The organism is Variovorax flavidus (assembly GCF_030317145.1).
GTDB lineage: Bacteria > Pseudomonadota > Gammaproteobacteria > Burkholderiales > Burkholderiaceae_C > Variovorax > Variovorax flavidus.
This window is the reverse complement of record NZ_JASZYE010000001.1, coordinates 1,339,364-1,395,102: the sequence shown is the minus strand read 5'-3', so window position 1 is coordinate 1,395,102 and position 55,739 is coordinate 1,339,364. Positions and strand designations below refer to the sequence as shown.

The window sequence follows — 55,739 nt, the reverse complement described above, 5'->3', positions numbered from 1 at the left end:
GGCCCGGTTCGACGAACTTCAGCGTCGAGCCGCCGTCCGCGCCACGGCTCGCTTCCGCGTTGTTTCGCGCCGCTGCCTTGAGGACGCCGTGCGGTGTGATCCAGAGTTGATGCATGCGATCGGAGACGAGGCGCGGCACCGGCACGGCGCCGTTCGGCGTCTGGTTCCACGCCAGGTCGCCGCTCAACAACTGGTCGTTGCGCTGCTGGCCGGCGAGGGGATAGCCGCCACCGCCCGTTGGCTCGGCGCGGCTCAACACGACCTCATCGCGCATCGCGGCCTGGCCGTAGTCGACGGTACGGGTGAACGAATGCAGCGTGATGCGGGGCCACGCGCCACCGGGCTTGTACGCCTGACCGAAGGTATAGCCGGTACCCTCGGCCACGTAGCGCAGGCTCTTGGCGTTCGCACCGCCCATGGTCGACGCAGAACGGGCGAGGACGTCACCAGCGTTGTCCGGCCTGGAGGCGCAGGCGGCCAGCCAACAGGCCATGCCGATCACGAAAGCCGACCGGAATGCGCCGGTGCGTGTCAAGGCGGATCGCATCATGGTGTCTCCTAGTGTCGGCAAACGCTATTTCGCCGGGCCCCGATTCTGGGCGGGAGGCGAGGGATGTGCAATCTATGCAATGGCCGTAAGGCGCTCACAGAGCGTGGCCGACCCGATGCCGATGAGGCACACGCCGCCGATGGCTTCCGTCCAGTGGCGAGCGACCGTATGGTGCATCGGGCTATTTGTGGCAACTGGAGAGCGGCCTGCCAGAATGCCGGCGCCCATGCTCGACTTCTCCGCTGATCGACCGAACACCCGAAGCGCGAAGAGACCGCCAACGCTGGTGGCCTGTGGCGCCATTGCGGCAACGTTGCTGATGTTGATCGCGCTGGGACACGATGGCCGGCGGGTGGCACAGCTCATGGTGCTCGCGGCGCCGGCACTCGTATGGCTTGCGTGGCCGGTTCGAAGCCCTCGAGTGCATCGCTTCAGGATCGTGCTGGTCTGGCTGTGGGTGATGGGCTTTGCCCTGGATGCGGTGACCCGCGCGTACCTGCTCGACGCCTACCAGGCCGCGCCTGACAGCTCCCTCGTTCAGTCCGCGGCTGCCAATACCAACCGGCGGGAGGCGGGGGAATACCTCTCGATGCACTGGCGCGCGACGCTGGTGTGGTGCGGCGGACTGCTGTTGGCGGCGCTGGTCGTCGCCAGGAATGCGCGAAGAGGTGCGCGGGCCGGTGAGCCCCCGCCGCGCTGGGCGATCACAGGAATGTGCGCAATCCTCGCCATTGGAAGCATCGCCTATCTGATCAAGCCCTGGCGTAGGCTGCATCCAGTGGTGTTTTGGGCAGACTGGAGCCATTCGGTGCTCGCACTGCGCGCGGGATGGGCCGACCAGCAGCGCGAGCGTGACCTGGCCCTGTCGCGCGCCAGGGCGACAAGACCCTCGGTAGCCATGGATGGGCCGGCGACGTTGGTGCTCGTCATCACCGACAGCATCAACCGCGACAACATGGCGCTGTATGGCTACAGCCGCGCGACCACGCCACGGCTCATGGCATACAAGGCGCAACTGAAAGACCAGTTGCTGGTCATGCGCAACGCCTGGTCGGCCGATGCGAGCACCATCCCGGCGCTGCGCAACATGTTCAACTTTGGATTGCCAGAGGATCAACAGCCGCAGCATGTCCTGGCACTGGCGCGCGCGGCGGGCTACAAGGTCTGGTGGATGAGCAATCACGACGATGTCGCGATCGAACAGAAGCACGCCCGGCTGGCCGACATGGTCGACATCGTGAACCGCACGCCCGGCCGCGCAGGTGCATCGCTGGACGGCGAACTGCTCGATTGCGTGCAGGAAGCGTTGGAAGATCCCGCCGAGCGCAAACTGATCGTGGTGCATCTCATGGGCGCGCATCCCCACTACAACCTGCGCTTCCCCGAGGGAGCCAATCCGTTCGACGACCGTATCGATGACGTGGAAGAAGCGCTCGAGCGAAGCGGCCGATCGATGTGGGTGCGCAAGTTTCGGCAGGAGTACGACGCGGCCCTTCTGTACCATGACTTCGTGGTCGCCGAGACGCTCGAATTGACACGCAGGATCGGGCGAGCCGAAGGGTACAGGGCTTGGATGTACCTGTCCGACCATGGGCAAGAGGTCGGTCATTGGGGCAACCACGCAGGTCACAGCCCGGCCACTGCCTCAGGCTACCGAATCCCGACCGTCATCTGGCGCAACAGGTCGCCAAAGCGCCAGCCGGCTGACGCGGAAACCCGACCGTTTCGAGCCGATTGGTCGGGATGGACGATCACCGACTTGCTGAACATCCGATGGAACGGTGACGCGACCGATCGCAACGCACTCGCTGAGGGTTATCGGTGGCAGGCTCCGACGCTTCCGGTGGAAGTGACGTCCTTCGAAGACTGACGACGCCTTCTCGCGTCACGGCGTGGTTACCGTCACCGCAGACGGGGACGTCCCATTCAGCGCGTCAGAACCGGCGGTGGCCCGCTACGCCTTCAAACACCTGGCGCACCATCTTCTCTACGTACGTCGTCGAGAGTTTCCGATAAGGAATCATTAGGCGGAAGTAGACAGCGCCGTATATGGCGTCCAGCAGCACATCGGTGTCGATGCTGGCAGCGAGCTCGCCATCGGCCTGTGCCTGCTCGATGACGGCCATCGCCTGCGCCCGCCGAGGCGCGATCCAGTTCTCGTGGAACGCCTTCTGCAGCTGCGGGTCGGACTGTGCCGCACCGAGGAGGTGGCGCAGCAGGTCGCCGTGCGGCCCCTTCAGCGCCACGACCAACTGACGGACCGAATCGATGAAGCTCTCCAGCACGCCGGACTTGCGACGGTAGCGAATCTTCGGACCGAGCTCGGCCAGGTACGCATCCATCACAATGCTGGCCGCATTGGGCCATCGACGATAGATTGAGGTCTTCGCCACACCGCTGCGCGCGGCAATGCGTTCGACTGTGGCGAACTGGGCACCTCCCTCATAGGCCAGTTCCAACGCCGCGGCACGTACGGCGCGCGTAGCGTTGTCGCTGCGGGGCCGGCCCGCGGTCTTATCGCGACCGCTGGACGCGCGAGACGAACTGGACATACGTGCAGCTAGTGAGATTCGGCACTTGCTTGGTCATTTAGTGCGATATGTTGCGTTGCTTCAGATGTGATGTGAGCTTGCCAAGCGGTCCTCTTACGTGGCGACCTTCCTGGGAGCCTTTGCGTGCCAGTTGCCCGCAAGCGGATCCGGCCGGCGAGGCCGCATCAGGGTCTTGCGCATTCGGGACCGCCTTCGGACCCTTCACTCCGGGAGTGGGCCAAGCCGATCTCGCGTTGCGGTGCCGAGGACTGGTCGGACACCCGGGCGCATCTTGCCTCAGCGCTCCATCTCCCGGTGAAGCCAAATAGGCAGCACGTTGTTGACCTGTGCGCAACAGTGGCCGGTTGACGCGGCCTCAGCAACACCGTGAGGTCGCTTCTATGCCTACCGCATGGCCGGCGCACCTGATGCCCTTCGAGAGCACGTCCATCACGCCATCGCGGAGCAGAACGATTGCCGCTTCACCGAAGGTCACGGCACGGTCGACCTTGTGACGGCGCGTGAACTTCTGGCGGCGCTGGAATCACCTCTAGTGTCTTGATGCGTCGAGCCCGGCGACCTTGGTGCCCGGCCGCCGTCGGGGCCAACTCCTTCAGCAAGCGTTCGGCCGACTGGATATCCGGGGTCCCGAAGCCCTCGGTGAATGAGCGATGTGCCGAGTCGAGAACGCGATAGGCGTCCTCACGATCGCCTTGAATTGCGCGAAGGCGTGCGAGCGTCGTGGCTGTTCGCAGTTCCAAGCTCAGCGCTCGCTGGCGGCGGGCGCATTCGAGCGAGCGCATCAGTGCTTCTTTCACGCGCGCCGGATCGGAGTCAGGCAGCCGCATCAAGGCTTCGGCCCGCAACCGCAGCAATTCCGCGAGTTCTGTACCCTCGGGTCCGCCTTCGGTTTCGGCGATGGCGTCGTTGACGACCGCAAGAGCGTCGCCGGGCTGTCCCTGCCCGATAAGGCCACCTGCGAGTGCGCCAGCGGCTCGCATGAAGAAGAGAAGCTGTCGCTGGTCCCGCATGCTCCGCAAGGCAGCGCGGAGCATGGCGATGCCACGCTCCGCCTCTCCCATGTTCAATAGCAGTTCGCCTTCCAGGGCCTGGCCAGTCGAATGGAACGAAGACAACGAGGGCCAGTTGGTGTGTTGGGTCAGCTGGGAAAACGAGCGCTGCGCCGTTGTCCAATCACCGCACCAGAGGAACACCGAGGTGGTGTAGAGCAGCGAGAAGCACACGTCCAGCGGCCGCCCGAAAGTCTCGGCTTCGCTGATCGCCTCTCGCGCAACTTCCATCGCACGGTCTGGGCATCCGCTGAGCCACAGCACGCGGGAGAAGGTCACCAGCGCTCGCACGCGGTAGTCGAGCCCGAAAAGCTGCAGCTTGCGTGGGCCGGTTCGCCCGAAACCGTCCTGGAAGTACTGTCGCGCCGCCTGTTGATCGCCCATGAAATGCGCCGATGACCCGCGCAACCAGTCCGACATGACCTTGTACGAAGCGTCTTCCGATGTGCGAGCGAGCCCATTCAGCGCCTCGGCGACTTCCCGGGTGGCGGCGAAATCTCCCATGCGCAGCAGATAGATGTGCATCCCCACCATCCAACGCAGCTTGGGCGCGGGGTGTCCAAGATGGTTCGCGATCTCAAGGCCGCGGGTGATGGCCCGGCCCAGGTCACTTCCATTGGAGCGCGTCCACATCGACGCAATCGCGAGCGTCTCCTGCAAGACCATCTCCTTGGCGGTCAAGCGGTCCGAATCGCGCAGCATCGACAGGGCCGCTGTGCTCCACCGGAGGGCTTCATTGAACAGAAGGAGCTGCATCAGGACCGGCGCCGCTGCCGCCGCGAGGTCGACGCCCAATGATGTTTGGCGCGGGGTATCCGCCGGCCCGCCGAAGCACCAGGCAAGCGCCGCACGTACGTTACCCAGGTGCTCGACGAGCTCAAGGGCTTGATCGTCGCGGTGTGGGTCGATGCCGCCACCGGCCGCGGCATCGAAGAGCCGCGTGAAATACGCCGCATGGCGCTCGGCTGTAGCGTCCAACTCACCGCTTTCGTCGAGTTTCTCGATTGCGTAGGCTCGAGTGGTCTCCATGAGCCGATAGCGCAGTGAGCGGTCGGAGCCCACCACAGAGGACACCACTGATTTCGCGACAAGCTCGCCGACATTGATGACAACTCGATCGTTGTCGACGGTGCCTGCACGCGCGACCGCCTGCGCGGCTTCAAGCGTGAAGCTGCCGACGAAAATGGACAATCGTCGCAGCACCGCCCGCTCGCTCTCGGAAAGAAGATCGTGGCTCCAGTCGAGCGTGGCATGCAGCGTCTGGTGACGCTGCGGCGCGGTGCGCCTTCCGGGCCATTCCAAACCGAACCGGCTGTTGAGCAGGGCATCGATGCCGTTGATGCCGTAGGCCCCGACGCGGCCTGCCGCGAATTCGATTGCAAGTGCGATGCCGTCGAGCCGACCGCAGATGCTCGCCACGATCGGTGCGTCCGCGTCACTCAGCTCGAATCGGGATCCGGTGGCTGCTGCGCACTCGATGAAGAGCCTGACGGCCGGAAAGGCCTGGGCCGCGGCAGCGTCGAGGCGGGCGTCGGGCGACGGGTACTCGAGAGGGGGCAGCAGATAGGTGCACTCTCCGGCAACCCGCAAGGCCTCTCGGCTGGTCGCGAGGATATGCACCTCAGGCGCCACCCGGAAGATCTCTTCGGACAACACTGCCGCCGCATCCATGACGTGCTCGCAGTTGTCAAGAACCAGGAGCATCCGCGAGCGTCGCAGTGATTCACGGAGTTCCGGCAGCGCGTCCTCGGCCTGGATGGTGAGCCCGAGCGTCGAAGCGACCGTAGAGGCGACGTGCGCCGGGTTCGATAGTGCGCTCAGGTCCACGAAGCACACCGCGTCGGCGAACGATCCGCGCAGGGCGTGCGCGACGGCCACGGCGACAGTGGTCTTGCCCATGCCTCCGGGGCCGACGATGCTCAGAAAGCGATGCGCAATGAGGTCGCGGGAGATGGCGCGACTCGCCTCGTCGCGCCCGACCATCCGGGCGAGCAGCGGTGGCAGCGCACGCATCCTGAAGGCGGCGCCGTCATGGGCGTCGGCACGAGCAGGCGAGGGCGCAGGTTCGGATGGCGTTGAGCGAAATATCGGTGCCACGAAGCAATAGCCCTGGCCCGCCACGTTCGCGATGTACCGAGCGCCGCCTTCGCCGTCGCCCAGTGCCTTGCGCAGGCCGGCGATGTGCGTTCGCAGACTGCCGGTCCCCACCTCCAGGTTGCGCCATACGCGTGCGGTCAGATCCCGATGGCCGACGATTTCGCTGGCGTGCTCGACAAGGACGATCAGGATGTCGAGCGCACGGCTGCTGAGCGGAAACAGGACGCCACCCTTCTCGACGCGTCGCGCAGCAGGGTAGAGGCGAAACGGTCCGAACGAAACGCTCGCGGAGCGAAACGCAGCAGCATCCGACGACGCGGATTGGTGTGCTCTTCCGTCAGGGCGAGCAGGCGACGTGGTGCTGGAAGTCACCGGCTCAGGAATGAAGAAACGCGACCGAGCGGCGCACGTGGGCGTCCGGGGCTCGAGGGCAGAAATGGGAGGGCAGGGAGCTTGGCACTGAGTCGGGCTTGTAAGGGTCGATCGGCGAATCGAGGATAGATACGCTACGATTCGGAACGTAATGAAAGTTCACGCAAGGACCGAACGGTAGTGCACCGGTCGTTGCGGCGAAATAGCAACTTTCTATGAGTTCGACACGCAGGAGGCAGGATGACGGGGCGAGAGGGCACAGTGATCGTCGTTGACGACGACCAAAGCGTGCGTGCGGCGATGGAGGATCTCATCGGCTCGCTGGGCTTCGGGATCGTGACCTTTGCCTCGGCCGCCGAGTACGTGGCGAGCGGAAGCTACGCCGTGCCCGCCTGCCTGGTGCTGGACGTGAACCTTCCCGACATGAATGGCCTCGAATTGCAGCGGCAACTCGCCGGTCGCCAGCATCCGCCGATCATCTTCATCACTGGCTATGGCGACATCCCGTCGACCGTGCGCGCGATGAAGGCCGGCGCCGTGGATTTCCTGCCCAAGCCATTCGACGAGCAGCAGTTGCTGGCCGCCGTTGAATCGGCCATGAGCCGGCACCGCCTGGAGCAATCGGCACAGGCTGAAGTCGCGGAACTTGAACGGCGCCACGAGGCGCTCACCCCGCGAGAGCGGGAGGTCTTGCCGCTCATTGCGCGAGGCCTGCTCAACAAACAGGTTGCTGCAAGCCTCGGCATCAGTGAAGTCACGCTGCAAATCCATCGTGGCAATGTCATGCGCAAGATGCAGGCGGAATCCTTCGCCGATCTGGTGCGAATGTCGATCAAGCTGGGCATTGCGCACTCTGCGGATGCCGAGCCGCGCATGCCGTGAATACCAAAGCGCGCGCCACCGTTGCCGTGGTCGACGACGACCTGGTAGTGCTGGAGTCTGTTTCGGATCTGCTTGAATCCGCGGGCTACGCTGCGCTCACCTTCTCCTCGGCGAACGCCTTGCTTCGCGGCGAAGCCCTGCAGGCTATCGACTGCCTTATCTCGGATATCTGCATGCCTGGCCTGGACGGGTGGGAGGTGATGGCGCTGGCCCACCAGCAGAGGCCGCTGTTGCCCATCATCCTGTTCACGGCGGACGATCAGGCAGCGCGCATGACCCGCAGCATGCCCTTGGCCCGGGACGTGCACGCCCTGTTCCGGAAGCCTTTCGACGCACAGGCCCTTCTCTCTGCGATTGCGGATGCCTTGGAGCCCCGGAGGTGACGGCGCCGGAACTACGCCCCGACGCCAGCATGTTGTGGCGGGACGCCGAACGCACCGTGTTCCGGAGCACACGTCAGCCATCGGGCGAGCCTGCGCAGCCCATCCTTGTCGTGGTGGCCGGGCTCGGGTCCGTGCACCAGAAGAGCGCTGAAAGACTCCTTCACGAGTTCCAACTGGCGGACCTGCTCGACGCTGCCTGGGCGGTGTTGCCGCTCGAGTATGTGCATTCGGACTCGGCGCTCCTTCTCCAGGATCCCGGGGGGGACTTGCTGGCCCACAGGGTAGGCACCGAACTGTCGATCGCCGAAGTTCTGCGAATCGGCGTCGAACTGTCCCGCGCCGTTGCGCACATGCATGACAACGGCGTGCTTCACAAAGACATCAAGCCCAGCAACATCTTTGTGCTGCCCTCGAATGCGGGCGTGCGCTTGACGGGTTTCGGCATCGCAGCCCGGGTCGCCAGGGAACGTACCGCGCCCGCTTCGCCTGAAGTCATCGCAGGCACCTTCGCCTACATGTCGCCGGAGCAGACGGGACGCGGCAGCCGCAGCCTCGACGGGCGCAGCGACCTGTATTCGCTTGGCATCACTCTCTACGAGTTGCTGACGGGAGTCTTGCCATTCCGGGCCGTTGATCCGGCGGAATGGATTCATTGCCACCTGGCTCGGCACCCGGCCCCGCCGAGTGACAGGCGAGCCGGCGTGCCTCCGCAGCTGAGTGCGATCATCCTGAAGCTCCTGAACAAGGCAGTCGAGGACCGGTACCAGACCGCAGCAGGTCTTCACCACGACCTCGTGCAATGCCTGAGCCAGTGGGAGGCCGGCGAAAACATCGAGAGCTTCCCGCCGGGACTGCAGGATCGCACCACCGAGCTGCGCTTTGGCGAGGAACTGTATGGGCGCGACGCGGATGTCGATGCGCTGCAAGCTGCCTGCCAGCGGGTGGTCGCCTCGGGGATGCGGGAGCTGGTGCTGGTGTCGGGCTATTCCGGCGTCGGCAAGTCGTCTCTCGTGAACAAGCTGCAAAGGACAGCGGCAACCGCCCATGGCCGGTTCGCGGCGGGAAAGTTCGATCAGTACAAGCAAGGAATTCCCTACGCAACAATCGCACAGGCGTTCAAGAGCCTGGTTCGAGAATTGTTGGTCAAGCGCGAAGAAGAGCTCGAACAATGGCGAGTTCGATTGCGTCACGCGCTGGCCGCACATGGCCAGCTGATCGTCAATCTGGCCCCTGAACTCGAGCTGTTGATCGGAGTGCAAGCGCAGGTTCCAGAACTCTCAGGCGGCGAGGCGCGAACTCGCTTCCTGCTCGTCGTCAGGCAGTTCCTGAGCGTGTTCGCAAGTCCAGAACAACCTCTGGTCCTGTTTCTTGATGATCTGCAATGGCTCGATGCGGCCACGCTGGAAGTCTTCGAGTCGCTCGCGACGCACCCGGACGTCCGCAACCTTCTGCTGGTAGGTGCCTACCGCACCAATGAGGCCGATGCGGCCTATGCGCTTCAACGCAGCATCGACGCCATCCGTCATTCCGGGGCACCCCTGCATGAAGTGGTGCTCGGGGGAATACGGCCTCAGGAAGTGGCGCAGATGCTGGCTGGGGCGTTGAGATGCCGCGACGACGCCGAGATCTCAGCGCTTGCAACGTGCGTGCACGAGAAGACCGGTGGCAATCCTCTCTTCGCCCAGCAGTTCGTGGCGACCCTGGCCGACGACGGCTCGCTGAGCTACGACGCGTCGCAGTCCCGGTGGCGCTGGGATTTGCAGCGCATCCGTGAGCAGCGGGCCACCGACAACATCGCGGAGCTCATGATCGAGCGCGTGCGGCGGTTGCCCTACGACGCGCTGTCAGCGATGCACATGCTTGCATGCATGGGTGGCCATGTCGAGAAGGATTCCCTTGGCCTGGTGCTGGAGGAGCCGTTGGCTGCCATCCATGAGCGACTTCAGGAGGCGCTGAGGCTGGGGCTCGTCGTGGACCGGCAGAACGCCTACTCCTTCGCCCACGACCGGGTTCACGAGGCTGCTTACGGCACGGTGCCCGAGTCTGATCGCGCAGGGCTTCACCTTCGCGTCGGCACTTGCCTCTTGCAAGCCACTCACGAAAAGGACCTGGATGCGCACATCTTCGAGATCGTCAGCCACTTCAACAAGGCCGGAAGCCCGGCGCTGAATTCAGACCAGCGGGCAGCGACGGCAAGGTTGAACCTTCGTGCGGGCAGAAGGGCCCGGGCCTCGTCGGCGTACATCGAAGCATGCCGCTACCTGGATCTGGGGCGCACGCAGATCGGTGAGTCGGCCGAACGCGAGAACGCCGAGCTGGCGTTCGAGTTGGCGTTGGAATATGCGGAATGCTCTTTCCTGGGAGGCAAGCTTGCCGAGACTGGGGACATGGTGCAGTACCTCCTGTTGCACGCGAGACGACCGATCGATGTCGCGGCAACGTATCGCCTGAAAGTCGAACTCCACGCCGTGGGCACGGAGTACAAAGAGGCCGTTCAGAGCGGGCTCATCGCGCTGCGTCAATTGGGCATCGACATCCCGCCGCATCCATCGACGGACGACGTCAACGCGGAGTACTCCAAAGTCTGGGCCAACTTGAACGGCCGGCCTACCGATGTGATCGCGGACCTTCCTCCGATGGTCGACCCGGCAAAGCAGGCGTCCATGCGCCTGCTGGCAGAGCTTTGGCCGCCGTCGTATTTCACGGACTTCAACCTGGTTGTGGTGGTTGTCTGCAAGATGGTCAACCTGAGCCTCCTGCACGGGTCGACCCATCTCTCCAATCAGGGCTTCGCGCTCCTGGGTTGGCTGATGGGGCCGGTGTTCGGCCGGTTCGACGAAGGCTATCGCCTGTGTCAGCTCGCCTACGGACTCGCCGCCAAACGCGACTCCGTACTCGACCACGGAAGGACATGCCTGACGATGGCGTTGACGTCTTCCTGGACGCAACCCCTGGACGTGTCGCTCGGCAAGTTCAGGGATGCCATCCGGCTCGCCGTCGAAGCTGGCGATCTCTACTTTGCATGCTATTGCAGCTATCTGGGCAGCTCGCACCTCCTCGTGCGGGGGCACGGCCTGGTCGAAGCGCAGGAGGAATGTCGAAGGCATCTGAAGTTCGGCAATGACGTCGGCTTCGCCGATGCGGCGGCGGTTACCGCGACCGTCGAGAGAACCATCGCGTGCCTGCTCGGCCAGACCAGGAGCCTGACGGACTTCACGGACGACACGTTCGACGGTGCGGCTTTCGAGGCGAGTCTCGTGACCTCGCGAATGAACAATCTCGTCCAGTGGTACTGGCAGCGGAAGACCTTGCTGCACTACATGGCCGGCGAGTTCGACGAGGCACTGGCCGCGTCCAGACGCGTGGACACCGATCCGTTGACGCGTATCGTCCAGATCGAATATCTCGAACACCACTATTTCAGCGCGCTGACGATCTGCGCCGTGATGTCGCGCGTGCCTGAGCAACAGAGACACAACTTGCGCGCCAGGCTTGGCGGCCACCACCGCATCATCGGCCAATGGGCGCACGACACGAAGTCGGCTACGTTCACCGACAAGCTATTGCTCGTCGAGGCTGAGATGGCTCGTCTCGAAGGGCGCTCGCATGACGCCGAGATCTTGTACGAGCAGAGCGCCAACGCGGCCCGCCAGAACGGATTCAGGCACGGCGAGGCGTTGGCGTGCGAGCTTGCAAGCCGCTTCTATCGGGATCGAGGCATGACGCGTGTTGCCCATGCCTTGCTGAGGGAAGCCATCGAAGCCTATGAGCGGTGGGGAGCAAAGGGCAAGCTTGCCCAATTGGAGGCGGCGTATCCGGAGTTCATGCGTCCGAGTCCGCACATGCTTGCTGTTGCCACGACGGTTGCGCCACTGGAGCGGATCAACCTCGAGCGGGTTCTCAAGGATTCCAAGGCGGTAGCCAGCGAGGTGGTCGGCGATGAGCTGGTCACGACCCTCATGCGCACCGTGGTCGAGCATGCCGGGGCGGAACGTGGCCTCTTGCTCATGCCCAAGGGAGACGAATTCGAGATCGAGGCGGAAGCGTTGACGACGGGCGAAACGGTGGAGGTCGAGTTGCGAATCGATCGCTCTTCCACCCGCGCAATAGCGGAGGCCATCGTCCGCTTCGCGATTCGATCGCGCGAGAGTGTCATCGTCGACGATGCCTTGTCCGACCCGCGTCTCGCAGTGGATGCCGGTGTCCGCGAACGACGTGTGAGGTCCGTCCTTTGTCTGCCGCTCCTGGGCTCCGGAAAGCTTCAGGGCGTTCTCTACCTCGAGAACAACTTTGCCCCTGGCGTTTTTACGGCGACGCACCTGGAAGTGCTCAAGCTGCTTGCGTCGCACGCCGCCGTTTCGCTCGAGAATGCGCGCCTCTATCGCGAGCTGGCAGCGAGGGAATCACGAATCCGGCGCCTCGTCGAGTCGGACGTCATCGGAATTGTCTTCTGGGACGTCAGCGGACAACTCCTGGATGCCAACGATGCATTCCTGCAGATGCTGGGATACACCCGCCAGGAACTCGAGAGCGGCTCATTGCGGTGGTACGACATGACGCCGCCTGAATGGCATGAGCAGGTGAATCGTGAAGTCCAGGAGCTCAATGAGACCGGTGCGCTTCGGCCTGTGGAAAAGGAATACTTCCACAAGGACGGAACCCGCATCCCTTGTCTGCTCGGCGCCGCGACCTTCGAGGAAACGCAGACCAAGGGCGTGGCCATCGTCGTCGACCTGAGGAAGCAAAAGGCGGCCGAGGCGAGGGCGGTCGAAGTCGAGCGGCGCAACCGACTTCTTCAGACGGACCTCGCCCATGCGAACCGGGTCACGACGATGGGCGAGCTCGCGGCGTGGATTTCGCACGACGTCAGGCAGCCGCTGGTCGGAGTGGTGTCGGGTGCCAACGCGGGCCTGCGCTGGCTTGCGACCGATCCGCCCAACGTTGCCGCCGCTGCGCGCTCGCTCGAGCGCATCGTGCGGGACGGGATGTATGCGGGCGAGGTGCTGGACCGCACGAGGGCGCTCTTCAAGAAGCTCCCGCCCAAGGCAGAAAACATCGACATCAATCCGATCATCGTCGAGACCCTGGCCCTGGTCAGGCCGCAGGCGGAGCGCAAGGGTGTCGAGGTTCTGACGCGGCTTGCCGACGCCGGCGCCGTGGTTTCCGCTGATCGAACGCAGATTCAACAAGTCATCCTGAACTTCCTCGTGAACGCGATCGAGGCCATGGAATCCAACGAATCACATCCTCGAGAACTACTGATCAAGTCTTGGCGCAAGGATGGATCAATCCGCGTTGACGTCATCGACACCGGACCTGGCCTGTCCGCCGGTGCGAGTCACCGGCTCTTCGAGGCGTTTTACACGACGAAGCCCGAAGGTCTCGGCATGGGGCTGCGCATCTGCAAAGCCGTTGTCGAATCGTTCAATGGGAGCATCGGAGCCGTTGCGAACGCGGATCGCGGATCGGACTTCTACTTCGAGCTTCCTGAAGCCGGGGCGACGGGGATGCTCAGACAGCCAACTTGATACCCCGTGCAGCAAGGCCGCTGCGAATGCACAGGCGGTGGAGCAGAAGTTGCTGGTCGGCGTTGTTTCTCTCACCGCGGTCCTTCGGGCCTGCGGCAAAATCCTATTCCCGCGGCAAAGCCGCGACTCACGGAACATCACACATGGGCGCGCAATGGAAAGCCAAGCACAAGGACCTGGCGGCCAACGCCAAAGGACGCCTGTTCGGCAAACTCGCGAAGGAAATCATGATCGCTGCGCGCAGCGGGGCCGATCCGGCATCGAACGCTCGGCTGCGGCTCGTGGTTGAGCAGGCGCGCAAGGTCTCGATGCCCAAGGACACGCTGGAGCGTGCCATCAAGAAGGGTGCCGGCCTGACAGGCGAGTCGGTGCATTTCGACCGCGTGATCTACGAAGGCTTTGCGCCGCACAGGGTGCCGGTGATGGTCGAATGCTTGACCGACAACGTGAACCGCACCGCGCCAGAGATGCGGGTGCTGTTCCGCAAGGGCCAACTGGGCGCCTCTGGATCGGTCGCCTGGGATTTCGACCACCTCGGCATGATTGAAGCCGAAGCCCAGCAAGCGGGGGTCGACCCTGAACTGGCCGCCATCGAGGCAGGGGCGCAGGATTTCGAGCGCGGCGAGGAGGGAGTCACCGTCTTCCTCACCGATCCCGTCGATCTCGATTTGGTCAGCCGCGCCTTGCCGGCACAGGGCTTCTCCGTTCTGTCGGCGAAGCTCGGCTACAAGGCCAAGAACCCGATCGATCCGGCCAGCCTGGGCGCCGAGGCGTTGGAGGAGGTCGAGACCTTCCTGGCCGCCATCGATGCGAACGACGACGTGCAGAACGTGTTCGTGGGACTCGCGGGGTAGCTGCGGACGTTCCCGCCGGACCTGCCGCTCATCTACGTGCGGGCCTGCCTGGAGGCGATCGTCGCCTCGGGCGCGATGCCATCCGCTCCTGCGTGAAGGCATCGGACTTCAAGAATGCCTTCGCCTGCCGATAAGAGAGGTATGACCCTGCTCGTCACCGATCTTCAGTAGCGCGTAGGTATTCGTAAGCCCCTCCACTTCACTCTGCGCGTGACGATGCCTATCATCGGCAGGGAATACCTATGAAGAGCAGCACCTCCCCATTTCCCGCCGACCATCGCGGCCGCAACGGTTGAAGAGCCCGACATGCCGGCGCTCCTCATGATGACCTCCACCGGCGAGACGCGGCAGGTCCTTCTCCAGCCCCACGACAACAAGGTCGGGCGTGGCCCTGGCAACGACGTCATCGTGGATTCGAGCCAGGCAAGCAGGGACCACGCGGTCATCGATGTCGAGCAGGCCTTTGTGACCATCACCGATCTCGGCAGCCGCAACGGAACCTTCGTCAATGAAGTCCGTATCGAGAGCCAGGTGCTCGTTCATGGCGACGCCATCCGCCTCGGCGCCTACGAGATGCGGTTCATCGCCACCGATCAGGAATTCACCCAGGTCGAAGCGTTGCGGATGCTGACCATGCACGGACTGCTGGTGAACCTCGATCAGGAGAGGGCGCAAGCGGACGCGCCCACGGCGCCGGGCGTGCCTCGGAGCCAGCGCGGGTCTTTGTGAGCTCGCGTTGATTGACACGCCCGCGGCGCAGCGCGAAACTGCACCATTCATCTATCGGCCATTCAGGCGTTGAAAGCCCGATCCTGTATCGGGTCTTGAACGCATGGGCTTGCCGAGTCGTCGCTGAAGCGACCAAGGGTCGACGAACGTTTTTTCTGTCACGCATTGGAGCCTTACGATGACCTCTCAAAGACAAGTCCTGATTGCCGCCTGCGCAGCCCTTCTGCTCGGATCGGGTGCCGGGATCGCCGGCGCCGAGTCTCCTGCCGCCAAGAGGGTGGAACTCGAAGATGCGCGAGGCGGCTCGACAGTCGTGTCTGTGGTCGGCGAGGTCACGGCGATCGATCTCGCCAATCGCATCGTCTCGATCAAGGGCCCCAAGGGGAACATCGGCGAGATGAGGGTCGATCCGGCCGTCAAGAATCTGGAGCAGGTCAAGGTCGGCGATCGCGTTCGCCTCAGCTACCGGATCGGCGTTGCACTCGCGTTGGTGAAGGGCGGCGACGGCATTCGCCAGAAGGTGGAAACCGACTCGGCCGCGGTTGCCGCCCGTGGCGCAAAGCCGGGCGGCATGGTCATGAAGCGAACCACCATCGTTGCCAACGTCGAGAGTGTCGATGCCAAGCGGGGCGTTGCCACGCTCAAGGGGCCGAGCGGCAATCTGGTCGATGTCAAGGTGCGCGATCCGAAGCTCTTGCACGACGTCAAGGCCGGGGATCAAGTCGTCGCGAACTTCACTGAAAGTGTCGCGCTTCGCGTGCAGCCTGCACCGGCGAATTGACGGCGAGAGCGGCCGGCACGCGCAGGTGCTCGAGCAGGGCATCGGCCGCGCGGCCAGGTCCATCGACATCGATGTAGTGCTGACGTGCGCGCGTCGCGGCGGCCGCGTATGACGGTTGCGAGACGATTTCACGCACAGCCCGCCCAACCTTCGCTTCGTCCAGATGCCGTGGACCGATGGCAATCGCCATGCCCTGGCGCATCGCCAGGGCCACATTGAGTTCCTGTTCCGGATGCAGCGGAAATCCGACGAAGGGCGTGCCGCTGACCATCGCCGTCTGGACGCTGCCCTGTCCGCCCATGATCAGCGCGATGGACACACGCGGCATGACGAGGTGACTCGGCAGGATGCCTTCGACCAGAACGTCCGGGCTCTCCAGATCGCGCAACTCATGAATCGTTGCGCCCACGAGCACGCGCAGGCCCGCTTCGCGCACGCCAGCCACCACGCGCCGGTAGAAGCCCGGCGTGCTCGATGAGAGGGCAACATAGGCCGTGGGTCGTGCGTCGTGGAGGAAGGCCTCGACGCGATCGGGAATCGTGTGGTCAAGCCGGGCGTAGATGGGTCCGACATAGCGCAGCCGCGTGGCCGACCTGTAGGCTCCGCTGCCGTTCGGTTTCCAGGCCGTCATGTCGGCATCGGAAATGCCGAGCACCTCGGGTACGTCGGTGACCAGGGTCAGATCACCGAGCATCAGCGCCGCCAGGCTCGGGACCGGCTCTACACCAAGTTCGGTCGCCACCTCGTTCAGGAAGGCGACCGGCCCGCGCATGCGGGGAGGGCCGATGTTCGCCATGAACTTCTGCATCGCCCCCGGCAGCCAATCGAGCGGTGGAATGGGCGACTGCGATGGCGCAGGCGCAAGGCCGCGCTCGAACACGGGCGGAACGTAGGAGCCGCCATGCGAGGCGGCCAGCGGAATTCCCACGATGCGCGAAGACAGGTACGCCGTGAGCGTGAACCCGACAACGACCATCCTGGCCGAGTGTGCGCGCAGGAATTCGACTTCGCTGCGTACGCCGGCGCGCACTTCGTCCGCAGGCTGAAGGCGGGTGCCGGGTCTTCCGATGGTGATGATGCTGGCGAGGTATTCCTCGCAGCGACGGTCATCCATGGCGGGCGACAGCAAGGTGTAGGGCATGCCCGCTTCATCGAGAACGCGCGTGTAGGGGCCGCCGTGCGTGGCAACCACCACCGGCTCGCCGCGTGCAATCAGGGCGCGGGCAATCGCGAGCATGCGCGATGTTTCGGAGAGAAAGCCGCAGTGGGGGAACAGGGCGATCATGGTGCCTCCGTGGCTTTGGCGGTCGTCGGATCGATCGCTTAAAGGTAATATATTACTTATGGACTTGCGTCGTCAAATTCTGAGCCTTGGCCTCGAGGCCGAAAGGGGTGCTGCGAAGGCCGAGCGCGTGATGCTCTTTCGGCTCCTCGTCGCCAACGGCATGGAGCTTCGTACGCGCATGGATCGGCAGCTGTCGGACAGCGGCCTCACGACGCAGCAGGCGATGTTGCTGCAGGTGCTGCAAGGGCAGCCCGAGGCACCGACGCTCAAGCAACTGGCCACGACGCTGGCGATGAGCCACCAGAATCTCAAGCAGATCGCGAGCGCCCTGGAACGCAAGGGCTTTCTTGAAATCGTCCCCGACGAACGAGACGGCCGTGTGCGTCGTCTGCGTCTGACGACGCAGCACCACCAATTCTGGAAGCGCCGAAATCAGGACGATCATGCGGAAGTCGCGCAGTGGACCGCGGCGTTGTCGCTGGCAGAAGTGCGCGTTCTCGTTCGCGGACTGGACAAGCTCCACCAGGCGTTGATGCGATCCAGGAGCGAGCCATAGGCGCGACCCGCGGCTACGATGGGATGGACGATTCCGATCCTGTCCAAACCAAGGATGCTCAACATGGCTGACGCGAAGTTTGATTCCGATTCGCTTCCAGGTGTCGTCTCGACGGCCGCTTCCGATCTGTCGAGCCTGCGGCCCAGCCTGGTCGAGAACGCGTTGACTCAGGCGCTACCTTTGCCCGACATCATGTTTGGTGGGGCGGTGCTCGTCGCGGTAATCATGTTCCATGCCTTCTGGATCCGCATCATCACGAGCTCCTATCTCAACAGGCTGCACGGGTTGAGGTCGCGCGGCTCGTTGTGGCGCGCCGACCTGCTGTTCATCGTGACGATCATGATGCTGCTTGCGCTGCACCTGGCCGAAGTCGTGGTCTGGTCCGCAGCCCTGATCTTCGGCGACATCGTCGGGAACTGGTCGATCGCCGCATACTTCGCAGCCAACTGCTACACAGCGCTCGGCGAACCGTTCTCGCTGCCGCAGGCATGGCGCATCGTGCCGCCGATCATCGGGATGTCGGGCATCTTCACCTTCGCCTGGACAGCCAGCGTGCTCGTCAATTTCGTCTCGCGCTACAACGATCTGCGTGATTTCATGGCCGGGCATCCACCGGCCGCGCACGAATCGTGAAGCGCAGGCTCAGTCGATCCTGCACCTGCATGGCGCCACCGAGGATGGAGAAGGGCACGATGCCGAAATCGGACTGCTTGAGTTCGAGCGTTCCTGCAACGCTCATCTCATCCGGCGAAGTCTCCATATGCACCGGCACGTCGAAGCTGCGGCTGACGCCGTGCAGCGTGATCGCGACGCCGAGCCGCGAGCCAGTCGGCGTCTTTTCCCGGCTGCTGATATGAATGAGCGCGAAAGGAAAGCGCTGCGTCTCGAGCACCTTGTCGAGCATGTTCGATCGCGTGCCAGCGATGTCGGATTCGGTGGGCTGTGTGTCCAGTCTGCTTTCCGCGCGAAGCGCCGGCTCGTCGACCGACAAGTCGGCCAGGGGGACGAAAAGGTCGGCGGTGCCTTCGTCCCGCGCGACGTAGCCCTGGACGCCGCGACTCGCGACGACGTGATCGTGTCCGAGGTGAGCGAGCGATCCGCCTCGGCGCACCAGGATGGAGACGAGCGATCGCTCGGGGTCCACGCGATAGATTGACTTGCCCCGCGCGGCCGCTTCTTCATAGCGCCTGCCGGGAAATCCGTCCGGAGCACTTCTCGTCGCAAGCGTCGGCGCCGGCGCTGTCGTTCGCATGGCGGGCGCGCAGCCTGCGACCAGCATCACGAGTGCAATGGCGTAGCCGACGCGCAGCATTCACGCAGCCTTGCGCAGCCGCACGCGGAACTTCACCGCGACCTCGGGTCCGATCACGTCCGTGGCGGTCCACTCACCGGTGCCGATGCCAAACGGTGTCCGCTTGACAATGAATTCGCCTTGCATGGTCGCGCCGTCGGGAGCTTCGCTCCATTTGAATGGCACTTCCACCGTCTGCTGAACTCCCTTCAGCGTGAGCACGCCGCGCGCCAGGTAGTTGCCGGCTTGCGCATTGATCTGCCGGATGTCGGTTGAGTGGAACTCCGCTTGCTGATGGCGGGCAAAGTCGAACCATTCGGCCCCGGCAATGGCCTTGTTGATGTCGGCGCTGGTCATGTCCGCGCTCGCGACCCTGATGGTGACGTCCAGGCGACCGCCGGCTGGCTTCTCCGGGTCGAAATTCAGCTGCGTGTCGAACTCCTTGAAGACACCCGGCGCCGGTGTTTTCTCGAACGAGGCGGCGAACTCAAGCCGGCTGTTCGCAGGGTCCATCCTCCATTCAGCGGCGCACGCCGGCTGCTGCGCGACGCAAGCGACCAGGGCGAACAGACAGGCAAGCCTCTTCATTTCACCGTTCTCCTTGTTCCCAGCATGCGAGTCAGCACGTTGTTGCGCTTGATGAAGTGGTGCCGCAGCGCCGCACCAATATGCAGTACCAGCAACGCGACGAAGGCAAGGCCGAGCGCGAAGTGCACAAGCGCCGCGATCTCTGCCACCTGCTTGTCAGGTGCGATCAGGGCCGGCAGCGGAAACTGCCAGAAGATGCGAAAGGGAATGCCCGCCGCGGAATTGACGACCCAGCCGGTGAGCGGCATCGCGACCATCAGGACATAGAGCAGGGCGTGGCTCCATCGTGCCGCCGCGCGCTCCCAGGCTGGTGTGTCTGGTGGAAGCGGGGGCGTCGGCCGTGCCAGGCGATTCAACAGCCGAACGGCCACCAAGGCGAGGATCAGCATGCCGATGGACTTGTGCCAGACGAACAGATTGATCTTTGTCGGCGAAAGCCGCCACCCGACAGCCAGCCAGCCGAGTGCAAACTGGCTGAATATCAGCACGGCCACCAGCCAATGGAATAGCCTGATCGATGCGCTCCAGGCCGCGTCGGCCTTCGCGTCCGTCGGCGGGTCGGATGGGGGATTCGGTCGCATCGCGCCCAGTGTCGCGCTTGGAGGCGACTTCAACAACTCCTGAACTGGCCGAAGGGCCAGCGTGTTTGACCCTAGGCGCAGGATGCTTCGGAGAGCGGGGCGGATGCCTCCAGGTCGATGGCAGTGAGAGTGACGGGGGTGGCTGGCGATGCACGGTAGCGCTCCACGGCCTTCGCCTCGATCACGTCGAAATGGGCTTCGCAGGCATCGAGCAGGCTGGTTTCGTCGTCGCGCGCGCCAAAGAGGTTGTGCAGTGCATCGTCGGCAATGCGGGCCATGATGCGAGGTCCGTCGAAGCCGTCGGGATAGATCGCGAACCGGACAGTCTCTGTGTCGAGACAATGGATCGCTTCGCAGTTCATGGTGATCTCCTTTTTTCTTGGCTCATGGATTTCACGCTTTCGCGGCGGCATTGATGCGCGCCATACTCGCAATGCGCGGACAGAAGCCGCCTACAGAAAGCCATCCTCCCATGAGCGATCCCTTCGGGCTGCAGCGTTTCGTGGACGCCCAGGCAGGCGTGATCGACGTCGTCCTCGAAGAGTTGCGCGCGGGCAGAAAGCGCAGCCACTGGATGTGGTTTGTCTTTCCGCAGCTGCTGGGCCTGGGACGCAGCGAGATGGCGCGGCGCTACGGCCTCGCTTCCCTCGACGAGGCGCGCGCCTACTTGGCGCATCCGCTGCTGGGGCCAACGCTGAGGGAGTGCAGCGAACGGGCGTTGGCGGTGGACGGCCGCACTGTGCACGAGATCTTCGGCGCCCCGGACGATCTGAAATTCTGGTCGTCCATGACGCTGTTCGCGCTGGCAGATCCCTCGGTGGCGGTCTTTCGTTCGTGCCTGGAGAAATACTTCGCAGGCCGATCCGATCAGGCGACCTTGTCCCTGATCGGCTAGTTCAACTGTCCGTTGAGATAAGGCTCGGGATCGACCGGCACGCCTTGCTTGCGGATCTCGAAATGCAGCTTGACGCGTTCGGCGTCGCTGTTGCCCATCTCGGCGATCTTCTGGCCCTGGCGCACCACGTCTTTCTCTTTCACGAGGATGGTTTGCGCGTGCGCGTAGGCGGTCAGGAAGGTGTCGTTGTGCTTGACGATGACCATGTTGCCGTAGCCGCGCAGTTCGCCTCCGACATAGACGACGCGGCCGTCTGCCGACGCGACGATCGGGTCGCCCAGGTTGCCGGCGATGTCCAGGCCCTTGTTGCGGCTGCCGTCGAAGGTCGAGAGCGTGCGGCCGCTCGCCGGGCGAATGAAGGTCGCTTGCGGTTTCGGCGCAGGGGGCGGCGCCGGCGGGGTGAGTTGCCCTGCAGGCGGCAAGGGATAGAAGGGCTGTGTCGGGCCTTGACCCTGCTGCTGCCGTGGGGTGCTGCAGGCCGCCAGCACCGCTGCGGCAAACACCGTGACACCGGCGCGAAGAAGGTAGTTCTGGTCTTGCATGGGTCTTTTTGAAACGAATTCAGCAAAAAGGGTTCCCGCGGTCTTGCAACCGGGCCGCTTTTTTAGCACGGACTCGAAAGCGCGGGCGTCATCATTTTCTGCAGCGATGGCTGGCGGGCGAGCACCGCGCTGCGGGGGCCGGCATCCACGATTCTCCCCGCCTCCATGAGAACCACAACGTCGAATCGATCGAGCAGGCTCAGGCGATGAATCGACGCAATGACGCAGGCATCCGGAAATGCCGCGCCGATGCGTTCAAGCACGCGACCCTCGGTGGCTGCATCCAGCGCGCTGGTGGGCTCGTCGAGCAGCAGCAGCGAACTGCCCTGGGCGGCGAGGACGCCGCGCGCCAGGCACAACCGCTGGCGTTGGCCGCCCGAGAGGTTGAAGCCGCGTTCGGAAAGCGGTGTGTCGAGTTCGCCATGCGTGGCCTTCAGCACTTCGTCGAAGGTGCTTACATGCATGGCGGCCTCGAGCTGATCGTCGTCGAAGGGTTGGCCGAAGCTGAGGTTCTCGCGCACGCTCGCTTCGAACACTTCGGTTTCTTGCGGGATCAGGGTGGCGATCGTGCGCAGGCGCGACCACGGCTGCGGCTGGCCATCGATCGCGACGGCGCCGCCATGTGGCGCATAAAGCCCGGCCAGTACGCGCAGCAGGGTGCTCTTGCCCCCGCCACTGGGGCCGACCAACGCGATGCGCTCGCCGCGGCGCAGCATGAGCGACACCTCGTGCAATCCGCTGCGTGCGGTTTCGCCGGGCGCCTGCGAGCCGCGCGGGTTGTAGTTCCATACGAGTCCGTCGACCTGCACGGTGTTCCAGCCGGCATCCCGGTCGATGTGCTCTTCGGCCAGATCGGCCGCGCGGGCTGGCGCCTTCCAGATGGGCGCCGCGCTGCTGTAGTCGGTGTGCATTCGCGCGAAGAACTGGAAGTTGGCCGCCATCGACGACACGACGCTCGCGGCCTGCTGCGCGTACTGGTAGATCATGAAGACTGAACCCAGCATCACCGCCTGCCCCGGCGCGCGCGATTGCCAGACGTACACGACGACCAGTCCCCAGGTCAGCGCCAGTCCCATCAGGTCCACGGCGAACCATTTGCCTTCGTTCAGCACGACGGTCCGCTTGAGCGGCTCCGAGATCGCTTCCATGCGTCGTCCCAACAGCCCTCTCGACGCTGCCGACAGGCGCAGGCCGATCACGGTCGATGCGTTGCCCAGGAAATCGAGCAGCGCCGCGACATAGCGCCGGTCGGCGTCGTTCTCGGCTCGCGCGAGGCGCATCAGCGCGCGGTCGAAGCGCACGATGATGATCGCAATCACGACATAGCCGAAGATGGCCATCGCGCCACTGACGCGCGACAGCAGCGTCAAGGCAACCAGCGGCCCGATGAAGTTGACGATGTTCGTCAGATAGATGAACTGGTTCTGCGCAAAGTCCGACAACGCCCGGCTGGCCTGGTGCACCCGGTGCTGCAACTCGCCGGAGTGGTGTCCGTCATGCCAGACGAGCGGCGCGGCTGCGATACGGGCGTAAAGCGCATCGGCGAGCCTTTCGCGAACGCGCAGGCCCACGTTGCGCTCGAGGATGCGGCCCGGCCCGTGAATCACCCAGGAAAAAAGGTAGATGCCCGCCAGCGCCGCGATCCATTTCCCCGAACTTTCGATGTCCCCGGTCTGCAGCGCGTTGATGGCCTGCGCCGCGAGCCATGGCATGGTGAGTCGCAGGAGCTGTGACCCCGTCAGCAGCACCGTCGCCGCGAGCAGTTGCGGTCGCGCGCCCTCGGCGTAGTGCCAGAGCGCCACATACAGTTCGCGGACGGCGTTGCCGGGTGCGCTGTTGCTCATGCCGTGGCGCCTGCTCTATTTCTGCGGGATCGGCGTCGCGCGATCGATGGGGACCGCGGTGATGCTGTTCTTGGGAGAGCCGTCGATGAGGAGGTCGGAGTAAGTCAGGTAGACCAGCGTGTTGCGCTTCGCGTCGACCATGCGCACGACGCGCAGCCGCTTGAAGAGGATCGACAGGCGCTCGCTGTAGACCTCTTCGCGCTTCGGCAATGGCTGGGTCACGCTGACCGGTCCGACCTGCCGGCAGGCGATGGAGGCCTCGGCCTTGTCCTCGGCCAGGCCGAGCGCACCCGAGACGCCGCCCGTCTTCGCACGCGACACATAGCAGGTCACACCGTTCACTTTGGGATCGTCGTAGGCCTCGACCACGATCTTGTGGTCGGGGCCTATGAACTTGAAGACCGTATCCACTTCGCCGACCGGTTCGGCGCGCGCCAGCGCCGCGGTCGCGGAGAAGAAGAGGAGGACCGGCAGCACGGGAAGGGCGCGAATGCACTTCATGCGATGTCCACCGTGTGCACGCGGTCGAAGCTGCCGCGCCGCCGGTCCTCGAAATAGCGCTGCAGCGCCTCCTTGACCGTGCGGAACGCAATCTCTTCCCACGGAATCTCTTCCTCGGTGAAGAGCCGGGCCTCGATGGTTTCGTGACCCGGATCGAACTTGTCGCTCAGGAGCCTCGCGCGGTAGAACAGGTGCACCTGCCCCACGCGCACCACGCTCATGACCGCGAAGAGGCCTTCCATTTCGTACTCGGCGCCGGCTTCCTCGTCGGTCTCGCGCGCCGCGCCCTGTTCAGTCGTCTCGTTGAGCTCCATGAAGCCGGCCGGTAAGGTCCACTTGCCCCATCGGGGCTCGATGTTGCGCTTGCACAGCAGCACCCGATCGCCCAGAACGGGAATGGTGCCGACCACGTTCAGAGGATTTTCGTAATGGATGGTGTTGCAGGCAGGGCAGACCGCGCGCTCCTTGGTGTCGCCGTCGTCCGGAATGCGGTAGACGACCGCGGTGCCGCAGTTCTTGCAGTGCTTGATCGGGACGCGCAAAAACATGGGGCGTTCAGACGACCTTGACTGTCAGTGCCGGCAGCCCAGTGATCTCGCCGACCAGCGTGTCGCCGGCCACCACGGCGGCAACGCCTTCCGGGGTGCCCGTGAAGATCAGGTCGCCGGGCTGCAGTTCCCATGCGGCCGAGAGGTGCTCGATGGTCTCGCCAATGTTCCAAATCAGCTTGCTCACATTGCTGCGCTGGCGGTCGGTGCCTCCCACCTGCACGGAGATCTCGGCGTTCTCGACATCACCAGCCTGTGCGACCGGGACGATCGGGCCGATCGGCGCGCTTTGTTCGAAGCTCTTGCCGATGTCCCATGGGCGGCCTTGCTTCTTCATGTCGTTCTGCAGGTCGCGGCGCGTCATGTCCAGGCCGACCGCGTAGCCGTAGATGTGCTTGTGCGCATCGGCCGCCTTGATGTTCTTTCCGCCCGTTCCGATGGCCGCCACGAGTTCGATCTCATGGTGCAGATTCTTGGTGAGGGTCGGGTAGGCCATGGTGCCGGTCGTGCCGGCATCCACCACCACCACGGCATCGGCCGGCTTCATGAAGAAGAAGGGCGGCTCGCGGCCGGTAAAGCCCATTTCCTTCGCGTGCTCCTCGTAGTTCCGGCCCACGCAGTAAATGCGGTGCACCGGAAAGCGCGTGGTTTGGCCGACCACGGGAATCGACACGACGGGGTGGGGGGTGAAAACGTACTCGGAAGCCATGGAAAAAACGTCCTTTTCAGCGAAAACGGCAGTGTGCCAGAGGGCAGGGCCGGATGCCGCGGGGAATGGCCCCGGCCGCTGCGCGAGGCTATGCTTGCCGGATGATGAAGCTGCACAACTATTTCCGATCCTCCGCCTCCTTCCGCGTGCGCATCGCGCTCAACCTGAAGGGGCTCGACTACGAGTACGTCCCTGTGCACATCGCGCGCGGGGACCACAAGACCGGGCCGTTCGCCGCCATTTCGCCCGACATGCTGGTGCCCCTGCTGGAAGACGACGGCGAGCGTCTCACGCAGTCGATGGCGATCATCGAGTACCTCGACGAGCTCTACCCCGAGCCGGCACTGCTGCCGCACGATCCTGTGGGCCGGGCGCACGTGCGGGCGCTGTCGGAGTCCATCGCCTGCGAGATCCATCCGCTGAACAATCTGCGCGTGCTCAAGTACCTCGTGCGTGAACTCAAGCTCGACGACGACGCCAAGAACGCCTGGTATCGGCACTGGGTGCGCGAAGGCATGCTGTCCTTCGAGCGCCAGCTTGCCCAATACCCCGCAGGCACCTATTGCTACGGTGACACGCCGACCATGGCCGATTGCTGCCTGGTGCCTCAGGTCTTCAACGGCCAGCGTTTCGACTGCGACTTCAGCGGGTTGCCGCGCACCATGGCGGCCTTCGAGGCCTGCATGCAGCTCGATGCATTCCAGCGGGCGCAGCCTTCGCGCTGCCCGGACGCCGAGACGTGATCAACCCGGACTGGCTCGTCCCGAACTGGCCGATGCCGCCCGGCGTCCACGCGCTGTGCACGACGCGGGCAGGCGGCGTCTCTGCCGGGAGCTACCAGGACCTGAACCTCGGTGACCATGTCGGCGACGAGCCCGAACGCGTCCGGGCCAACCGATCCATCCTGCGCCAGGCAATCGGCGCGCGGCCGGTGTTCCTCCAGCAGGTGCATGGCACGCATGTGGCGCCGCTGGACCTTTCCAGCGTCGACGGCGCGGCGGCAGATGCTTGCACAACAGTCGAAAGTGGCATCGCGTGCACGATCATGGTGGCCGACTGCCTGCCGGTGCTGTTCACTGATGAAACGGGGCGCCGCGTCGCCGCTGCACATGCCGGATGGCGAGGGCTCGCCGCGGGCGTTCTGGAACGGACGGTCGAATCATTCGGGGACGATGGCGGCGTCCCGCGAATCACGGCCTGGCTCGGCCCCTGCATCGGTCCGGATGCTTTTGAGGTCGGTGACGAAGTTCGTGCGGCGTTCGAGGCGGCTGCGCCGTCGGCTCGCGAATGCTTCAAGCCCGCCGGCTCGCCGGGTCAATGGATGGCGGATCTGCCGGGCCTGGCGCGGCAACGCCTGCGCGCTGCTGGTGTAGCGCAGCTTCACGGCAACGACAGCAGCGACGCCTGGTGCACTGTGCACAACCCGTTACGCTTTTTCTCGCACCGGCGCGACCGGGTCAGCGGGCGCTTCGCTGCCTGCATCTGGCGCGATTGAGTGCGCTGCGGCCGCCCGAATGGCGGCATCGCGTTCAGCCGCCTCACGCTCCTTGATCGCCCGGCGGCGGGCCGGCGTCGCCATCAGGTAAACCACCAGTGCCACCGGCGCCAAACCGTAGAGTAGAAAGGTGAAGACCGCGCCCAGCACGGTACCGTTGCTGTTGGTGGCCTCTGCGACCGCCATCATCAGGGCAACATAGAGCCAGGCAATCACGACGAGGTGCATAGACGATGATTTCAGGAAGGTATCGGGAGTCGCGCTGGTGGGGCTCCCGTGAATGCAGCATACTCAAATCCCGTTCTGATGAGGCGAGGTCGCAGGAGACATCATGAAACAACAACACGCCACGGCGGCCGATACATTCGCGCCGTTCCAGGAGGCGCTCACGCAGGGATGGAGCAAGGCGCTCGAATCATTCCAGTCGTTGGGCAAGGGCGGCAACGGACATGACATGTCCTGGGAGATGCCCAAGTTCTCGCTGTCCACCGAAAAGCTGCAGGAGCTGCAGCAACAGTACCTCAGCGAGGCGACCGAACTCTGGCGCCAGGACGTGGCGCACAGGACCATCGGCGACAAGCGCTTCGCCAGCGAGGCCTGGAGCAGCAATCCGGTATCGTCCTTCGCCGCAGCCGTGTATCTCCTCAATGCGCGCACGCTGCTCGGCATGGCAGAGGCGGTCGAAGCCGACGACAAGACGCGCTCCCGCCTTCGCTTTGCCGTCGAGCAGTGGATGGCAGCGTCATCGCCGAGCAACTACCTTGCCTTCAATGCCGAAGCGCAGAAGAAGGCGCTGGAGACGCAGGGCGAGAGCATTGCCAAGGGCATCCAGAACCTGTTGCACGACGTGCAGCAGGGCCATCTGAGCATGACCGACGAGAGCGCCTTCGAAGTGGGCCGAAACGTCGGGACCACCGAAGGCGCCGTGGTCTTCGAGAACGATCTGTTCCAGCTGCTCGAATACAAGCCGCTCACTGCCAAGGTCTACGAGCGTCCGCTGCTGCTGGTGCCCCCGTGCATCAACAAGTTCTACATCCTCGACCTGCAGCCCGAGAATTCGCTGATCCGCTATGCGGTGGAGCAGGGGCACCGCGTCTTCGTCGTGAGCTGGCGCAATCCGGATTCGTCGATGGACCACTACACCTGGGACCAGTACATCGAGGACGCGGCGATCAAGGCGATCCACGTCACGCAGGAGATCACGGGCCAGGACAAGAAGGGCGGCAAGATCGACACGCTCGGCTTCTGCGTGGGCGGCACCATCCTGAGCACGGCGCTGGCCGTGCTGGCAGCGCGCGGCGAGCAGCCGGCCTCTTCGGTAACCTTGCTGACCACCTTGCTCAACTTCACCGACACCGGTGTGCTCGACATCTTCATCGACGAGGCATTCGTGCAGTTCCGCGAGATGCAGATGGCAAAGGGTGGCTTGCTGAAGGGTGGCGAGCTCGCCTCGACCTTCAGCTTCCTGCGCCCCAATGACCTCGTGTGGAACTACGTGGTCGGCAACTACCTCAAGGGCGAGACGCCTCCGCCCTTTGACCTGCTGTACTGGAACAGCGACGCGACGAACCTGCCGGGCCCCATGTACTGCTGGTATCTGCGCAACACGTATCACGAGAACAAGCTGGCCGAGCCCGGCGCGCTGACCGTCGCCGGTGAGCAGGTGGATCTCGGCAAGATCGAGGCGCCGGTCTACATCTACGGCTCGCGCGAGGACCACATCGTTCCCATCGGCGGCGCCTATGCATCGACGCAGCTGCTGACGGGCAAGAAGCGCTTCGTGATGGGCGCTTCCGGCCACATTGCCGGCGTGATCAATCCACCCGCCAAGAAGAAGCGCAGCCACTGGATTCGCGACGACGGCAAGCTGCCGGGGACGCAAGAAGAATGGCTCGAAGGCGCAACCGAGCACCCGGGAAGCTGGTGGACCGACTGGTCCAATTGGCTCAAGATGCACGCAGGCAAGCAGATCGCTGCACCCAAGACCTACGGCAAGGGCACCGCCTACAAGGCGAGCGAGCCTGCGCCGGGACGTTTCGTCAAGGCGCGAGCCTGACCCCTTTCCCTGTCATTTCAATCCACGCATCGGAGAGCACACCATGGAAGACATCGTCATCGTTTCAGCCGCACGCACCGCCGTGGGCAAGTTCGGCGGATCACTGGCCAACATCCCGGCGACCGAGTTGGGCGCCATCGTGATCAAGGAAGTGCTGGCGCGCGCCAAGGTCGGCAATGACCAGGTCGGCGAAGTCATCATGGGCCAGGTGCTGACCGCGGGCAGCGGACAGAACCCGGCACGGCAGGCACTGCTGAAGAGCGGCATCGTCAACTCGGTCCCGGCGCTCACCATCAATGCCGTCTGCGGTTCGGGCCTGAAGGCCGTCATGCTGGCCGCGCAAGCCGTCGCGACCGGCGACAGCGAGATCGTCATCGCAGGTGGACAGGAGAGCATGAGCCTGGCGCCGCACGTGCTGCCGAACTCCCGCAACGGCCAGCGCATGGGCGACTGGAAACTCATCGATTCCATGATCGTCGACGGCCTGTGGGACGTGTACAACCAGTACCACATGGGCATCACCGCCGAGAACGTGGCGAAGAAGTACGACATCAGCCGCGCGTCGCAGGACGAACTGGCACTGGGAAGCCAGACCAAGGCCGCTGCCGCGCAGGACGCGGGCAAATTCAAGGATGAGATCGTCGCGGTCAACATCCCGCAGAAGAAGGGCGATCCGATCGTCTTCGACAAGGACGAATTCATCAACCGCAAGACTAGCGCCGAAGTCCTGGCCGGCCTGCGCCCCGCTTTCGACAAGGCCGGCGGAGTGACGGCCGGCAATGCGTCGGGCCTGAACGACGGTGCCGCCGCCGTGCTGGTGATGACCGCCAAGAAGGCCGCTGCGCTCGGCCTCAAGCCGCTCGGCCGCATCGCCAGCTACGCGAGTACGGGTCTCGATCCGGCGTTCATGGGCATGGGCCCGGTGCCGGCTTCGCAGAAGGCGCTGCAGCGCGCCGGCTGGAAGCCGCAGGACCTCGATGTGCTCGAGATCAACGAAGCCTTTGCCGCACAGGCCTGTGCCGTGAATCGCGAAATGGGCTGGGATGTGAACAAGGTCAACGTGAACGGCGGCGCCATCGCCATCGGGCACCCGATCGGTGCATCGGGTTGCCGCATCCTTGTGACCTTGCTGCACGAAATGCAGCGGCAGAACGCCAAGAAGGGCATTGCATCCCTCTGCATCGGCGGTGGCATGGGCGTGGCGCTGACGATCGAGCGTTGAGCGCAATTGCTTCCATGTGAAAAAGCCGCGTCTTCGGACGCGGCTTTTTAGTTTCCGGATCGAAGTTGAAACCCTGATGGAGACGAGATGACAGACAACGACCTCACCCTGTTCCAGCAAATCCGCGACGAGCTCTTCGTTGCCGCGGTGGGCGATGTGCTCGACGCGATGGGCTACCAGCACCAATTCCTCCCGGCCGGCATTGCGCCCCTGGAGAAGTCGATGCGCATCGTCGGCCGTGCGATGCCGGTGCTCGAAGCCGATGTGATCAACGATGGCAATCGATCGGCCGGGCCGTTGTCCGGCAAGCCGTTCGGGCTGATGCTGGAGGCGCTGGACGACCTGAAACCCGGCGAGATCTACATCGCCACCGGCGCCTCGCTGCGCTACGCACTGTGGGGCGGCCTGATGTCCACGCGGGCCCGGCATCTCAAGGCGGCAGGTGCGATCCTGGACGGTTACGTTCGTGACGCCGACGAGATCGAGCGGCTCGGATTCAACGTGTTCTGCCGCGGCACCTACGCGCAGGACCAGGGCGTGCGTGGGCAGGTGATCGACTACCGCTGCAGCATCGAGATCGATGGCGTCCGCATCGCGCCGGGAGACCTGCTTTTCGGCGATCGCGAGGGCGTGCTCGTCATCCCGCGAGCGGTCGAGGCCGAGGCGGTGGCGAAGGCGCTGGACAAGGTGCGCACCGAGAACAAGGTGGCCGACGCGATCCGGGGCGGCATGAGCGCCTGCCAGGCGCTGGAGACCTTCGGCGTGATGTAGTTCCTGCGGCTTAGGGAAAACAGAAGGCCGCCTTCTGTAAACGCTGATTGCGCCGCCGCGTGCCTGCGACGACCATGGGCGTTCCCTATCGGCCAACAAGGAGACATCTTGAGAATGAAATCGACATGGAAGGCGATCGCCTGGGCAACCCTGGGCATCGGCCTTCTGGGCATCCAGGCCAACGCGATGGCGCAGGCCGCATGGCCGGAAAAGCCCGTCACGCTGGTGGTGCCTTATTCGGCGGGTGGCCCCACGGACGTGGTGGCGCGCATGCTGGCGATCCCCATGGGCAAGTCGCTCGGGCAGACCGTGATCGTCGAGAACACGGTGGGCGCTGGCGGCACGATTGCGCCGGCACGCGTCGCCAAGGCGCCGCCCAACGGCTACACCATCCTGATCCACCACATGGGCATGGCGACCGCGCCGGCGCTCTACAAGAAGCTGTCTTACGACCCGCTCAAGGACTTCGAATACGTCGGACAGGTGCTGGACGTGCCGATGACCCTGCTGTCGCGAAAGGACTTTCCGGCCAGCACCTTCCCGGAACTGCTCAGCTACGTAAAGGCGAACAAGGACAAGGTGTCGCTCGCCAATGCCGGCGTGGGCGCGGTGTCGCAACTCTGCGGGTTGCTGTTCATGAGCCAGATCGGCGTCGACCTCACGACCGTGCCGTACAAGGGCGCCGGCCCGGCGCTCAACGACCTCATGGGGGGGCAGGTCGATCTGCTGTGCGACCAGACCACGCAGACTGCGCCGGTCATCAAGGAAGGCAACCGCGTCAAGGTCTTCGGCGTGACCACGCCGAAGCGGCTGTCGAGCATGCCCAACATTCCGACGCTCGACGAGCAGGGGCTCAAGGGCTTCGACGTGCGGGTGTGGCATGGGGTTTACGCGCCCAAGGGCACGCCGCCCGCCGTGATCGAGAAGATCAATGTGGCGTTGCGTGCGGCTCTGCAGGACGACGTGGTGAAACAGCGCCTGGCCGATCTGAGTTCGGAAATCGTGCCGATGGACAAGGTCACGCCCGAGGCGCTGCGCAGCCATCTGACTGCCGAGATTGCCAAGTGGGGCAAGGTGATCCGGGCCGCTGGCATTCAAGGCGAGTAATGGCTCGCCCCCAGGCTTGCTCACTTCGTGTAGCCGCCTACCCCCTGCCGGGGGCAACACCGGCGGCCCGGCAGAGCCGGTTCCGCGGTGTTTTTGGAAGGGCCGTGGGATCAGTCGCCTAGTTCGATCAGCACGGGTTGGTGGTCGGATGCGCGGGTTTGCAGGTCGACTTCTAGCTTTCGCACCCTCGGCTCCAGGGCATTGCTCACGAACACGAAGTCGCAGGCGATCGGGTCGGGGCCGTACTTGCGGTCGAAGAGTCGGAACGTGGGGTCATGCGGGCGATCGGGATGGGCGAGGGGCCAGGCGTCCTGCAGGCGCTTGTCGGGCGTGCCGCCGACAGGGAGCGCGGGGTCGGTGAAGGGCTGCTGGATCTCGTCGTAGGCAGGGTCGGACGCCGCCATGTTGAAGTCGCCGCAAAGGATGGCCTGGGGCGTGTGCAGCTTGGGTTGGAAGGGCGATCCGCGGAGTTCGGCAACCGGGGGGCTGGCCGCCTGCTCGCACGCCTCGACGTGCAGGGCGCGCACAGCCCGGGCCTGCGCCAGGCGCTGCGTGGCCGAGTAGTACTCGAGGTGCGTGGTCATCACGCGCAGCGAGCCCAGTTCGGGGCTGGTCAGCGTGACGACAGTGCACATGCGCGGCATGCTGGACACACTCGGGTCGGCGGGCCAAGGCAGCAGGTGATGCTGAACACGCGACACCGGCAGCCGCGTGGCGATCAGGTTGCCGAAGCGCTGCCGGCGGCCGTCGGCGTCGAACTCGTCCACGGCCGCGCCGAAGAAGAGCTGGAATCCGGGCAGCAGTGCCTGCAATTCGGCGGGCTGGTCGCCCGGTTGTCCTGGCATCCCTTCGAAACCGGAAGCGATCTCCTGCAGGCATAGGACGTCGAAGTCGCCCATCGCGCGGGCGCCCTCGACGATGCGTTCGGCGCTCACGTCCCCATCGAGGCCGCAGCACCATTGGGTGTTCCAGGTCACGAGTTTCATTTGATGCCGGCCCTCATGAAGCTCTGCACGAACTGACGCTGAAAGAGGAGGAACGCGATCAGCAGCGGCGCCGAGGTCATCAGGGTCGCGGCGGTGATCACCGACCAGTCGACGCCCTGGTCGACCGAGGAGAACACCTGCAACCCGACCGTCAGCGGACGCGCGTTGACGCTGTTGGTGATGATCAGCGGCCAGAGGAAATTGTTCCAGTGAAAGCTCACCGACACCAGGGCGAAAGCGGTGTAGACGGGCTTCGCCAGCGGCACGTATACGCGCCACAGCGTCTGCATGGCGCTGGCGCCTTCGACGCGGGCGGCCTCGTCCAGCTCCTTGGGGATGCCCATGAACGTCTGCCGCAGCAGGAAGATCGCGAAGGCCGAGGCAAAGTAGGGCAGTCCGATCGCGACCAGGGTGTCGACCAGGCCGAGCCTGGCCATGGTCTTGTAGTTCTCCACCAGCAGGATGTCCGGCATGATCATCAACTGCACCAGTACCAGGGCGAATGCGATGCCGCGGCCCTTGAATTCATAGCGCGCAAAGGCGTAGGCCGCGAGCGTTCCAAGCACGAGCTGCACAACGAGGACCATGCCGACGAGCAGGGTGGTGTTCAGGAAGTAGCGCGCGAACGGGGCGGCCTCCCAGGCGCGCCGGAAGTTGTCCAGCGTGAGGGGCGCAGTCAGCGCGAATCGCGTCGAGTATTCGGCCGGATGAAAGGCCGTCCAGACCGCGTAGGCCAGCGGCAGGATCCACAGCAGCGCCAGCAGCCAGGCGGCCACCGTATCGAGCCAGGTGGGTTCGTTGAAGGCCAGCCGTTGTGCCGGAACGGTGGCGTTCATTTGTAGTGGACCCTCTTGTCGAGCACGAAGAACTGGAAGAGCGCAATTCCCGCGAGGACGAAGACCAGCACCACCGTGATCGCCGATGCATAGGCCGTGTCCCAGAAGCTGAACCCGACCTCGTACAGGTGGTACAGCAGCAGGATCGACGCGTTGTCCGGCCCGCCGCGTGTCAGCACGAACAGATGGTCGACCATGCGGAAGGCATTGATGAAGGCGTTGACCAGCACGAACAGCGTGGTCGGCATCAGCAGCGGCCATTGCACGCGGCGGAAGAAATACCAGCGCGATGCGCCCTCGATGGCGGCCGCCTCGCGCAGGCTCGGGTTGAGCGTCTGCAGCGCGGCCAGGTAGAAGATCATGAAGAAGCCGGCTTCCTTCCAGATCGCGACGAGCGTCACGGCGCCCAGCGCGGTGGAGGGGCTGCCCAGCCAGTTGTGCGAAGGCAGGCCGAGCGCACTGGTGATCTGCTCCAGCAGTCCGTACTGCGGGGTATAGAAGAAGAGCCAGATGTTGGCCACCGCGATCATCGGCAGCACGGTCGGCGTGAAGTAGGCCATGCGCAGGAAAGCCCGCCCCGCGATGCGCTCATTGACCCACAGCGCCATGACCAACGCCAGCGCGATCGACAGCGGAATGGTCGCGCCCGCGAACCAGAGGTTGTTCCGCACAGCCTTCCAGAACACCGGGTCGCTGGTCATGACCGCGTAGTTCTCGAGCCCGACCCATACGCCCGGGCGCTTGCCCTTGGGCGTGGAGAAAAAGCTGTCGATCAGCGTCGAGACGGCGGGCCAGTGCGTGAACGCGACCAGCAGCGCCAGCGCAGGCAGCAGCATGAGCCATGCGTGCACCGCGTTCTGTGACGCGGTGCTTCCGGCGGCAATGCCGTGGCTGCGCATGGACTCGGCGTTCCCTACTTGAACGAACGCAGGATGCGGTCTGCTTCGCGCTGGGCGTCCTGCATGGCCTGCGCCGGCGTCTTGCTGCCGGTCAGCGCGGCCTGCAGGCCGTCGTTCAGCGCCTTGGTCACGCGCTGGTTGTCGTGCGTGGAGAACTCGGCCACCGACACCGGCAACTGGTCGCGTGCGACCAGCGCGGCCGGGAAGTCGCGGCCGTACTTGCGCAGCGTGTCGGTTTCGTAGGCTGCGGGCGAGACGGCCACGTAGCCGGTGTCCATGCTCCACTGCGCGGCGCGCTCGGGCTGGGTCACCCACTTGGCGAACTTGAAGGCGGCTTCCTGCTGCGCCGGCGTCGACTTCTTGAAGATGTAGAAGTTGCCGCCGCCGGTCGGCGAGCCCTTGCGCTTGTTGCCGGGGATCATGCCGACGCCGAAGTCGAACTTCGCGTTGGCCTTGATGTTGGTCAGGTTGCCGGTGGTGGTGTAGATGATCGCGGCCTTCTTCTCGAAGAAGTCCTTGGGCGTGGTGCCCCACTCGACCACGCCGGGCGGGTGGATGCCGGCCTTGCCGAGGTCGACCCAGTATTGCAGCGCTTCGATCACCTTCGGGTCGTCGAACCGCACGGCGGTGCCGGCCTCGTTGGCGAGGATGGTGTCGTTGGGCGTGGTCAGGGTCTGGAACAGCCAGTAGGGGAAGCCGCTCGACGGAATCTGCACGCCCCACTGCGTGACCTTGCCGCTCGCATCCTTCCGGGTCAGCTTGGTGGCGGCGTCCTTGAGTTCGGCCCAGGTCGTCGGCGGCTTGTTGGGGTCGAGGCCGGCTTCCTTGAACAGCTCCTTGTTCCAGTACATGACGACGGTCGAGCGCTGGAACGGAATGCCCCAGGTCTTGCCGCCGGTCTGGCTGTTCATCATGAAGGCCTTGTAGAAGCCGTTCAGCCAGGCCTTGTCCTCGGCCGTCTTCACGAAGTCGTCGAAGGGGACGATCGCGTCCTCGTCGATCAGCGTGAACATGTCGGTCGACAGCAGCACGGACGTGACCGGCGGCGTGCCCGACTTGTGCGCGGTCAGCGCCTTGACGATGGTTTCCTGGTAGGTGCCCGCATAGATCGGCGTGACCTTGATGCCGGGGTTCTCCTTCATGAAGCCGGCCGCGAATCCGTCGATGGTCTTCGCGATCGGGCCGCCGACGGCCACCGGGTAGTAGAACTGGAGTTCCACCGGCGTCTGTGCGTGCAGCACGCTCGCGGTGCCGGCGAAGAGGCCGCCGGCGGCCATCAGTTGGACGGCGAGCGTCCGGATGAAAGTCTTGCGTTGCATGGTCGCTTTTTTCCTTGGGAGTGGCTTGGAAGTGAGAGATCAGTCGATGCGCTGGCCGCTGGCGTCAAAAGCGTGCGCGTCCTCGGGCGCCCAGCGCAGGCCGACGCGGTCGCCCGGCTCGGCGTGGAGCTGGCCGGCAATGCGCACCAGCAGCGTCTGCGATCCGATCGCGCAGCGCAGCACCAGGTCGGCGCCGAGATATTCCACGCTTTGCACGGTCGCAGGGATGCCTTGCGGATCGAGCGCGATGGCCTCGGGCCGCACGCCGAGCATGGCGGCGTGCACGCCGGTCGCGGCGTCGCTGCCGGCGATGCGACCGTCCTCCAGTGCCACGAGGTTCATGGGCGGCGTGCCGATGAACCGCCCCGCGAAAGTGGTGGCGGGCCGTGCATAGAGATCGCGCGGCAGCCCGGCCTGTTCGACCCGGCCCTGGTTCAGCAGCACGACCTGGTCGGCCATGCTCATCGCCTCCGTCTGGTCGTGCGTGACGTAGACCACCGTGAGCCCGAGCTGGCGCTGGAGATCGCGCAGTTCGCGGCGCATGTCCTGCCGCAATTGCGCGTCCAGGTTGGACAACGGTTCATCCATGAGACAAACCTTGGCTTGCGCGACCAAGGCGCGGCCGAGCGCGACTCTTTGCTGCTGGCCACCGGAGAGTTGCGAGGGCTTGCGGTCCAGCAGCGCACCGAGGCCCAGCAAGGCCGCGGCATCGCTCAGCCGCTTCGCCGATTCGGCGGCCGGCGTCTTGCGCACCGAAAGACCGAAAGTGATGTTGTCGGCGACGCTCAGGTGCGGAAAGAGCGCATAGTTCTGGAACACCATCGCGATGCCGCGTTGTGCGGGCGGCAGGTTCGTCACGTCGCGGCCGTCGATCAGCACCTGGCCGCCGCTGGCGGTTTCCAGACCTGCAACGATGCGCAACGTCGTCGACTTGCCGCAACCGGAGGGGCCGAGCAACACACAGAAAGAGCCGGGCTCGATATGAAGATTGACCGCGTGCAAGGCGGTACTTTCGCCCCAGGATTTGGCAATATCGATCAACACGATGGAGGACATGAAACCAGTATATGGAGCGCTTGTGACACCCGGTTGCAAAGAAGGCTCAGTGTTTTCCTGATCGGGAGTTGGTGAGAAACTTCGCTACAGTGAACAGCGCCTGTTAGGGCTTGCACACACCAAGGAACACATATGAGCAAGAAAGTCGCATACGTCACCGGGGGCATGGGGGGCATCGGAACGGCCATTTGCCAACGCCTTCACAAGGACGGATTCACCGTCATCGCGGGTTGCGGCCCCACACGGGACTACGCCAAATGGCTGGCGGAACAGAAAGCCGAAGGCTTCGAGTTCCATGCGTCGGTCGGCAATGTGGGCGACTGGCAGTCCACCGTCGAGGCTTTCACTAAAGCCAAGGCGGAGCACGGCAGCATCGACGTGCTGGTCAACAACGCCGGCATCACGCGGGATCGCATGTTCCTCAAGATGACGCCGGAAGACTGGAGCTCGGTGATCGAAACCAACCTCAACAGCATGTTCAACGTCACCAAGCAGGTGGTGGGCGACATGGTGGAAAAGGGCTGGGGCCGCATCATCAACATCAGCTCGGTCAACGGCGCCAAGGGCCAGGCCGGACAGACCAACTACTCGGCCGCCAAAGCCGGCATGCACGGCTTCACGATGGCGCTGGCGCAGGAACTCGCCAACAAGGGCGTGACGGTGAACACCGTGAGCCCGGGCTACATCGGCACCGACATGGTCAAGGCGATCCGCCAGGAAGTGCTCGACAAGATCGTCGCCACCATTCCCGTCAAACGTCTGGGCGAACCCAGCGAGATCGCGTCGATCATCGCGTGGCTCGCGACCGATGAGGGCGGCTACTCCACGGGGGCCGACTTCTCGGTCAACGGTGGGCTGCACATGCACTGAGGCGCCCGCAGCGCAAGGCCACAGAAAAGACCCGCCCCTGCGGGTCTTTTTTTGTTTTCAAGGAGTGTTTCCATGACCGCAGCCTCAGCAGCAATTCCCGCAGCACCCGGGAAGAAGCCCGCGATCTACAAGTCGCTCTACGTGCAGGTGATCACCGCCGTGGTCATCGGCGTGCTCCTCGGGCACTTCTTTCCCTCGGTCGGCGAAACGATGAAGCCGCTGGGCGATGCCTTCATCAAGCTGATCAAGATGATGATCGCGCCGATCATCTTCTGCACGGTCGTGGTCGGCATCGCCGGCATGGAGGACATGAAGAAGGTCGGCAAGACCGGCGGCCTGGCGCTCCTGTACTTCGAGGTCGTGAGCAGCATCGCGCTGGTGGTCGGGCTGGTGCTGGTCAACCTGCTGCAGCCCGGGGCAGGCATGAACGTCGACCCGGCATCGCTCGACACGCGGGCGCTCGCGGCCTATACCGGCCCGGGCAAGATGGAAGGCACGGTCGACTTCCTGATGCACATCATTCCCAACACGGTGGTCGACGCCTTCGCCAAGGGCGAGATCCTGCAGGTTCTGCTGATCGCCGTGCTCTTCGGCTTCGCGCTGCACCGCTTCGGCGGCCGCGGCACGCTGGTGTTCGACATGATCGAGAAGGGTTCGCACGTGCTCTTCGTGATCATCGGCTACATCATGAAGCTGGCGCCCATCGGCGCCTTCGGCGCGATGGCCTTCACGATCGGCAAGTACGGCGTCGGCTCGCTGTTCCAGCTCGGCAAGCTGATGGGCACCTTCTACCTGACCTGCCTGCTCTTCATCTTCGTGGTGCTGGGAGGGATCGCGCGGTTTCACGGCTTCAGCATCTGGAAGTTCATCAAGTACATCAAGGAAGAGCTGCTGATCGTGCTCGGCACCTCCTCGTCCGAATCGGTGCTGCCGCGCATGATGGAGAAGATGGAAAACCTCGGCGCGCGAAAGACGGTCGTCGGTCTGGTGATCCCCACGGGCTATTCCTTCAACCTCGATGGCACCTCGATCTATCTCACGATGGCGGCGGTGTTCATCGCGCAGGCCACCAACACGCCGATGACCCTTATGCAGGAGCTGACGCTGCTGGCGGTGCTGCTGCTGACCTCCAAAGGGGCGGCCGGCGTCACCGGCAGCGGCTTCATCGTGCTGGCGGCGACGCTGTCGGCGGTCGGCCATGTGCCGGTGGCGGGCCTGGCGCTGATACTCGGCATCGACCGCTTCATGTCCGAAGCGCGGGCGCTGACCAACCTGATAGGCAACGGCGTCGCGACCATCGTCGTCGCCAAGTGGACGGACGAGCTCGACGTGGAAAGGCTGCAGGCCGGGCTGAACAACGAGACCTGGGTCGAGGCGCAGGAGCCCGAGGAACTGATCAACGCCCGTACGGAAAAGATGGCATCCTGATCCGGCACTGGGCGTTGTTCTTGCAGAATGCAAGTCGATGCCCCATAGCGTTTCACTGATCAACACCATCGCGGCCGGCCTGGGGCTGGCGCTCGTCTTCGGCTTTCTCGCGGCGCGATTGCGGTTGCCGGCGCTCGTGGGCTATCTGCTGGCGGGCGTGATCATCGGGCCCTTTACCCCCGGCTTCGTCGCGGATGCGGGCATTGCCGCGCAGCTCGCGGAAATCGGCGTGATGCTGCTCATGTTCGGTGTCGGGCTGCACTTCTCGCTCGACGATCTGCTCGCGGTGCGGAAGATCGCGCTGCCCGGCGCGCTGGTGCAGATCGCGGTCGCCACGATGCTCGGCGGCGCGCTGGCCACGTGGTGGGGGTGGAGCGTGGGCGGGGCGCTGGTGTTCGGGCTGGCCTTGTCGGTGGCGAGCACGGTCGTGCTGCTGCGGGCGCTGGAAAGCCTGGGCATCCTGGAAACGTTCACCGGCCGCATCGCGGTGGGCTGGCTGGTGGTGGAAGATCTCGCCATGGTGCTGGTGTTGGTCTTGCTGCCGCCATTGGCCACCGCGCTGGGCGGCGCCGAGGGCGCCGCTGACGGCACTCCCGTCTGGCAGACGCTCGGCCTCACGCTGCTTCAGGTCGGCGGCTTTGTCGCGTTGATGCTGGTGGTGGGGCGGCGCGTATTCCCGTGGGTGCTTTGGCAGGTCACTCGCACGGGGTCGCGCGAGCTGTTCACGCTGTGCGTGGTGGCAGCCGCGGTGAGCATCGCGTTCGCATCGGCGGCGCTGTTCGGCGTGTCGTTTGCGCTGGGGGCCTTCTTTGCCGGAATGGTGATGCGCGAGTCCGAGTTCAGTCACCGTGCCGCGCAGGAGTCGCTGCCGCTGCGCGACGCCTTCGCCGTGCTGTTCTTCGTCTCGGTCGGCATGCTGTTCGATCCGGCGGTGCTCATCGAGCGTCCGCTGCAGGTGCTGGCCGTGGTGCTGGTGATCGTCGTCGGCAAGTCCGTGGCGGCTTGCGTGCTGGTGCTGCTGTTTCGCTACCCGCTCGGCACGGCGTTGACGGTGAGCGCGAGCCTGGCGCAGATCGGCGAGTTCTCCTTCATCCTGGCGGCGCTGGGCGCGGGGCTGGGCCTGTTGCCGCCCGAGGGCCAGAGCCTGCTTCTGGCCGGGGCGCTGATCTCCATTGCCAGCAATCCCCTGTGGTTCAGCCTCATCGAACCGCTGCAGAAATGGCTGCACGCCCATTCGTCCTTCGCGCGCGGGCTGGAGGCCCGGGACGATCCGCTGGCCGAGCTGCCGACGACCACCGAGGCCAAGTACCTGTCACGCCAGGTGGTGCTGGTGGGCTACGGCCGCGTCGGCCGGAGGATCGCCGCGGCGCTCAAGGCGCACGAGATCCCTTTCGTGGTGGCGGAGCAGAACCGTGAACTCGTGGAGAAGCTGCGCAGCGAAGGCATGGCAGCGGTCTGGGGCGACGCGGCGGACCCGGCGGTGCTCATCCAGGCGCACATCGCCCGCGCGAGAGTGCTGGTGGTCGCCACGGCCGACGCCATGAACGTGCGCCAGATGATCGAGACGGCGCGCACGCTCAATCCCTCGATCGAAACCGTCATCCGCAGCCACAACGAGGACGAGGCCCGCCTGCTTACGCAGGAAGCAGCGGCGACGGTGTTCCTGGGCGAGCACGAACTGGCCCAGGCCATGGCCCGTGCGGTGTTGCTGCGCGCGGCCAGCGCCTGAAGCGGATTCAGAGGTCTTCGATCACCAGCGTCCGGTATCGCTGCGCGATCGAATAGGGCACCTTGCGCACGTGCACCATCAGGCGCTCCGCCGTGGCTTCGTCCTTGGTCCTGACCATCAACGCCGTATGTCCCTCCCGCGCGAGCTGGGTGTAGGCGCGGACCGTGGCGGCATCGGTGCCGGCCGAGGGCAGGGGGCTGTCGGATTCGTGGATGGTGGGCGCGATCTGCTCGAGGACGATGTGCGGCGGGATCAGGTAGACCTCGTCGCCGCTGAAGCCGTCGTCGATCAACTGGTGCCCGACACGGCTGGCGTCCTGCGCGTCCGGAAACATCACCACGGAATGGCCGGTGGGGTAGAACGCGCCGCCGACGACCGCGGTCATGTGCTTGTCTAGCGTGAAGTGCTTCATGTCTCCTCCTCGCGGTGGATTGGACGAGACAGCTAGCTTAGGCTCCGCACCGACCCAGCGCCAGCGCTTGCGCGATGGCCCGGGAGAAATTGCCCCAAAGTGCCACTTGCGGATTTTCAGGATTTGCGTATTTAATTACGACTGGTCACATTTGTGACGATTCGTGAAATTGTCGCTAGGCGTTATCGGCAGGGGTGAATAGGATCGTTTTGTCTTATCACCATCCATGGCTTCCCCCGCTAACTCCATGTCGCAATTGCGAAATATCGCGCTCACCGTCCAGGAACTCGAAGAGGGCGAGTTCTTTTGGGTATTGATGGAAGCTACCGACTACGACCTGGAGGACGCGCTTCCCTACCTGCCGATCGAAGCGGCGAGCGATCCTCATCACACCTACGCCAATGCCTTGGTCGCAGGTGTCGCGGCGATCCGGAAGATGTTTGGCAAGGATGGTCCGCGCACGATCGAGATGCGCGGATCCTGAACCTGGGGAAACCATGCGAAAACTAGGAGCGGCCATTGCCGCGGGCACCGTGGCGTTGGTTGTCGCAGGCTGGTTCTATCGGCCTTCCACCTCATCCGAGTGGGCCGCGTGGGTCCAGACCCTGGGTGTTCTGGCGGCCATCCTGTGGGCGGTCCGGCTGCAGACCGCGACCTCGAAGGAGAGCCTGCGGCAGGCAGGCCAGGTCGCGGCCATGTTCGCGAACAACATGCACTGGGTCTTCCGCGAACTGAACGACGCCTGCGGCAAGCGCAGCTGGGACGACTACACGGTGCACCGGCGGATCCTCCATGAGGTTCTGGCGCAAGGGCGCGAGGTGACGCTGCAACTGCTCGATGGGCGCTCGCTCGCCATGGTGAGCAGCCTTCGCACCATCGCCGTCGAGGCACTCGAAATGACCGAAGGACATGGCGAGGACGGCAACTGGGGTCGCCTGCACAACTACTTCGATCGTCGGCTTCCCAGCATTTCTGCCTGGATGTCGGCCACGGGCAATCCGCCCGAGAGCAGCGGACCCACGGACTACGCCGGCCTGCGCACCTCGTTCGGATAGGGCTTGGCCCGAGATGGTTCGGTGGGGCTGAAGGTCGGACGCAGGGCCGCATACAGCACCTTGAAATGCGCATGGCGCGCCACGTACGTGGCGGAATGCGACGGGTTCGGTTCGAAGCGCTGTCGCACATCCGGCCGGCGGCAGACCTCTGCTTCCGAAGCTCCATCGGCCAGCCACGCAAGCCGCGCTGCGCCCAGCGCACCCCCAGCCTCGCCGCCCTCGCAAACTGCGAGCGGCGTCTCGAGGATGTCGGCCAGCAACTGCGCCCACCACGAACTGCGCGCGCCTCCACCGACGAGAACGAGATCACCGCTCGGCTTGTCGAGGGTGTCCAGACCGTCGCGGAGACCGAAGCTCACGCCTTCCACCACGGCATAGGCGACCTCGGCCGGTCCATGCGCGTGCGTCAGTCCGAAGAGGACGCCTTGCGCATTCGCATCGTTGTGCGGCGAACGCTCTCCTGAAAGATAGGGCAGGAACAGCGGGGCTCGGCTGCGAGCTTCGGCGTTCAAGGTCGCCGCAGCCGCCAGCAACGAGGCCTCGTTGCCGAGGCCGAAGCTGCGCGCAGCCCAGCTCACCGCGCTCGATGCCGACAGCATCACCGACATCTGATGCCAACGTCCGGGCAGCGCATGGCAGAAGGCGTGCACCGCACGCTCGGGATCGGGTGCGAAGCGATCGCCACAGACAAAGATGACACCCGAAGTGCCGAGCGAGACAAAGCCCTGGCCGGCCGCCACGAGGCCCATGCCGACGGCGCTGGCCGCGTTGTCGCCGCCGCCACCCGCGATCGGTATGTCGGCGGTCAGGCCCCAACGGGCCGCCAGTTCCGGCTTCAGCCTGCCGGCCACCGCGCTGCCTTCGACGAGGCTGGGCATCTGGTGGCGACCGAGCCCGCAGGCCATGAGCAGCTCGTCGGACCAGTCGCGCGCGCCGACGTCGAGCCACAGGGTGCCCGAGGCATCCGACATGTCGCTCGCCAGCGTGCCGCTCAGCCTGTAGCGCAGCCAATCCTTCGGCAGCAGCACGCGGGCCGTCCGCGCGAACAGATCCGGCTCGTTTTCCTTCATCCACAGCAGCTTGGGAGCGGTGAAGCCTGGCATGGCGAGATTGCCGGCAATCGCGGTGAGGCGCGGCACACTTGCCATGAGTGCCTCGCATTGCGCGGCGCTCCGTCCGTCGTTCCAGAGGATGGCGGGACGCAACACCTCGCCGGCCGCATCAATGGCCACGGCTCCATGCATCTGCCCCGAAAGCCCGATGGCGCGCACGGCCGCCATGGCGTGCGCACTGCTTCGATGCAGCGCCGACATGACGGTCTCGAGCGCCTCCCACCATTGCACGGGCGCCTGCTCCGACCACAGTGGCGCGGGGCGGTTCACGGAGAGCGCTGCGCGGGCCAGGGCGACGATGCGATGGTCCTTGTCCAGGAGCAGCGCCTTCAGCTCTGAAGTGCCGAGGTCGAGGCCGAGGTACACGGCGGTCTTTCAGGCGAGGCTGCCGAAGCGGCTGTCGCTCTGGCGCCGGAACTCGGTCGGCGTCATGCCCTTGATCTCGAGAAAGCGCCGGTTGAAGTTCGCGACATTGTTGAAGCCGACCTGATAGCAGATGTCAGTCACATAGTGGTCGGTCTGCATCAGCAGGTGGCAGGCGCTGTTGATGCGCACGCGGTTCACGAAGTCGGTGAAGCTGTTGCCGGTCGATCGCTTGAAGAAGCGGCTGAAACGGCTCTCGCTCATGCCCAGTTCGCTGGCGATGTCCGCCATCACGATCGGCTCGGCAAGGTTGGCGGTGATGCGGTTGACGATGACGTTGATCTGGTCGACCTCGGCGTCGCCTTCCACGCCCTGCATCTGCACGTTGGAGAGGAGGCGGTAGTCGGTGCATTGGGACAGGTCGGCCAGGTATTCGAGGAAGCGGGCGAGCCGCTGCAGGCCGTGTGCGGACTTCACCGCATCCCAGTGCGCCAGGGCGCGATCCTCCAGGCCGAAGAACTCGATGCCGTGACGCGAGCGTTCGAGCAGCTGGAGCGCCTCGCGCAGTTCGGGAATCTCGGCCGCGGCACGCTCGATGGGTTCGTGCCTGAACTGGATCACGCGGTCGCGGCCGGCTGCGCCGCCTTCAGGCGCGTCGAGCGAGATCCAGTTGTGAGGCAGGCGCGGCCCGCACAGCACGAGATGGCCGGGCTGGAAGGGGCCGATCCAGTCGCCCACGAACGCCTTGCCGGAGGTCTCGGTGATCAGGTGCAGCTCGTACTCCTCGTGGAAGTGCCAGCGCACCAGCGGGCTCGGAAAGCCGTGTGCCAGGCAGCGCACGAGGCCCGTTTCCTCAGGGGCCTCGTAGCCAAGGGAGGGCGAGCGGGTGATGTCGCGTTCGAGTTCGGGCTCGCGGTGCCGGGGCAGGTGTCGTTGGCGTACCGATGTCATGAAAGGGTCCTTCTCATGCACCTTCAGCTCATGACATTACCACCGTCGACATTCAGTGTTTGCGCCGTGATGTATCGCGCCTCGTCGCTGGCCAGGAACACGACGGCGCCGGCGATGTCGTCGGGGTTGCCCATGCGGCCGAGGGGGACTTCGAGCCCGACCCGGCGCTTCTTCTCGCCCGGTGCGAGGTGCTCGTACTTCGCGAAGAGCGAATCGACCTGGCCCCACATGGGCGTGTCGACCACGCCCGGCGCGATGGCGTTCACGCGGATGCCGCGCGGCGCCATGGCGAGCGCGGCACTCTGCGTGTAGCTGATGACTGCTGCCTTGGTGGCGCAATAGTGCGACACCAGCGCTTCGCCGCGTCGACCGGCTTGCGAAGCCATGTTGATCACCGCGCCGCCCTGCACGCCGGCATCGACCATGTGCTGCAGCACGCGCTGCATGACGAAGAACATGCCCTTCACGTTGACGGCGAACAGGCGGTCGTACGAGGCTTCGCTGCTTTCCAGCAGCGGTGCCATGTCGAAGAGGGCGGCGTTGTTGACGAGCGTGTGGATGGCGCCGTGCGATGCTTGCGCCGCATAGAGCATGCCGCCGACCGATGGCATGTCGGTGACGTCCGTTTCGACGTAGGCCAGGGCGTCCGGATGCTTGCGCCGCAGGGCCTGTACGCCATCGGACGGATTCGCGGCCAGGTCCGCCAAGGTGCAGCAAGCGCCCTCGGCCAGGCAGGCTTCGGCGATCGCTAGCCCGATGCCGCCGCCGGCGCCCGTGATGAGGACATGGCGCCCCGCAAGACGATTTGTCATTTGCCACCCCGCTGGATGAATGCCTGGACGCGCGCGTCGGCCCTGCGCAACGCGTCGGCGAGCCGCGCGTCACTGGCCGTGTCTCCCCACAGCGTCCGGTCCGCGCTCATCGCGGCGACCGAATCGGCCGCGTCGCAGATGGCGTGCGCCGCGGCTTCGTCCATGCCCTGATCCTGGTAGACGTAGGGGAGCGCTCCCTTGTGCCAGCGCTGCAGGAAGGCGAGGAACAGGGCCGGGAGCATCGCCACGCTGTCGATGCTCTCGCCGCGCGACAGCCGTTCGTGGACAGTGGGCGCAATGAAGCCCGGGATCTTCGAGAAGCCATCCATCGCGACCCGCTGGTTGGTGTCGCGGATCGCGGGATTGCCGAAGCGCTCGAGCACGACGTCGCGATAGGCCGGCAGGTCGACCGGGCTCGGTCGCTCGGGCGAATGCAGGCAGGGAATGACGTCATCCGTCACGTAGTCGAAAGCCATTCGCCTGATGGAGGTCATGTGCGTGCCTTCGTGGATGTATTGCAAGCCGAGCAGCGTCCCGGCCCAGGCGATGCAACTATGGCTCGCGTTGAGGATGCGGATCTTGGCTTCCTCGTAGGGCGAGACCGAATCCACCAGCTGTACGCCGACACGCCCCCAATCGGGCCGCCCATTGACGAAGTCGTCCTCGATCACCCACTGGATGAAGCTTTCCCCGGTCACCGGCGCTGCGTCGTCCCAGCCTGTGGCCTGGAACACGCGCTGGCGCAGTTCGGGCGGCGGCCTGGGCGTGATGCGGTCGACCATGGCATTGGGGCTGCTCGTCTGCTTGCGCACCCAGTCGAGCAGTTCGGGTTGCCCGGCACGCTCGATGAACTCCAGCAGGCCTTTTCGGAAGCGGTCGCCGTTGTGGCGGAGGTTGTCGCAGTTCAGCAATGTGATCGGTCCGGCATTCGCCGCACGGCGGGCGCTGAGGATCGCGCAGATGGCCCCGTAGATCGTGGTTCCGGCCTGGCCCTTGCGCGCCCGCTCGAGGTCCTTTGCGAGATCGGCGACGCCGAAGTCGAGATGGTCTTTCGAGTCGAGGTAGTAGCCCGCCTCTGTCACCGTGAACGAAACCACCCGCGTGCGTGGATCGGCGCCCCGGGCGATCACCTCCGTCAGGTTCGCGTCGTAGGCGAGCACTTCGCGGATGGATTCGATGCGTTGGTAGCGGTAGGCGGCGGCTGGCGAAACCGTCTCCAGCGTGTAGCGCCCGCCTTGAGCGCGCAGGGCGTTCTCGACGTCGGCCATGTCGGGCCGCAGGTTGGCGCCGACCAGCGACCAGCGCCGGTCGCCGGCCTCGATCAGCTCCTGCAGGTACACCGCCTGGTGCGCGCGATGGAAGGAGCCGAGTCCGAGGTGCAGGACCACGAAATCGGAAGAAGTGGAATCGGCCATGGCGGATTCAGGCGGCAACCGTGCGGCCTTCGCGATTGAAGAAGTGGAGTACCGAAGGATCGAGCTCGACGTTCACCGAGTCGCCGGCCTGCAGGTCGGTCCGGTCGTTCTGGCGTGCGACCAGCGGTACGCCGCCGACGTCGATGTGGATCAGCGTGTCGGCACCCAGCGCCTCGATCAGCTCGACGCGGGCGGGCGCGCCGGTCCCCTGTCCGTGGTGCACGCGCAAGCCTTCCGGCCGCACGCCGAGGAAGCCGTCGCTCGGCAGCCGTCCGCCCGTCAACGCCGAGAAGCTCGGTATGGCCTTTGCCTCGACCATGTTCATCGACGGCATGCCGATGAACTGCGCGACGAACTGGTTGGCCGGGCGGTCGTACAGGTCCATCGGCGTGCCGACCTGCTCGATCAGGCCGTCGCGCAGCACGACGACCCGGTCGGCCAGCGTCATGGCCTCGACCTGGTCATGGGTCACGTAGATGCTGGTCGCGCCGAGTGCGCGGTGCAGCTTGTGGATCTCCACACGCGTGTTGCCGCGCAGCGCCGCGTCAAGGTTGGAGAGGGGCTCGTCGAAGAGAAACACCTTGGGCGCCCGCACGATCGCACGGCCGATCGCCACGCGCTGCCGCTGGCCGCCGGAAAGCTCCTTCGGTGTGCGGCTCAGGTACTGCGTGAGGTTGAGCGTCTTCGCGGCGTGGTCGACCTTGGTCTTGATCACTTCCTTCGACACTTTCGCCAGCTTGAGCGCAAAGGACATGTTGTCGTACACGCTCATGTGCGGGTAGAGCGCGTAGCTCTGGAAAACCATCGCGAGGTCGCGCTTGCCCGAGGGCGTGCGCGTGATGTCCTTGCCGTCGAGCGAAAGCTTGCCGCTGGTGATCGGCTCGAGGCCGGCGATCAGCCGAAGCAGCGTCGACTTGCCGCAGCCCGAGGGGCCGACGAACACGATGAACTCGCCCTTGTCGATCTCCAGGTTCACGCCTTTGATGACATGTGTGTCGCCGAAGCTCTTCTGGATGTTGTCGAGTTGGAGATAGGCCATGGAATGTCCCCTGTCTTGCGTGTTCGTTTACTTGACGGCGCCGAATGTGAGGCCTTGCACCAGTTGCTTCTGGCTGAACCAGCCGAACACCACGATGGGCGCGATGGCCATCAGCGAGGCGGCGGACAGCTTGGCCCAGAACAGGCCTTCGGGGCTGGAGTACGAGGCGATCAGCGTCGCGAGCGTTCCGGCCTTGGCGGAACTGAGGTTGAGTGCCCAGAAGGCTTCGTTCCAGCTCAGCACCAGGCACAGCAGGCCGGTGGAGGCGAGTCCGCCGATGGACAGCGGCAGCACCACGTGACGGAACTCGGTCCACAGGCTGGCGCCGTCCATGCGAGCGGCTTCGAGGATCTCGGGCGGGATGTCCTTGTAGCTCGTGTAGAGCATCCACACCATGATCGGCAGGTTGGACAGCGTGAACACGATGGTCAGCGCCGTGCGCGTATCGAGCAGGCCCGCGGTCTGCGCGATGACATAGATCGGCACCAGCGCCCCGACGGCCGGCATCATCTTCGTCGAGAGCATCCACATCAGGATGTCGCGCGTGCGCTTCGTGCGGAAGAAGGCCATCGAGTACGCGGCCGGCGCGGCGATGAGCAGGCCGATGACGGTCGAGCCGACGCTCGTGATGAGCGAGTTCTTCGCGAAGAGCAGGTAGTCGCTGCGTCGCTGCACTTCCGCGAAGTTCTCCAGCGTCGGCTCGAAGATGAAGAGCGGCGGCACGTGGATTGCCTGCAGCTCGGTCTTGAACGAGGTCAGCACGAGCCACCCCAGCGGAAAGAAGAGCAGCAGCGACGCGACCCAGGCGCCCACGGTGCGCAGGCCCAGGGAGAGGATGTTTTCGGTTTGCATGCCGGTGCCCTCAGTCGAGGTTCTTGCCGATGATCCGGATCAGGAAGGCGGCCACGATGTTGGCCAGCACCACCGCGAAGAGCGCGCCGGCCGAAGCCACGCCGACGTCGAAGTTCATCAGCGACTGCTTGAAGATCAGGTAGGTGAGGTTGGTGCTCTCGTTGCCTGGCCCGCCATTGGTCGTGACGGCGATCTCCGCGAACACGCTCAGCAGGAAGATCATCTCGATCATGATCACCACCGCCATCGGCCGGCCCAGGTGGGGCAGGGTGAGGTAGCCGAAGCGCTGGAAGGCAGTGGCGCCGTCCATTCGCGCCGCCTCCATCTGCTCGCGGTCGAGGGATTGCAGCGAGGTGATGAAGATCAGGCAGGCGAAGGGAAGCCATTGCCAGGCCACCATGATGATCACGGAGAACAGCGGCACATCGGTCAGCCAGTCGACTGGCTCCGCGCCGAAGCTGCGCCAGAGGTCCGCGAGGATCCCGTAGATCGGATTCATCATCATGTGCTTCCACAGCAGCGCGTTCACCGTCGGCATGACGAAGAACGGCGAGATGAGCAGCACGCGCACGATGCCGCGTCCGGGGAAAGGCTCATTGACCAGCAGGGCCAGCAGCACCCCCAGCCCCACGGTGATGATGATGACGCTGCCGATCAGCACCAGCGTGTTCCACACAGCGGGCCAGAAGTCCGGGTCGGTGACGAAGTAGTGGAAGTTCTCCAGCCCGTTGAACGTGCGTTCGCCAGGTTGCATGAGGTTGTAGTTGACGAACGAAAAGTAGATCGTCATCGCCAGCGGCACGAGCATCCACAGCAGGAGCGTGATCACCGCGGGCGCCATCAGCGCGCGGGGCAGGAGTCGGTTCATGACGGCGGCTTTTTCTTCTGTCTCCTTCCCCCTTTGGGGAAGGGCCGGGATGGGGGCATCGCGTCGCAGTTGGTGCTGCACGCCCCCACCCCGACCCTCCCCCAGCCGGGGAGGGAGTGGGTTACTTGTAGTAGCCACCTTTTTTCATCTCGCGCTCGGCGGCGGTCTGCGAAGTCTTCAATGCCTGGTCGACCGTGACTTTGCCGGACAGCGCCGCACTCATCTGCTGCCCAACCGCCACGCCGATGGCCTGGAATTCGGGGATGGCCGCGTATTGCACGCCGACGTAGGGTGACTTGGGCAAGGTGCTGTCATTCGCGTTCGCGGTGTCGATGGCCTTCTTCTCGGCCTCGGCGAAGCGGGCCGCCTTCATGAACTCCGGCGATGCGTAGGTGGACTTGCGCGTGCCGGTCGGCACCGAACCCCATCCTTCTTCCTTGGCGACGAGCTTGACGTAGTCCTTGGAGGTTGCCCACTTGACGAAGGTCTGCGCCGCATCCACCTTCTGCGAGCTCGCAGGAATGGCCAGCGCCCAGGCCCACAGCCAGTTCGCGCCCTTGGGCGTGACCGCCACCGGCGCCTGCGCGAAAGCCACCTTGTCCGCCACCTTCGACTGCTTGGGATCGCTCACGAACGAAGCGGCGATGGTCGCGTCGACCCACATGCCGCACTTGCCCTCGTTGAAGAGCGCGAGGTTCTCGTTGAAGCTGTTGGCCGACGCACCGGGCGGGCCGTAGGCCTTCATCATGTCGACGTAGAAGTTGATCGCGTCATGCCAGGGCTTGGTGTCGATCTGCGGCTTCCAACTCATGTCGAACCACTGGCCGCCGTTGGTGTTGACCATGGTCGTGAGCAGCGCCATGTTGTCGCCCCAGCCGGGCTTGCCGCGCAGGCACATGCCGTAGACACCGGCCTTCGGGTCGTGGATCTTGCCTGCGAGTTCCTTCACCTGGGTCCATGTCGGCTGCTCGGGCATCTTGAAGCCCACCTTGTCGGCGAGGTCCTTGCGGTACATGAGCATCGAACTCTCGCCGTAGAAAGGCGAGGCGTAGAGCTTGCCGTCGGCCGAGAGCCCGTTGCGCATCGCGGGCAAGAGGTCGTCGACGTCGAAGGCGGCATCGGTCGCGATCGGCAGCAGCCAGCCCTTCTTGGCCCAGATCGGCGTCTCGTACATGCCGATGGTCATCACGTCGAACTGGCCGCCTTTGGTTGCGATGTCGGTCGTGACGCGCTGGCGCAGCGTGCCTTCCTCGAGCGTCACCCACTTGAGCTTGATATCCGGATTCGCCTGCTCGAAGAACTTTGTGAGCTTCTGCATTTCGATCATGTGGCCGTTGTTCACGGTGGCGATGACCAGTTCGGTCGCGGCGTGCGCGAGGCCGGTGCCTGCGATCGCGAGCACCAGGCCCGCCTTCAGAAAACGCTTCATGAGTTGTCTCCTTGTGGTCAGCGACAGGCGGTCGCCGTCGCCGGATTCTGGAGACTCTGGCTTGCGGGTTTGGTACTGGCTTAGCCCATTTCGATACTTCGATGCACCAGTTGATCGGTGACTTCCCTAGTTTCGGAAAGCAGGGATGTGGGCGCCTCGAAGCCCGATCAGGGTTTACGCAGGTAGGCAATAGGCTCAAGAAATCTACAATATGGACACTCATCCACAATATGGACGGATTGCAATATGCCCCTCGATGACTCCGACCCCAACCCGAAGACCCCCTACCAATACCCCAATCCTCCGGATGCGTTGCCGGAGATCGTGGTGCCCCATGCAATCCCGACGGACGAGCGGCTGTGGGTGCCGCAGGCGGAGAACGTGTGGTTTCGCCCGCTGTGCCTGAACGCCAGCCAGGGCTACTGGATGAACCTGCTGCGCGTGCGCAAGTCGGGCGTGCTGAGCCGCCACCGCCATCCCCAGGCGGTGCACGGGTTCGTGCTGAAGGGCCGTTGGCGCTACCTGGAGCACGACTGGGAAGCCACCGAAGGCAGCTACGTGTTCGAGCCGCCGGGGGAGACCCATACGCTGTACGTGCCGGAGGACGTGGAGGAAATGATCACGTACTTCCAGGTGAACGGTGTCATGTACTACACCGATCCTTGGGGCAAGGGGATGGGCTACGAGGACGTGTTCACCAAGATCGACATGTGCCGCAAGCATTTCGAAGCAGTGGGCCTCGGCGCCGACTTCACCAAGCAGTTCATTCGATGAAGGAGAACTACGGCGGCGCGAGCTACGACTTCGCCGGCGCCGTGGCGATCGTCACGGGCGGCGCGAGCGGCATCGGCGCCGAGGTCGTCACGCACCTGCGGCGCTGCGGCGCGCGTGTCGCCGTCTGGGACATGGCGGCAATCGCCGACGACGATGCGTGGCAGGTCGACGTGACCGATCTCGACAGCGTCGAACGCGCCGCGCGGGAGACCGTGACGCGCTTCGGACGCATCGACTTCGTGGTCAACAGCGCGGGGTTCGCGGGACCGACGATGCCGGTCGATGCCTACGACCCGCTCACTTGGCGGCGCATCGTCGACGTCAATCTCGTCGGCACCTTCAACGTGTGCCGCGCGGTGGTGCCACACCTGCGCGCAGCGGGGCAGGGGCGCATCGTCAACATCGCGTCGCTGGCGGGCAAGGAGGGCACGCCCAATGCCTCGGCCTACAGCGCGGCCAAGGCGGGTGTGCTGGCGCTGACCAAGTCGCTCGGCAAGGAACTCGCTGCGACCGGCATCCTCGTCAACGCCATCGCGCCGGCCGCGGTGCGCACGCCTATCCTGGCGCAGATGTCGCCCGCGCACGTTCAGACCATGATCGACAAGAGCCCGATGCAGCGTCTCGGCGAAAGCGCTGAGGTGGCCGAGATGGTGGCGTGGCTGTGTTCGGGTTCATGCACCTTCAACACCGCATCCATCTTTGACCTTTCGGGCGGACGCGCAACCTACTGACTTCGCGGCGGAGCGCTCACTGTGCGCAATGCCATCCCACTTTCCAACACCACTAGAGACATCCCATGATTCGATTCGCACAAAACCTGCGCCGCCTCGCGGTACTGTCCATGCTGCCCGCCGCAGCAGTGCTCGCCGCCGGCCAGGCCTCGGCCCAGGCGCGAGACTTTCCCACCAAGCCGATCGAGTTGGTCGTGCCCTTCCAGCCCGGCGGCGGCACCGATGCGTTGGCGCGTGCCTTCGCCGACGCCACGCGCAAGCACATGCCGCAGAGCATGATCATCGTGAACAAGCCCGGCGCGAGCGGTGCCATCGGCTGGCAGGACGTGATCAACGCCAAGCCGGACGGCTATCGCCTCGCGGTCGTCACGGTGGAGCTGACCACGCTGCCGCATATGGGCCTCGCGAAGTTCACGTACGACGACCTCACGCCCATCGCACGTCTCAACGCAGACCAGGCCGCGATCACCGTGCGCGCCGATGCGCCATGGAACACCATCGAAGAGTTCCTTGCGGCGGCCAAGAAGGACAGCGGCAAGCTCAGCATGGGCAACGCCGGCAACGGATCGATCTGGCACCTGGCGGCGGCCGCGCTCGAAGACAAGACCAGCGTGAAGTTCAATCACACGCCGTTCCAGGGCGCGGGCCCCGCCGTGCTCGCCTTGCTGGGTGGACACATCGATGCCGTGGCTGTGAGCCCGGCCGAGGTCACGACCTACGTGCAGGCCGGCAAGCTGAAGACGCTGGCCGTGATGGCCGACCAGCGCGTGAAGGGCTTCGACAAGGTGCCGACGCTGAAGGAGCGCGGGATCGACCTGACCATCGGCACCTGGCGCGGCATTGCGGCGCCGAAGAACACGCCGCCGGAAGTCGTCGCGTACCTGAAAGACCTGAGCAAGAAGGCCTCGGACGAAGCCGCTTTCCGCGAAGTGCTGGAGAAGCAGAACCTGGGCTTCGCCTACGCCGACGACGTCGCGTTCAAGGCCGTCATGGCCAAGGACAGCGCCTACTTCAAGACGCTGATGGGCAAGCTGGACATCAAGAACTGAACACGCGCGACATGACTTATCAGGCAGAACTCTTCAAGGGCAAGCGGGCACTGGTGGCGGGGGCCACGCAGGGCATCGGCGCCGTGATCGCCAACCACCTTGCCGCGCTCGGCGCGGAGGTGACGGCCCTCGGCCTGGGTGCCGGCGACGGCACGCTGGACGCGGCGGTCGAGGTCAGGCAGGCCGACGTGACCTCGGTCGAAAGCCTCGAAGGCGCGCTGGCCGACATCGACCGGCTCGACATCGTCTTCAACTGCGCGGGCATCATCCAACGCGGGGCAGAGCATGACCTCGAGGTCTTCCAGAAGGTGCTGAACGTGAACCTCACGGGCACGATGCGCGTGTGCACCATGACGCGCGAGCGCCTGAAGGCGAGCAGGGGCTGCATCGTCAACACCGCTTCCATGCTCAGCTTCTTCGGCGGCGGCCTGGTTCCCGGCTACGCGGCCAGCAAAGGCGGTGTGGCACAGCTCACCAAGTCGCTCGCCATCAGCTATGCGGCGGACGGCATCCGGGTCAATGCAGTGGCGCCGGGCTGGATCGCCACGCCGCTGACGAAGCCGCTGCAGGACGACCCGTCGCGTGCCGGCCCGATCCTGGCGCGCACGCCGCTGGGGCGCTGGGGCACACCGGACGACGTGGCGCGCGCGGCAATGTTCCTGTGCACTCCCGCGGCATCGTTCATGACAGGGGTGATCCTGCCGGTGGACGGCGGCTACATGGTGGCCTGAGGACGATGGCGCAAGGCGGGCGGCGTGAATGGCACGGGGATAATGACCGGGCCTCTACGGTCCTTTCTTCAGTCGCTGGTCTCACTGCTCGTCCTATGCCCGCTCCCCGGTCTTCTCCTGCCACGTCATCGCCCGCCGAGGAGTCCGTCCAGGCGAAGGTCGCAGGCACCGCCGCGTTCTCCAAGTTCATGCGCGTGCTGCAGTTGGTGGCGGATGCCGAGGAGCCGGTGAACGTCGGTGCGTTGATGCGTGCGAGCGGCTATCCGCGGCCGACCGTGCATCGCATCGTTGCGGCGCTGATCGCCGAGCGCCTGTTGGTGGAAAACCAGAACAGCGCGAACCTGGCGCTCGGCCCACGACTGATCCAGCTTGCGAGCCGCAGCTGGGGCCGGTCCGAACTGCGGCTGGCTGCCGTCGACGAACTCAAGCGCCTGCGCGACCTGACTGGCGAGACAGTGCACCTTGCCGTGCCCAACGGCACAAGCATGGTCTACATCGAGAAGCTCGAAAGCCCGAGCGCGGTGCGCATGGCGTCTCGCATCGGCACGAGCGTCTCGCTGCACTCGACGGCGGTGGGCAAGGCCTATCTGGCTGCCCTCGATGACAAGACCTTCAAGGGCCTGGTCAAGGGTCTGCCCATGCCGCGGTACACCGAGAAGACCATGGTCGAGCCGGCGGCGCTGCGCGCCCAGATCGACCAGACGCGCGAGCGGGGCTGGTCGGTGGACAACGAGGAAAACGAGGCGGGCATCTTCTGCTTCGGCGCCGCGATCCGCGGAGCGGGCGGGGTGCCCGTGGCTGCCATCAGCGTCAGCACGCTCATGTTTCGCCAGAAGGAAGACCCGGAACAAGCCTACGTGGCGCCATTGCTCGAGGCCTGCCGGGTGATCTCGGAGCGCATCGTGCAGACGCCGTCGCTTTCATCCGGCGACGTGCTCTAGCGTCGCCGGGCTCAGGCGACTCCGCAGGCCGCGCTGTAGCGCGCTTCGTTCTCCAGCACGTGCTCGTGCAGTTGCGTGCAGGTGCCATCGATGTCGCCTTGCTCCAGCAGGTCGAGCAGGATCTGGTGGCTGGGCACCATGTTCTCGATGGGGGAGCGGTGGCGCAGCGCGATCAGCTGATACCGGATGAGTTCATAGGCACCGCGCAGGTAGGCGTTGGTGCAGCACGCCAGGAACTCGTAGTGGAAGTTCATGTCGATGCGCGAAAGGCGATCGACGTCGTGCGCCGCTTCGGCGGCCTTCATCTCGTCGAT

Annotated in this window: 55 protein-coding genes (2 of these 55 running past the window's edge); 26 read left to right on the top strand and 29 right to left on the bottom strand. The window is 64.8% G+C overall.

The window, feature by feature from the left end; all coding sequences use genetic code 11:
* Positions 1-550, bottom strand: partial view of an MBL fold metallo-hydrolase gene (locus tag QTH90_RS06745; protein WP_286663724.1) — the 5' end (the start) only. 932 nt of this gene lie to the left of the window's left edge; 550 of the gene's 1,482 nt are visible here — the first part of the coding sequence; its start codon is at positions 548-550; its stop codon lies beyond the left edge, outside the window.
* On the opposite strand from QTH90_RS06745, the gene QTH90_RS06740 reads away from it, so the two are divergent.
* A complete protein-coding gene (locus QTH90_RS06740; protein ID WP_353506607.1) occupies positions 492-2,420 on the top strand; it encodes a sulfatase-like hydrolase/transferase in 1,929 nt (642 codons plus the stop codon). The genes QTH90_RS06745 and QTH90_RS06740 overlap by 59 nt on opposite strands.
* A gap of 64 nt (positions 2,421-2,484) precedes the next feature.
* Here QTH90_RS06740 and QTH90_RS06735 read toward each other — a convergent pair whose 3' ends face one another.
* Positions 2,485-3,009 carry a TetR/AcrR family transcriptional regulator gene (locus tag QTH90_RS06735; protein ID WP_286663723.1) on the bottom strand — a complete coding sequence of 175 codons (525 nt, stop codon included), beginning with the start codon at positions 3,007-3,009 and terminating at the stop codon, positions 2,485-2,487.
* Positions 3,010-3,563: 554 nt separating this feature from the next.
* Positions 3,564-6,620: an ATP-binding protein gene (locus QTH90_RS06730; protein WP_286663722.1), complete on the bottom strand. Its 3,057-nt coding sequence runs from the start codon at positions 6,618-6,620 to the stop codon at positions 3,564-3,566.
* A 240-nt stretch (positions 6,621-6,860) separates the two neighbouring features.
* On the opposite strand from QTH90_RS06730, the gene QTH90_RS06725 reads away from it, so the two are divergent.
* The 6 genes from QTH90_RS06725 to QTH90_RS06700 all read left to right on the top strand — a co-directional run bounded on the left by QTH90_RS06725 (position 6,861) and on the right by QTH90_RS06700 (position 15,777).
* Positions 6,861-7,502 carry a response regulator transcription factor gene (locus QTH90_RS06725; RefSeq protein ID WP_286663721.1) on the top strand — a complete coding sequence of 214 codons (642 nt, stop codon included), beginning with the start codon at positions 6,861-6,863 and terminating at the stop codon, positions 7,500-7,502.
* A complete protein-coding gene (locus QTH90_RS06720) occupies positions 7,499-7,885 on the top strand; it encodes a response regulator (protein WP_286663720.1) in 387 nt (128 codons plus the stop codon). The genes QTH90_RS06725 and QTH90_RS06720 overlap by 4 nt, the downstream gene beginning before the upstream one ends.
* On the top strand, positions 7,882-13,413 hold the full coding sequence (locus QTH90_RS06715) for a trifunctional serine/threonine-protein kinase/ATP-binding protein/sensor histidine kinase (RefSeq protein WP_286663719.1): 5,532 nt from the start codon (positions 7,882-7,884) through the stop codon (positions 13,411-13,413). The genes QTH90_RS06720 and QTH90_RS06715 overlap by 4 nt, the downstream gene beginning before the upstream one ends.
* Positions 13,414-13,556: 143 nt before the next feature.
* Positions 13,557-14,267 (top strand): YebC/PmpR family DNA-binding transcriptional regulator, encoded by a 711-nt coding sequence (locus tag QTH90_RS06710; RefSeq protein WP_286663718.1) that lies wholly within the window; start codon positions 13,557-13,559, stop codon positions 14,265-14,267.
* A gap of 306 nt (positions 14,268-14,573) precedes the next feature.
* Positions 14,574-14,996 (top strand): FHA domain-containing protein, encoded by a 423-nt coding sequence (locus QTH90_RS06705; RefSeq protein WP_286663717.1) that lies wholly within the window; start codon positions 14,574-14,576, stop codon positions 14,994-14,996.
* Positions 14,997-15,174: 178 nt separating this feature from the next.
* A complete protein-coding gene (locus QTH90_RS06700; RefSeq protein ID WP_286663716.1) occupies positions 15,175-15,777 on the top strand; it encodes a hypothetical protein in 603 nt (200 codons plus the stop codon).
* On the opposite strand, the gene QTH90_RS06695 is transcribed toward QTH90_RS06700, so the two are convergent.
* A complete protein-coding gene (locus QTH90_RS06695; RefSeq protein WP_286663715.1) occupies positions 15,731-17,062 on the bottom strand; it encodes a glycosyltransferase in 1,332 nt (443 codons plus the stop codon). The two genes, QTH90_RS06700 and QTH90_RS06695, sit on opposite strands and share 47 nt — an antisense overlap.
* A 130-nt stretch (positions 17,063-17,192) precedes the next feature.
* On the opposite strand from QTH90_RS06695, the gene QTH90_RS06690 reads away from it, so the two are divergent.
* Both QTH90_RS06690 and QTH90_RS06685 read left to right on the top strand, forming a co-directional pair.
* Entirely contained in the window at positions 17,193-17,618 is a 426-nt protein-coding gene (locus QTH90_RS06690; RefSeq protein WP_286663714.1) for a MarR family winged helix-turn-helix transcriptional regulator, read from the top strand.
* Between the two features lie 63 nt (positions 17,619-17,681).
* On the top strand, positions 17,682-18,251 hold the full coding sequence (locus tag QTH90_RS06685; RefSeq protein WP_286663713.1) for a hypothetical protein: 570 nt from the start codon (positions 17,682-17,684) through the stop codon (positions 18,249-18,251).
* Here QTH90_RS06685 and QTH90_RS06680 read toward each other — a convergent pair.
* From QTH90_RS06680 to QTH90_RS06665, 4 genes are all read right to left on the bottom strand, one after another.
* Entirely contained in the window at positions 18,214-18,930 is a 717-nt protein-coding gene (locus tag QTH90_RS06680) for a YceI family protein (RefSeq protein ID WP_286663712.1), read from the bottom strand. The genes QTH90_RS06685 and QTH90_RS06680 overlap by 38 nt on opposite strands.
* Positions 18,931-19,497, bottom strand: coding sequence for a YceI family protein (locus QTH90_RS06675; RefSeq protein ID WP_286663711.1), 567 nt, complete (start codon positions 19,495-19,497; stop codon positions 18,931-18,933).
* Positions 19,494-20,078 carry a cytochrome b gene (locus tag QTH90_RS06670; protein WP_286664479.1) on the bottom strand — a complete coding sequence of 195 codons (585 nt, stop codon included), beginning with the start codon at positions 20,076-20,078 and terminating at the stop codon, positions 19,494-19,496. Before QTH90_RS06670 ends, QTH90_RS06675 begins: the two co-directional genes overlap by 4 nt.
* Positions 20,079-20,149: 71 nt before the next feature.
* Positions 20,150-20,440 (bottom strand): hypothetical protein, encoded by a 291-nt coding sequence (locus QTH90_RS06665; RefSeq protein WP_286663710.1) that lies wholly within the window; start codon positions 20,438-20,440, stop codon positions 20,150-20,152.
* 110 nt (positions 20,441-20,550) lie between these two features.
* Here QTH90_RS06665 and QTH90_RS06660 point away from each other — a divergent pair, with 110 nt between their 5' ends.
* A complete protein-coding gene (locus tag QTH90_RS06660; protein ID WP_286663709.1) occupies positions 20,551-20,973 on the top strand; it encodes a DUF1810 domain-containing protein in 423 nt (140 codons plus the stop codon).
* Here QTH90_RS06660 and QTH90_RS06655 read toward each other — a convergent pair.
* The 5 genes from QTH90_RS06655 to QTH90_RS06635 all read right to left on the bottom strand — a co-directional run bounded on the left by QTH90_RS06655 (position 20,970) and on the right by QTH90_RS06635 (position 25,117).
* Complete coding sequence (locus QTH90_RS06655; RefSeq protein ID WP_444814680.1) at positions 20,970-21,515, bottom strand: murein hydrolase activator EnvC family protein; 546 nt, start codon at positions 21,513-21,515, stop codon at positions 20,970-20,972. The genes QTH90_RS06660 and QTH90_RS06655 overlap by 4 nt on opposite strands.
* Before the next feature lie 62 nt (positions 21,516-21,577).
* The gene (locus tag QTH90_RS06650) at positions 21,578-23,359 is read right to left on the bottom strand and encodes an ABC transporter ATP-binding protein (RefSeq protein WP_286663708.1); all 1,782 of its coding nucleotides are present in this window, start codon (positions 23,357-23,359) and stop codon (positions 21,578-21,580) included.
* A gap of 15 nt (positions 23,360-23,374) precedes the next feature.
* Positions 23,375-23,860, bottom strand: a complete 486-nt coding sequence (locus QTH90_RS06645) for a CreA family protein (protein ID WP_286663707.1) — start codon at positions 23,858-23,860, stop codon at positions 23,375-23,377.
* The gene (locus tag QTH90_RS06640) at positions 23,857-24,408 is read right to left on the bottom strand and encodes an NUDIX hydrolase (RefSeq protein ID WP_286663706.1); all 552 of its coding nucleotides are present in this window, start codon (positions 24,406-24,408) and stop codon (positions 23,857-23,859) included. The genes QTH90_RS06645 and QTH90_RS06640 overlap by 4 nt, the downstream gene beginning before the upstream one ends.
* A 7-nt stretch (positions 24,409-24,415) precedes the next feature.
* Positions 24,416-25,117 carry a fumarylacetoacetate hydrolase family protein gene (locus QTH90_RS06635; RefSeq protein WP_286663705.1) on the bottom strand — a complete coding sequence of 234 codons (702 nt, stop codon included), beginning with the start codon at positions 25,115-25,117 and terminating at the stop codon, positions 24,416-24,418.
* Positions 25,118-25,221: 104 nt separating this feature from the next.
* Between QTH90_RS06635 and maiA the strand changes: the two genes are divergently transcribed.
* Together maiA and pgeF are read left to right on the top strand one after the other, a co-directional pair.
* Entirely contained in the window at positions 25,222-25,860 is a 639-nt protein-coding gene (maiA, locus tag QTH90_RS06630) for a maleylacetoacetate isomerase (protein ID WP_286664478.1), read from the top strand.
* Entirely contained in the window at positions 25,860-26,612 is a 753-nt protein-coding gene (gene pgeF, locus QTH90_RS06625) for a peptidoglycan editing factor PgeF (protein ID WP_286664477.1), read from the top strand. The genes maiA and pgeF overlap by 1 nt, the downstream gene beginning before the upstream one ends.
* On the opposite strand, the gene QTH90_RS06620 is transcribed toward pgeF, so the two are convergent.
* Entirely contained in the window at positions 26,544-26,840 is a 297-nt protein-coding gene (locus QTH90_RS06620; RefSeq protein WP_286663704.1) for a hypothetical protein, read from the bottom strand. The two genes, pgeF and QTH90_RS06620, sit on opposite strands and share 69 nt — an antisense overlap.
* A 103-nt stretch (positions 26,841-26,943) precedes the next feature.
* Between QTH90_RS06620 and phaC the strand changes: the two genes are divergently transcribed.
* The 4 genes from phaC to QTH90_RS06600 all read left to right on the top strand — a co-directional run bounded on the left by phaC (position 26,944) and on the right by QTH90_RS06600 (position 31,768).
* Positions 26,944-28,668 carry a class I poly(R)-hydroxyalkanoic acid synthase gene (phaC, locus tag QTH90_RS06615; RefSeq protein WP_286663703.1) on the top strand — a complete coding sequence of 575 codons (1,725 nt, stop codon included), beginning with the start codon at positions 26,944-26,946 and terminating at the stop codon, positions 28,666-28,668.
* 43 nt (positions 28,669-28,711) lie between these two features.
* Entirely contained in the window at positions 28,712-29,890 is a 1,179-nt protein-coding gene (locus QTH90_RS06610; protein WP_286663702.1) for an acetyl-CoA C-acetyltransferase, read from the top strand.
* Positions 29,891-29,977: 87 nt separating this feature from the next.
* Positions 29,978-30,661, top strand: coding sequence for an RraA family protein (locus QTH90_RS06605; protein ID WP_286663701.1), 684 nt, complete (start codon positions 29,978-29,980; stop codon positions 30,659-30,661).
* Positions 30,662-30,775: 114 nt separating this feature from the next.
* Positions 30,776-31,768 (top strand): tripartite tricarboxylate transporter substrate binding protein BugD, encoded by a 993-nt coding sequence (locus tag QTH90_RS06600; RefSeq protein ID WP_286663700.1) that lies wholly within the window; start codon positions 30,776-30,778, stop codon positions 31,766-31,768.
* A 110-nt stretch (positions 31,769-31,878) separates the two neighbouring features.
* Here QTH90_RS06600 and QTH90_RS06595 read toward each other — a convergent pair whose 3' ends face one another.
* The 5 genes from QTH90_RS06595 to QTH90_RS06575 are packed head-to-tail and all read right to left on the bottom strand — an operon-like array spanning position 31,879 to position 36,864.
* Entirely contained in the window at positions 31,879-32,754 is an 876-nt protein-coding gene (locus tag QTH90_RS06595) for an endonuclease/exonuclease/phosphatase family protein (protein ID WP_286663699.1), read from the bottom strand.
* Positions 32,751-33,590, bottom strand: coding sequence for a carbohydrate ABC transporter permease (locus tag QTH90_RS06590; protein WP_286663698.1), 840 nt, complete (start codon positions 33,588-33,590; stop codon positions 32,751-32,753). Before QTH90_RS06590 ends, QTH90_RS06595 begins: the two co-directional genes overlap by 4 nt.
* Positions 33,587-34,489, bottom strand: a complete 903-nt coding sequence (locus QTH90_RS06585; protein ID WP_286663697.1) for a carbohydrate ABC transporter permease — start codon at positions 34,487-34,489, stop codon at positions 33,587-33,589. The genes QTH90_RS06590 and QTH90_RS06585 overlap by 4 nt, the downstream gene beginning before the upstream one ends.
* 14 nt (positions 34,490-34,503) lie before the next feature.
* Positions 34,504-35,808 (bottom strand): ABC transporter substrate-binding protein, encoded by a 1,305-nt coding sequence (locus QTH90_RS06580; RefSeq protein ID WP_286663696.1) that lies wholly within the window; start codon positions 35,806-35,808, stop codon positions 34,504-34,506.
* Positions 35,809-35,847: 39 nt separating this feature from the next.
* Positions 35,848-36,864, bottom strand: coding sequence for an ABC transporter ATP-binding protein (locus QTH90_RS06575; RefSeq protein WP_286663695.1), 1,017 nt, complete (start codon positions 36,862-36,864; stop codon positions 35,848-35,850).
* 132 nt (positions 36,865-36,996) lie between these two features.
* Here QTH90_RS06575 and phbB point away from each other — a divergent pair, with 132 nt between their 5' ends.
* From phbB to QTH90_RS06560, 3 genes are all read left to right on the top strand, one after another.
* A complete protein-coding gene (phbB, locus tag QTH90_RS06570) occupies positions 36,997-37,734 on the top strand; it encodes an acetoacetyl-CoA reductase (RefSeq protein ID WP_286663694.1) in 738 nt (245 codons plus the stop codon).
* 72 nt (positions 37,735-37,806) lie between these two features.
* On the top strand, positions 37,807-39,162 hold the full coding sequence (locus QTH90_RS06565) for a dicarboxylate/amino acid:cation symporter (RefSeq protein ID WP_286663693.1): 1,356 nt from the start codon (positions 37,807-37,809) through the stop codon (positions 39,160-39,162).
* A gap of 37 nt (positions 39,163-39,199) precedes the next feature.
* A complete protein-coding gene (locus QTH90_RS06560) occupies positions 39,200-40,891 on the top strand; it encodes a cation:proton antiporter domain-containing protein (protein WP_286663692.1) in 1,692 nt (563 codons plus the stop codon).
* Between the two features lie 7 nt (positions 40,892-40,898).
* Here the strand turns inward: QTH90_RS06560 and QTH90_RS06555 are convergent, their stop codons facing one another.
* Entirely contained in the window at positions 40,899-41,303 is a 405-nt protein-coding gene (locus QTH90_RS06555; RefSeq protein ID WP_286663691.1) for a hypothetical protein, read from the bottom strand.
* Between the two features lie 247 nt (positions 41,304-41,550).
* Between QTH90_RS06555 and QTH90_RS06550 the strand changes: the two genes are divergently transcribed.
* Both QTH90_RS06550 and QTH90_RS06545 read left to right on the top strand, forming a co-directional pair.
* The gene (locus tag QTH90_RS06550; protein WP_286663690.1) at positions 41,551-41,787 is read left to right on the top strand and encodes a hypothetical protein; all 237 of its coding nucleotides are present in this window, start codon (positions 41,551-41,553) and stop codon (positions 41,785-41,787) included.
* Positions 41,788-41,800: 13 nt separating this feature from the next.
* The gene (locus tag QTH90_RS06545; RefSeq protein WP_286663689.1) at positions 41,801-42,358 is read left to right on the top strand and encodes a hypothetical protein; all 558 of its coding nucleotides are present in this window, start codon (positions 41,801-41,803) and stop codon (positions 42,356-42,358) included.
* Here QTH90_RS06545 and xylB read toward each other — a convergent pair.
* The 8 genes from xylB to QTH90_RS06505 all read right to left on the bottom strand — a co-directional run bounded on the left by xylB (position 42,328) and on the right by QTH90_RS06505 (position 51,199).
* The gene (gene xylB, locus QTH90_RS06540) at positions 42,328-43,836 is read right to left on the bottom strand and encodes a xylulokinase (protein ID WP_286663688.1); all 1,509 of its coding nucleotides are present in this window, start codon (positions 43,834-43,836) and stop codon (positions 42,328-42,330) included. The genes QTH90_RS06545 and xylB overlap by 31 nt on opposite strands.
* A gap of 9 nt (positions 43,837-43,845) precedes the next feature.
* Positions 43,846-44,784, bottom strand: a complete 939-nt coding sequence (locus tag QTH90_RS06535) for an AraC family transcriptional regulator (RefSeq protein ID WP_286663687.1) — start codon at positions 44,782-44,784, stop codon at positions 43,846-43,848.
* 23 nt (positions 44,785-44,807) lie between these two features.
* The gene (locus QTH90_RS06530) at positions 44,808-45,596 is read right to left on the bottom strand and encodes an L-iditol 2-dehydrogenase (RefSeq protein WP_286663686.1); all 789 of its coding nucleotides are present in this window, start codon (positions 45,594-45,596) and stop codon (positions 44,808-44,810) included.
* Positions 45,593-47,011 carry a D-arabinitol 4-dehydrogenase gene (gene dalD / locus QTH90_RS06525; protein WP_286663685.1) on the bottom strand — a complete coding sequence of 473 codons (1,419 nt, stop codon included), beginning with the start codon at positions 47,009-47,011 and terminating at the stop codon, positions 45,593-45,595. Before dalD ends, QTH90_RS06530 begins: the two co-directional genes overlap by 4 nt.
* 7 nt (positions 47,012-47,018) lie before the next feature.
* The gene (locus QTH90_RS06520; RefSeq protein WP_286663684.1) at positions 47,019-48,050 is read right to left on the bottom strand and encodes an ABC transporter ATP-binding protein; all 1,032 of its coding nucleotides are present in this window, start codon (positions 48,048-48,050) and stop codon (positions 47,019-47,021) included.
* Between the two features lie 27 nt (positions 48,051-48,077).
* On the bottom strand, positions 48,078-48,902 hold the full coding sequence (locus tag QTH90_RS06515) for a carbohydrate ABC transporter permease (protein WP_286663683.1): 825 nt from the start codon (positions 48,900-48,902) through the stop codon (positions 48,078-48,080).
* Positions 48,903-48,912: 10 nt separating this feature from the next.
* On the bottom strand, positions 48,913-49,770 hold the full coding sequence (locus tag QTH90_RS06510) for a carbohydrate ABC transporter permease (protein ID WP_286663682.1): 858 nt from the start codon (positions 49,768-49,770) through the stop codon (positions 48,913-48,915).
* Between the two features lie 121 nt (positions 49,771-49,891).
* Positions 49,892-51,199 carry an ABC transporter substrate-binding protein gene (locus tag QTH90_RS06505; RefSeq protein ID WP_286663681.1) on the bottom strand — a complete coding sequence of 436 codons (1,308 nt, stop codon included), beginning with the start codon at positions 51,197-51,199 and terminating at the stop codon, positions 49,892-49,894.
* Positions 51,200-51,445: 246 nt separating this feature from the next.
* Between QTH90_RS06505 and QTH90_RS06500 the strand changes: the two genes are divergently transcribed.
* From QTH90_RS06500 to QTH90_RS06480, 5 genes are all read left to right on the top strand, one after another.
* Positions 51,446-51,973: a 2,4'-dihydroxyacetophenone dioxygenase family protein gene (locus tag QTH90_RS06500; protein ID WP_286597829.1), complete on the top strand. Its 528-nt coding sequence runs from the start codon at positions 51,446-51,448 to the stop codon at positions 51,971-51,973.
* The gene (locus tag QTH90_RS06495; protein ID WP_286663680.1) at positions 51,970-52,704 is read left to right on the top strand and encodes an SDR family NAD(P)-dependent oxidoreductase; all 735 of its coding nucleotides are present in this window, start codon (positions 51,970-51,972) and stop codon (positions 52,702-52,704) included. Before QTH90_RS06500 ends, QTH90_RS06495 begins: the two co-directional genes overlap by 4 nt.
* A gap of 65 nt (positions 52,705-52,769) precedes the next feature.
* Entirely contained in the window at positions 52,770-53,753 is a 984-nt protein-coding gene (locus QTH90_RS06490) for a tripartite tricarboxylate transporter substrate binding protein (RefSeq protein WP_286663679.1), read from the top strand.
* A gap of 11 nt (positions 53,754-53,764) precedes the next feature.
* A complete protein-coding gene (locus QTH90_RS06485) occupies positions 53,765-54,484 on the top strand; it encodes an SDR family NAD(P)-dependent oxidoreductase (protein WP_286663678.1) in 720 nt (239 codons plus the stop codon).
* 95 nt (positions 54,485-54,579) lie between these two features.
* Positions 54,580-55,425: an IclR family transcriptional regulator gene (locus QTH90_RS06480; RefSeq protein WP_286663677.1), complete on the top strand. Its 846-nt coding sequence runs from the start codon at positions 54,580-54,582 to the stop codon at positions 55,423-55,425.
* Positions 55,426-55,436: 11 nt separating this feature from the next.
* Here QTH90_RS06480 and QTH90_RS06475 read toward each other — a convergent pair whose 3' ends face one another.
* Positions 55,437-55,739, bottom strand: the final stretch of a protein-coding gene (locus tag QTH90_RS06475) for a GntR family transcriptional regulator (RefSeq protein WP_286663676.1). 348 nt of this gene lie beyond the right edge of the window; only the last 303 of its 651 coding nucleotides appear in the window; its start codon lies off the right edge, out of view — the gene reads right to left on this strand; the stop codon is at positions 55,437-55,439.

Bases quoted from the DNA above. Each gene is read 5' to 3' on its own strand.
- QTH90_RS06620 (WP_286663704.1), bottom strand. From the start codon at position 26,840: ATGCACCTCGTCGTGATTGCCTGGCTCTATGTTGCCCTGATGATGGCG.
- QTH90_RS06695 (WP_286663715.1), bottom strand. From the start codon at position 17,062: ATGATCGCCCTGTTCCCCCACTGCGGCTTTCTCTCCGAAACATCGCGC.
- phbB (WP_286663694.1), top strand. From the start codon at position 36,997: ATGAGCAAGAAAGTCGCATACGTCACCGGGGGCATGGGGGGCATCGGA.
- QTH90_RS06505 (WP_286663681.1), bottom strand. From the start codon at position 51,199: ATGAAGCGTTTTCTGAAGGCGGGCCTGGTGCTCGCGATCGCAGGCACC.
- QTH90_RS06530 (WP_286663686.1), bottom strand. From the start codon at position 45,596: ATGACAAATCGTCTTGCGGGGCGCCATGTCCTCATCACGGGCGCCGGC.
- QTH90_RS06710 (WP_286663718.1), top strand. From the start codon at position 13,557: ATGGGCGCGCAATGGAAAGCCAAGCACAAGGACCTGGCGGCCAACGCC.
- QTH90_RS06485 (WP_286663678.1), top strand. From the start codon at position 53,765: ATGACTTATCAGGCAGAACTCTTCAAGGGCAAGCGGGCACTGGTGGCG.
- QTH90_RS06585 (WP_286663697.1), bottom strand. From the start codon at position 34,489: ATGCGCAGCCACGGCATTGCCGCCGGAAGCACCGCGTCACAGAACGCG.
- QTH90_RS06560 (WP_286663692.1), top strand. From the start codon at position 39,200: ATGCCCCATAGCGTTTCACTGATCAACACCATCGCGGCCGGCCTGGGG.
- QTH90_RS06705 (WP_286663717.1), top strand. From the start codon at position 14,574: ATGCCGGCGCTCCTCATGATGACCTCCACCGGCGAGACGCGGCAGGTC.
- dalD (WP_286663685.1), bottom strand. From the start codon at position 47,011: ATGGCCGATTCCACTTCTTCCGATTTCGTGGTCCTGCACCTCGGACTC.
- QTH90_RS06665 (WP_286663710.1), bottom strand. From the start codon at position 20,440: ATGAACTGCGAAGCGATCCATTGTCTCGACACAGAGACTGTCCGGTTC.
- QTH90_RS06590 (WP_286663698.1), bottom strand. From the start codon at position 33,590: ATGAACGCCACCGTTCCGGCACAACGGCTGGCCTTCAACGAACCCACC.
- QTH90_RS06645 (WP_286663707.1), bottom strand. From the start codon at position 23,860: ATGAAGTGCATTCGCGCCCTTCCCGTGCTGCCGGTCCTCCTCTTCTTC.
- QTH90_RS06675 (WP_286663711.1), bottom strand. From the start codon at position 19,497: ATGAAGAGGCTTGCCTGTCTGTTCGCCCTGGTCGCTTGCGTCGCGCAG.
- QTH90_RS06655 (WP_444814680.1), bottom strand. From the start codon at position 21,515: ATGCAAGACCAGAACTACCTTCTTCGCGCCGGTGTCACGGTGTTTGCC.
- QTH90_RS06640 (WP_286663706.1), bottom strand. From the start codon at position 24,408: ATGTTTTTGCGCGTCCCGATCAAGCACTGCAAGAACTGCGGCACCGCG.
- QTH90_RS06700 (WP_286663716.1), top strand. From the start codon at position 15,175: ATGACCTCTCAAAGACAAGTCCTGATTGCCGCCTGCGCAGCCCTTCTG.
- QTH90_RS06690 (WP_286663714.1), top strand. From the start codon at position 17,193: ATGCTCTTTCGGCTCCTCGTCGCCAACGGCATGGAGCTTCGTACGCGC.
- QTH90_RS06605 (WP_286663701.1), top strand. From the start codon at position 29,978: ATGACAGACAACGACCTCACCCTGTTCCAGCAAATCCGCGACGAGCTC.
- QTH90_RS06535 (WP_286663687.1), bottom strand. From the start codon at position 44,784: ATGACATCGGTACGCCAACGACACCTGCCCCGGCACCGCGAGCCCGAA.
- QTH90_RS06500 (WP_286597829.1), top strand. From the start codon at position 51,446: ATGCCCCTCGATGACTCCGACCCCAACCCGAAGACCCCCTACCAATAC.
- QTH90_RS06610 (WP_286663702.1), top strand. From the start codon at position 28,712: ATGGAAGACATCGTCATCGTTTCAGCCGCACGCACCGCCGTGGGCAAG.
- QTH90_RS06600 (WP_286663700.1), top strand. From the start codon at position 30,776: ATGAAATCGACATGGAAGGCGATCGCCTGGGCAACCCTGGGCATCGGC.
- QTH90_RS06635 (WP_286663705.1), bottom strand. From the start codon at position 25,117: ATGGCTTCCGAGTACGTTTTCACCCCCCACCCCGTCGTGTCGATTCCC.
- QTH90_RS06685 (WP_286663713.1), top strand. From the start codon at position 17,682: ATGGCTGACGCGAAGTTTGATTCCGATTCGCTTCCAGGTGTCGTCTCG.
- QTH90_RS06670 (WP_286664479.1), bottom strand. From the start codon at position 20,078: ATGCGACCGAATCCCCCATCCGACCCGCCGACGGACGCGAAGGCCGAC.
- QTH90_RS06740 (WP_353506607.1), top strand. From the start codon at position 492: ATGCCGATCACGAAAGCCGACCGGAATGCGCCGGTGCGTGTCAAGGCG.
- QTH90_RS06550 (WP_286663690.1), top strand. From the start codon at position 41,551: ATGTCGCAATTGCGAAATATCGCGCTCACCGTCCAGGAACTCGAAGAG.
- maiA (WP_286664478.1), top strand. From the start codon at position 25,222: ATGAAGCTGCACAACTATTTCCGATCCTCCGCCTCCTTCCGCGTGCGC.
- QTH90_RS06545 (WP_286663689.1), top strand. From the start codon at position 41,801: ATGCGAAAACTAGGAGCGGCCATTGCCGCGGGCACCGTGGCGTTGGTT.
- QTH90_RS06490 (WP_286663679.1), top strand. From the start codon at position 52,770: ATGATTCGATTCGCACAAAACCTGCGCCGCCTCGCGGTACTGTCCATG.
- QTH90_RS06660 (WP_286663709.1), top strand. From the start codon at position 20,551: ATGAGCGATCCCTTCGGGCTGCAGCGTTTCGTGGACGCCCAGGCAGGC.
- QTH90_RS06480 (WP_286663677.1), top strand. From the start codon at position 54,580: ATGCCCGCTCCCCGGTCTTCTCCTGCCACGTCATCGCCCGCCGAGGAG.
- QTH90_RS06565 (WP_286663693.1), top strand. From the start codon at position 37,807: ATGACCGCAGCCTCAGCAGCAATTCCCGCAGCACCCGGGAAGAAGCCC.
- QTH90_RS06680 (WP_286663712.1), bottom strand. From the start codon at position 18,930: ATGCTGCGCGTCGGCTACGCCATTGCACTCGTGATGCTGGTCGCAGGC.
- QTH90_RS06575 (WP_286663695.1), bottom strand. From the start codon at position 36,864: ATGTCCTCCATCGTGTTGATCGATATTGCCAAATCCTGGGGCGAAAGT.
- QTH90_RS06725 (WP_286663721.1), top strand. From the start codon at position 6,861: ATGACGGGGCGAGAGGGCACAGTGATCGTCGTTGACGACGACCAAAGC.
- QTH90_RS06580 (WP_286663696.1), bottom strand. From the start codon at position 35,808: ATGCAACGCAAGACTTTCATCCGGACGCTCGCCGTCCAACTGATGGCC.
- QTH90_RS06495 (WP_286663680.1), top strand. From the start codon at position 51,970: ATGAAGGAGAACTACGGCGGCGCGAGCTACGACTTCGCCGGCGCCGTG.
- phaC (WP_286663703.1), top strand. From the start codon at position 26,944: ATGAAACAACAACACGCCACGGCGGCCGATACATTCGCGCCGTTCCAG.
- QTH90_RS06515 (WP_286663683.1), bottom strand. From the start codon at position 48,902: ATGCAAACCGAAAACATCCTCTCCCTGGGCCTGCGCACCGTGGGCGCC.
- QTH90_RS06510 (WP_286663682.1), bottom strand. From the start codon at position 49,770: ATGAACCGACTCCTGCCCCGCGCGCTGATGGCGCCCGCGGTGATCACG.
- QTH90_RS06520 (WP_286663684.1), bottom strand. From the start codon at position 48,050: ATGGCCTATCTCCAACTCGACAACATCCAGAAGAGCTTCGGCGACACA.
- QTH90_RS06555 (WP_286663691.1), bottom strand. From the start codon at position 41,303: ATGAAGCACTTCACGCTAGACAAGCACATGACCGCGGTCGTCGGCGGC.
- QTH90_RS06595 (WP_286663699.1), bottom strand. From the start codon at position 32,754: ATGAAACTCGTGACCTGGAACACCCAATGGTGCTGCGGCCTCGATGGG.
- QTH90_RS06650 (WP_286663708.1), bottom strand. From the start codon at position 23,359: ATGAGCAACAGCGCACCCGGCAACGCCGTCCGCGAACTGTATGTGGCG.